Source organism: Streptomyces sp. NPDC012794, assembly GCF_042901085.1.
GTDB lineage: Bacteria > Actinomycetota > Actinomycetes > Streptomycetales > Streptomycetaceae > Streptomyces.
Genome location: NZ_JBIBCI010000004.1, coordinates 114166 through 171023, shown reverse-complemented (window position 1 = coordinate 171023; position 56858 = coordinate 114166). Strand labels below are relative to the sequence as shown.

The window sequence follows — 56858 nt, the reverse complement described above, 5'->3', positions numbered from 1 at the left end:
CGCGCGGGGTCTCCGTGATGATGACCTCCTCCGGGGTGAGGGTGATCGTCTCACCGTTCACCTCGACCTCCGCCGAACCGGAGCGCAGGGCCAGGGACAGGGCGGCGGCGTCGGCGGCGGCCACGGCCTTCGCCACGTCCTGCACGCCCTTGCCGAAGCGCTTGCCCAGCGCCCGGAAGTTGGCCTTGGCCGTGGTGTCCACCAGCGAGCCGCCGACCTCGGACAGGGAGGCCAGGGAGGAGACGTTCAGCTCCTCCGTGATCTGCGCCTGGAGCTCCGGGGACAGGGCGTCGAAGCCCACCGCCCCGACCAGCGCGCGCGACAGCGGCTGGCGGGTCTTGACCCCGGACTCCGCGCGCGTCGCACGGCCCAGCTCCACGAGGCGGCGTACCAGCAGCATCTGCTGCGACAGCACCGGGTCGATGGCGGAGGCGTCGGCCACCGGCCAGGTCGACAGGTGCACCGACTCCGGCGCGTCCGGGGTGACGGGGACGATCATGTCCTGCCAGACCCGCTCCGTGATGAAGGGGGTGAGGGGGGCCATGAGCCGGGTGACCGTCTCGACCACGTCGTGCAGGGTGCGCAGCGCGGCCGCGTCGCCCTGCCAGAACCGGCGGCGCGAGCGGCGCACGTACCAGTTGGACAGGTCGTCCACGAAGGCGGAGAGCAGCTTGCCCGCGCGCTGGGTGTCGTAGGCCTCCATCGCGTCCGTGACCTCGGTGACGAGGGTGTGGAGCTCGGAGAGCAGCCAGCGGTCGAGGACCGTGCGGTCGGCCGGCGCCGGGTCGGCGGCGGACGGCGCCCAGTTCGACGTACGGGCGTACAGGGCCTGGAAGGCGACCGTGTTCCAGTACGTGAGGAGCGTCTTGCGGACGACTTCCTGGATCGTGCCGTGGCCGACGCGCCGCGCCGCCCACGGGGAGCCGCCGGCCGCCATGAACCAGCGCACGGCGTCGGCGCCGTGCTGGTCCATGAGCGGGATCGGCTGGAGGATGTTGCCCAGGTGCTTGGACATCTTGCGGCCGTCCTCGGCGAGGATGTGGCCGAGGCAGACCACGTTCTCGTACGAGGACTTGTCGAAGACGAGGGTGCCGACCGCCATGAGGGTGTAGAACCACCCGCGCGTCTGGTCGATGGCCTCCGAGATGAACTGCGCCGGGTAGCGCTTCTCGAAGATCTCCTTGTTCTTGTACGGGTAGCCCCACTGCGCGAACGGCATGGAGCCCGAGTCGTACCAGGCGTCGATGACCTCGGGCACGCGGACGGCGGTCAGCGAACAGCCGTCGGCGGTGCAGGGGAAGGTCACGTCGTCGATGTACGGGCGGTGCGGGTCCAGGGCGGAGTGGTCCTGCCCGGACAGCTCGCTCAGCTCGGCGCGGGAGCCCACGCAGGTGAGGTGGTTCTCCTCGCAGCGCCAGATGGGCAGCGGGGTGCCCCAGTAGCGGTTGCGGGAGAGCGCCCAGTCGATGTTGTTGTTGAGCCAGTCGCCGAAGCGGCCCTGCTTGACCGACTCCGGGAACCAGTTGGTCTTCTCGTTCTCCCGCAGCATCGCGTCCTTGACGGCGGTGGTGCGGATGTACCAGGACGGCTGCGCGTAGTAGAGCAGCGCGGTGTGGCAGCGCCAGCAGTGCGGGTAGCTGTGCTCGTAGGCGATGTGCTTGAAGAGCAGGCCGCGCGCGTCGAGGTCGGCGGTCAGCTTCTCGTCGGCCTTCTTGAAGAAGATGCCGCCGACGAGCGGGACGTCCTCCTCGAAGGTGCCGTCGGCGCGGACCGGGTTCACGACCGGCATGCCGTACGAGCGGCAGACCGCGAGGTCGTCGGCGCCGAAGGCCGGGGCCTGGTGGACCAGACCGGTGCCGTCCTCGGTGGTGACGTAGTCGGCGTTGACGACGTAGTGCGCCGGCTCCGGGAACTCCACGAGCGCGAAGGGGCGCTCGTACGTCCAGCGCTCCATCTCCTTGCCCGTGAAGGTCCGGTCAGTGGCCTCCCAGCCCTCGCCGAGCGCTTTCTCCAGCAGCGGCTGGGCGACGACGAGGTTCTCCTCGCCGTTGGTCGCGACGACGTACGTGACCTCGGGGTGGGCGGCGACGGCGGTGTTCGAGACCAGGGTCCAGGGGGTGGTGGTCCACACGACCAGGGACGCCTCGCCGGCGAGCGGGCCGGAGGTCAGCGGGAAGCGGACGTAGACGGAGGGGTCGACGACCGTCTCGTAGCCCTGGGCCAGCTCGTGGTCGGACAGGCCGGTGCCGCAGCGCGGGCACCAGGGGGCCACGCGGTGGTCCTGGGTCAGCAGGCCCTTGTTGAAGATCTCCTTCAGGGACCACCAGACCGACTCGACGTACTCGGGGTCCATGGTCCGGTAGGCGTCGTCCAGGTCGACCCAGTAACCCATGCGGGTCGTGAGCTCGGTGAACGCGTCGGTGTGACGGGTCACGGACTCGCGGCACTTGGCGTTGAACTCGGCGATGCCGTACGCCTCGATGTCCTGCTTGCCGTTGAAGCCCAGTTCCTTCTCGACGGCCAGCTCCACGGGCAGGCCGTGGCAGTCCCAGCCGGCCTTGCGGGCCACGTGGTAGCCGCGCATGGTGCGGAAGCGGGGGAAGACGTCTTTGAAGACGCGGGCCTCGATGTGATGCGCGCCGGGCATGCCGTTCGCGGTGGGCGGGCCCTCGTAGAAGACCCATTCGGGGCGGCCCTCGGACTGTTCGAGCGTCTTGGCGAAGGTCTTGCTCTCGCGCCAGAAGTCGAGGACGGCGTGCTCGAGGGCGGGCAGGTCGACCTGGGCGGGTACCGGGCGGTACTGCGGCGGTGTGGTCATGAGGCTGAACTCTTCCTCCGGCGGTGTGTCGCTTCCGTCCGGAGGGACGAGAGCGTCTGCTGCTCCCGCGGTACCACCCTCCTTGGCCTCCGGACGGGTCCGGCGGCCCCCTCATTGGGGCGCGAAGCCGGTTCTACTCGCCGTACGGGGATCCGTGCGGGCTTTCTTCCGGCGGCTCCGGGGTGATCCTTCACATCGCGCTCGCCCCCGGGCTCTCACCGTCCCCGGGTCGCTCCTGGCTGCGTCCGACGCTACTCGTCCCCATCCATGCCTTTCGCTGCGCCCAGTGTACGGGCCGGGGCGCCGGTGGGCGGACCGGTTTTGCGGCGGCCGGCGGCGTGGCGCTGGCCGGGCGCGGTGCCCCGGATGGCCCGACGGGCCGGTTCGGGATCCACTGGGGTGGGTGGGGCGGATTACGGGGCTCCGCGCTGGGCACAACGGATGCAGGTTGACCTCGATGGACGCGTGCCCCGTTGCCGTGGGGTCGGAGGCGATTTATCGTTCCGGCACGATCTGCGAACAAGATCACAGTATGTGAAAAGGGGCCGCGGCCATGGTGGCGAAGAAGACGGGGACGCAGGAGGTGGCCGAGGCCGCGGTCAAGAAGACCCCGGCGAGGAAGGCCACCGCCTCGAGGGCTCCGGCCGAAGAGGCGGCGGGCGGAAAGGCGTCGGCAGCGCGGGCTCCGGCCGGCAAGGCCTCCGCCAGGAAGACCGTGGCCGAGAAGGCTCCGGCCAAGGAGGCCGCGGCCAAGAAGACCGCGGCCAAGGAGGCTCCGGCGAAGAAGGCTGCGGCCAAGAAGACCGCGGCCACGGAGGCTCCGGCGAAGAAGGCTGCGGCCAAAAAGGTCCCGGCCAAGGAGGCTGCGGCCAAGAAGGCCCCGGCCAAGAAGGCCGTCGCCAAGAAGACCGGGGCCGCGGAGGCTCCGGTCGGCAAGGCCACCGCCGAGAAGGCGGCGGCCGGGCGTACCACGAGCAAGGACACGGCCAAGGCGGACGTGTCCGAGGGGGCGGCCCCGGCCGCGCGGAAGACGGGAGCTCGGAAAGTGGTTGCCAAGAAGACTGTGGGTACGGCCAGGAAGACGGCCGGGACCGCCACCAGCGGGCTGCCCAAGGTGAAGGCCACCGCGGCCCCGGCGCGCGGCGGTCTCGCCGTGCGCGCGGGGGAGGACCCATGGACCCCCGAGGAGGTCGCCGAGGCACGGGCGGAGCTGGAGAGCGAGGTGGTGCGGCTGCGCGCCGAGCTGGACGCCTCCGAGGTCGCCATCTCGGGCCTGATGCGGGACTCCGGCGACGGCGCGGGCGACGACCAGGCCGACACCGGCACCAAGAACATCACCCGGGAGTCCGAGCTGGCCCTCGCCGCGAACGCCACCTCGATGCTGGAGCAGACCGAGCGGGCGCTGGAACGGCTGGAGGCGGGCACGTACGGGCTCTGCGAGAACTGCGGGCAGCCCATCGGGAAGGCCAGGATGCAGGCCTTCCCGAGGGCCACGCTGTGCGTGGACTGCAAGCAGAAGCAGGAGCGGAGGCACTAGCCAGGACCTACGGGCACTGACGTACTCTCGTGTCTCGTCGGGATGAAGGTTCCCGAACCCGGTTCGAGCTAGTTCGAGGGACTCACGTGGCAGAGGCGGAGCGCATCATCGGTATGCCGGAAGTCGGGGACGACGCCGAACCGCAGTCGGAGCCCGCCGCGCCCCGGGGGCGCAGGCGGATCACGGCACTGCTGGTCGTCGCGGTGCTCGCGTACCTGCTCGACCTCGGCAGCAAGATGCTGGTCGTGGCCAAACTGGAACACCAGCCGCCGATCGAGATCATCGGCGACGTGCTGCAGTTCTCCGCCATCCGCAACGCCGGCGCCGCCTTCGGCATCGGCGAGGCCTTCACGATCATCTTCACCGCCATCGCGGCGACCGTGATCGTGGTGATCGTCCGGCTGGCCCGCAAGCTGTACAGCCTGCCGTGGGCCATCGCGCTGGGCCTGCTGCTGGGCGGCGCGCTGGGCAACCTCACCGACCGGATCTTCCGTTCGCCGGGCGTGTTCCGGGGCGCGGTCGTCGACTTCATCGCACCGGCCAACTTCGCCGTCTTCAACCTCGCGGACTCGGCGATCGTGTGCGGCGGGATCCTGATCGTCCTGCTCTCCTTCAAGGGCCTGGACCCGGACGGTACGGTCCACAAGGACTGACCGGGGAGCTCGCGCGGGCATGCTCCTGTGCCGAGTCCTGCATACTCGACAGGTGAGTACGATTCCCGAGATCCGCACCCTGCCCGTTCCCGATGGCCTTGAAGGCGAGCGCGTCGACGCCGCCATCGCCCGTATGTTCGGTTTTTCCCGGACGAAGGCGGCCGAGCTGGCGGCGGAGGGGAAGGTCTCGGTCGACGGCAGTGTCGTCGGCAAGTCCGAACGCGTCCACGGCGGCGCCTGGCTCGAGGTCGAGATGCCCGCCCCGCCGCGGCCCGTCGAGCTCGTGGCCGAGCCCGTCCCCGGCATGGAGATCATCCATGACGACGACGACGTCGTGGTCATCATGAAGCCCGTCGGCGTCGCCGCCCACCCCAGCCCCGGCTGGACCGGCACCACCGTCATCGGCGGCCTCGCCGCCGCCGGCTACCGGATCTCCACCTCCGGCGCCTCCGAGCGCCAGGGCATCGTGCACCGCCTCGACGTCGGCACCTCCGGCCTGATGGCCGTGGCCAAGTCCGAGCGCGCCTACACCTCGCTGAAGAACCAGTTCCGCGAGCGGGTCGTGGACAAGCGCTACCACGCGCTGGTGCAGGGACACCCGGACCCGATGAGCGGCACGATCGACGCGCCGATCGGCCGCCACCCGAGCGCCGACTACAAGTGGGCGGTGACCCAGGACGGCAAGGACTCCGTCACCCACTACGACCTGATCGAGGCGTTCCGCGCGGCGTCGCTGCTGGACATCAAGCTGGAGACGGGGCGCACGCACCAGATCCGCGTGCACATGTCCGCGCACCGCCACCCCTGCGTCGGCGACCTGACCTACGGGGCCGACCCCACCGTCGCGAAGCGGCTGGGCCTGACCCGGCAGTGGCTGCACGCGGTGCGGCTCGGCTTCGAGCACCCCGCCGACGGGCAGTGGGTGGAGTTCGAGAGCGGCTACCCGGCGGACCTGCAGCACGCGCTGGATGTGATCCGGGCCGAGAGCCAGTGACCCCCGCCCCGCCCGTCACGGTGAGGGTGGCCTCCTCCGAGGCCGACCTCGCCGCCTGCCGCGCCGTGCGGACCGAGGTGTTCGTGGTGGAGCAGTCCGTGCCGGAGTCGGTCGAGTACGACGCCTACGACGCGATCGCGCTGCACGTGCTGGCCTTCGGCCCGGACGGGGAACCCGTCGGCACCGGCCGGCTGCTGCACGGCCCCGGGGCCCTGGGCAAGACCGGGTCCCCGGAGGTCGGTTCCCTCGGGCGGCTGGCCGTACGCGCGTCCGCGCGCGGGCTGGGCGCCGGGGTGGCACTGGTCCGCGCGATCGAGGCGGAGGCCGTCCGGCTGGGGCTGGCGGCCGTGGACCTCGGCGCGCAGACGCACGCGCTGGGCTTCTACGAGCGGCTGGGGTACGAGGCGTACGGCCCGGAGTTCGAGGACGCGGGCATCCCGCACCGGGCGATGCGCCGGACCCTGCCCTAGGGGCGCCGGCCCGGGCGTGGTCCCGGGCGCGGTCCGCGGGCGTGCCCTGGGGGGCGCGGCCCAAATCCCCGGGTGCGGCCCCGCTTCTGACAGGGTGGGGGAGTGGATCAGCTCGCTCTGCTCTTCGTCCTGCTGCTGGGCGCCGTGGTCACCGTACCGCTGGGGGACCGGCTGGGGTTGCCCGCGCCCGTGCTGATGACCCTCGGCGGGGTCGTGCTGGCGCTGGTGCCGGCCGTGCCCAATGTGGACATCCCACCCGAGTACATCCTGCCGCTGGTGCTGCCGCCGCTGCTGTACGCCTCCGCGCAGCGCACCTCCTGGCGGCAGTTCGCCGCGAACCTCCGGCCCATCCTGCTGCTGGCCGTGGCCCTGGTGTTCGTGACCACCGCCGCCGTGGCCGGTATCGCGCACGCCGTCGTGCCCGGCCTGCCGCTGGCGGCCGCCGTCGCCCTCGGCGCGCTCGTCGCCCCGCCCGATCCCGTAGCCGCCACCGCCGTGGCCGGGGCGCTCGGGCTGCCACGCCGGATGGTGTCCATCCTGGAGGGCGAGGGCCTGTTCAACGACGTCACCGCCATCGTGCTCTACCACGTCGCCGTCGCCGCCGTCGTCAGCGGCAGCTTCTCCTGGCCCGAGGCGCTCGGGGAGTTCGTACTGTCCGCCGTGGTGGCGCTGGCCGTCGGGCTGGCGCTCGGGTGGGCCGCGAACCGGCTGATGGGCCGGCTCGGGGACGCCACCCTCCAGATCGGGCTGACGCTGCTGCTGCCGTTCGTCGCGTACGTGGTCGCGGAGGAGTTCCAGGGCTCGGGGGTGCTGGCCGTGCTGACGACGGCCCTGTTCCTCGCCGAGTACGCGGGCGACGCCGACGACGTGCTGGGCCGCCTCGCCGGGCACACCTTCTGGGAGATCGTCGACACACTGGTCACCGGGGTGGCGTTCGGACTGATCGGGCTGGAGCTGCACCACGTCTTCGGGGTGGCCCGGGGCCGCGAGTGGGACATGGCCGGCTGGGCGGCGGTGGTGGTCGCGGTGGTGGTCGGCGTACGGCTGGTCTGGCTGCTGCCGGCGGGCTGGCTGGCGAAGCGGCTGCACCGGCGCCGCGACTACGACGAGGACGTCCCGCTGAGCTGGCGGGAGAGCGTCGTGATGTGGTGGGCGGGCATGCGCGGGGTGGCCTCGGTGGCCCTGGCCCTGGCGCTTCCCCTGCGCACGGAGGGCGGCGAGCCCTTCCCGGCGCGCGACGAGATCGTCTTCATCGCCTTCGCGGTGATCATGACCACGCTCGTGTTCCAGGGGCTGACCCTGCCGTGGCTGGTGCGGCGGCTCGGGGTGGAAGCGGACACGGGCGAGGACCGGGAGACCGAGCGGCGGCTGGCGCTACGGGCGGCGAAGGCCGCGAAACGGCGGCTCAAGGAGATCGAGGAGTCCGAGGACCTCCCCGAGGACCTGGTCGAGGTGCTGTACCGGCGCGCGTACGACGTCGGGGCCCGGATCAGCCCCGACCTGGTCGACGAGGAGCGGCGCGAGGCCTACGCGAAGCGGGTGGAGCGGATCCGCGACGTCCAGCGCATCCAGCGGGAGATGATGTCCGCCGCCCGGCACGAGGTGCTGGCGGCGCGCAGCGAACCGGGCTCCGACCCGGAGATCGTCGACCGGGTGCTGCGCCACCTGGACGTGCGGAGCTTGCGCGGCGCGTAGGCCGCCGGACGGGGCTAGGTCCGGTTCGCTCAGTCCGGTCGCCGGGCCGCCTCCGAGGTGGTGACGCGGGGGAGGGCGTACGGATGGCGGGCGGCCAGCCAGGCGATCATCCGCTCGCGGACCGCGCAGCGCACGGTCCACACGTCGTCGGCGTCCTTCGCGGTGACCACCGCGCGGACCACGATGGTGTGCGGGGTGGTGTCGGTGACGGCCAGGCTGCCGGTGCGGCCGTCCCATTCGGGAATGTCCTGGAGGAGCTCGGCGAGCCGGTCCCGCATGAGGGCGACCGGGGCCGAGTGGTCCAGGTGCCAGGAGACGGTGCCGGTCATCTGGGCGCCGCCGCGCGACCAGTTCTCGTACGGCTTGCTGGTGAAGTACGAGACCGGCATCGTGATCCGGCGCTCGTCCCAGGTGCGGACCACCAGGAAGGTCAGGGTGATCTCCTCGACCTTCCCCCATTCCTTGTCCACGACCACGGTGTCCCCGATGCGCACGGTGTCCCCGAACGCGATCTGCAGCCCGGCGAAGAGGTTGCCGAGGGAGGCCTGCGCGGCGATGCCCGCGACGATGCCGAGCACCCCGGCGGAGGCCAGCACCGACGCGCCGACCGTGCGCATCGGCGGGAAGGTCAGCAGCATCGCGGCGACGGCGACCACGACGGCGACGGCCGTGAGCACCCGCTGGATCAGGGTGACCTGGGTGCGGACCCGGCGCACCCGGGCGTCGTCGGGGGAGGCGGCGGCGTAGCGGGCGTAGGCCGCCTCGACGACCGCGGCCGCGATGCCGACGAGCAGCCAGGCGGTGGAGGCGATCTGGGCCAGGGTGAGGAAGTGGCCCACCCCGGCCGCGTGGGCGGGGAGGATGTCCGCCGGCCGGTACGCGGCCTGGAGCGCCGCGGTGCCGAGGACGAGCCGGAAGGGCAGGCGGCACCGGCGCAGCAGCCCCCACAGCGGGGTCTCGGGGTGCCGGGCGTCGGCCTTGCGCAGCAGCAGGTCGAGCAGCCAGCCCGCGATCAGGGTGAGGACCAGGGCGGCGCAGACGACCAGGGCGGGACGCAGGACGTTCTCCATCTCCATGGGGGAGAACGTATCCACGGGGCGCCCCCGGACTCCTGCTTTCCGTACGAATGGCACGATGGAGGGCATGAACATCATGCTCTTCCATTCGACGTACGGGCTGCGGCCCGCGGTGCACGCCGCGGCCGACCGGCTGCGCGCGGCCGGGCACCGGGTGCAGGTGCCGGACCTCTTCGAGGGCCGTACGTTCGCCACGTTCGAGGAGGGTGTGGCCCACCAGGAGGAGGTGGGCCGCGACGAGCTGCTCAAGCGGGCGGTGCTGGCGTCGGCGCCCCACTCCGACCAGGGCCTGGTGTACGCCGGCTTCTCCTTCGGCGGTTCCGTCGCGCAGCACCTGGCGCTGGCCGACGACAAGGCCCGCGGCCTGCTGCTCCTGCACGGTACGGCGGACCTGGAGGAGGACGCCTCGGCGGACGAGCTGCCGGTGCAGCTGCACATCGCGGACCCGGACCCGTACGAGACGCACGACTGGCTGACGGCCTGGTACCTGCGGATGCGGCGGGCCGGGGCGGACGTGGAGGTCCACAGCTATCCGGGGGCGGGGCACCTGTTCACCGACCCGGAGCTGGAGGACTACGACGCGCAGGCCGCGGAGGAGACCTGGAAGGCCGCGCTGGCCTTCCTGGACACGCTGTAGGACCACAGGGCACTGCCCCCCGGCGCCGGGCGCCGGGGGGCAGTGACGTGAGTGCGGGGAGCCGCTGGATCAGACGGTGCGGTAGGCGGTCCACATGCTCTTCATGCGCGAGACCTGGCCCGCGGTGAACTGGTACATGCACGAGTCGTACGTGTAGTCCATGAAGTTGTGGATCGGGTCGACGCCCGACTTGGTGGCGCAGGAGTCGCGGCCGGTCGGGCACTCGTAGGCCGGGCTCTTCTCGGCCGGGGTGTCCGAGACGGAGTCGCCGCTGCCCGAGCAGCCGCCCTGGAAGGTGTGGTACAGGCCCATCCAGTGGCCGACCTCGTGGGTGGCGGTGTCGCCCTCGTTGTAGTTGGCGGCGGCGCCGCCGGGCAGCGAGGTGTTGAGGAGGACCACGCCGTCCATCTTGGGCTGGGAGGCGTAGGAGCTCGGGAAGGTCGCCCAGCCGAGCAGGCCGCCGCCGAGGTTGGCGGTGTAGATGTTGAGCGCGTTCTTGTCGCCCTTGCGCAGGGCGTTCTTCATGTCCTTCTCGGCCTGGCTGCCGCTGGACACGTTGTACCAGGAGGCGTTGTCGGTGTAGTCGGTTCCGGCCAGGGTGAACTGGAAGCCGGCGTCGACGTTGCCCGTGCCCTGGCCGCTGTAGGCGGCGTTGAGGACGGCGAGCTGGTTGCCGATGTCCGTGGCGGTCAGCTTGCCGGCGGTGCCGGAGTGGATGACGTGGACGTACACCGGGATGTTCGTGGCGGCGGTGGCGAGCGAGGCTCCGGCGCCGGAGCCGTAGACCTGCTGCGGGGACAGCCGGACCTCGCCGAGCTTCTTCTTCAGGTCGGCGTCCATGGCCTTGACCTGGGCCTCGGTGACCTCGTTGGGCTCGGCCGCGTGGTCGTCCTTGGGCTTGGCGACACGGGCGTTGGCCGGGGCGGAGCCGTCCTCGGCGCAGATCTCGTCCGCGTGGGGGGCGGCCGCGGCGACCGTGGCGGGCGCGGTCAGGGGGGCGAACGCCAGGGTGGAGGCCAGGACGGCCGTACCCATGAGGCGGCGGCGGAGAAGGGGGGATATGCGGGCGACGGCGCGCACGTTGACTCCTCGGCAAGCGTGGTGGGGGGTGAGGGATTTCCTCACGCTGGCCGGAAGTTTATGTGTGCATGTCATCAAGATGGCAAGTACTCGTAGGTTAAAGATTTGTTGCCGATGTGATGGGTGGGGCTCCTGGTCTGCACCAGGAGCCCCGATTCGCAGCAAATTTGACGGAGGGTCAGCGAACCGGCTGGTCGGCCCGTTCCACCTTCTGGCTGCCGTTCAGCGTGCGGTACGACCGGGCCCAGGAGGAGCTCGCGTCCTGCCGCCGCTTGTCCGAGACCACGTAGTAGTCCATCTGTGAGCGCTCGGCCGTCACGTCCAGCACGCCGTAGCCGTGCGAGTCCATGTCCAGCCACTTGACGTGCCAGTTCGCCGCCTTGATGGCGCCCTCCGCCACGAGCGAGAGGGTGTGCGGCGCGACGTGCAGCATGTCGTCGATGTTGTCGGAGGTCACCGAGGTCACCACGAACTCGGTGGCCGCGGTGCCCGAGCCCGGGTACGTCGCCATGTTCACCGGGACGTCGTTCGCCCACGCCATGTGGATGTCGCCGGTCAGGAACACCGTGTTCTTGATGTTCCGGTCCTTCAAGTGGCCCAGGAGCTCCCTGCGGTCGTCCGTGTAGCCGTCCCACTGGTCCGTGTTGACCGCTATCCCGCCCTCGGGCAGGCCCAGCAGGTGCGCCAGCGGCTTCAACAGGTGCGCGGGCAGCGAGGCGAAGGCCACCGGCGAGATCATCACCGAGGTGCCGACCAGCTTCCAGGTCGCGTTCGAGGACGCCAGCCCCGACTTGAGCCAGTCCAGCTGGGCGCGCCCGGTGAGCGTGCGCTCGGGGTCGTCCACCGAGCCGTTGCCGGTCTTGACCTGCTCCGAGCGGAAGGAGCGCAGGTCCAGCAGGTGCAGGTCGGCGAGGGTGCCGAACCGCAGCCGCCGGTAGACGGTACCCGCCGTGGAGGGGCGTACGGGCATCCACTCGAAGTACGCCTGCTTGGCGGCGGCCGCGCGGGCCGCCCAGTCGCCCTCGGTCTCCGGCGTGTGGTTCCCGGCGCCGCCGGACCAGGTGTTGTCGGCGAACTCGTGGTCGTCCCAGATGGCGACGACCGGGTGGGCCGCGTGCAGGGCCTGGAGGTCGCCGTCCGTCTTGTACTTGCCGTGCCGGGTGCGGTAGTCGGCGAGCGAGACGATCTCGTTCTTCGGCTCGTGCTGGCGCACGACGTACTTCGCCTCGGGGTAACCGCCGGTCTGGTACTCGTAGATGTAGTCGCCCAGGTGCAGCACCGCGTGCAGGTCGGTGCGGGCGGCCAGGTGCCGGTAGGCGGAGAAGTAGCCGGACTCCCAGTTGGCGCAGGAGACCACGCCGAACCGGATGCCGGGCGTGGTGGCGTCGGCCGCCGGGGCGGTCAGGGTGCGGCCGACGGGGGAGACGGTGGAGCCGGCGGTGAACCGGTACCAGTACGGGGTCTGCGGCCGCAGGCCGCGCACGTCCGCCTTGACCGTGTGGTCGGAGGCGGCGGTGGCGGTGACGGAACCGCTCGCGACGACCCGGGAGAAGGCCTTGTCCTCGGCCACCTCCCAGCCCACCGCGGTGGCCGGGCCCAGGCCGGAGCCGGGCACCGCTTCGGGAGTCGGGGTGATGCGGGTCCAGAGCAGGATCCCGTCGGGCAGCGGGTCGCCGGAGGCGACGCCGTGGAGGAAGGCGGGCGCGGGCCCCGCCGCGTGGGCCGCCTGGGCGCCGAGGGTGCTGATCGGCGCGAGCGCGGCCGTGGCCGCGGCGGCCAGGACGACCGTACGGCGGCGCGGGTGTGAAGGGGTGAGATGACTGGTCACGGCCGATCATATTACTGATCAGTACGTGGCGGAGAACACCCGCCGAACGGCAACGGGCGGGCGAACTCCGAGAGTTCGCCCGCCCGTTGGGGTGGGTTTGGCGGTATGACCGGATCTGTCAGGACATCAGCCGTCGCTCCGTCAGCCCGCGAGGGCCTTGTCGATCGCCGCGGTGAAGGCCTCCGGCGTCGCCGGCGTCTCGATCTTCTTGCCGTCCATCTTCAGCGTCGGGGTCCCCTTCACACCGGACTCGTTGAACGCCTTCGACATGTCCATGGCCCACCGGTCGTACGTACCGTCCTGGACCGCCTTCTTGAACTCGGCGTTGTCCTTGAGCGCCGGGACGGTGTCCGCGACCTTCAGCAGGTAGTCGTCCTTGCCGAAGCTGTCGACGGTCTCCTCGGGGTGCAGCTCCTTCGAGTAGAGCGCGCCCTTGAAGTCGAGGAAGGCCTGCGGGCTCACGTTCAGCGCCGCGCCCAGCGCGCTCAGGGCGTTCTTCGAGCCCTCGCCCTTGACGCCGTTGTCGATGAAGGTCGCGCCGATGTACCGGAGCTTGTACTTGCCCGCCTCGACGTCCTTCTTGACCTGCTCGCCGACCGACTGCTCGAAGGTGGCGCAGGCCGGGCAGCGCGAGTCCTCGTACAGCTCCAGGGTCTTCTTCGCCTCGGGCTTGCCGATGACCACGGTCAGGCCGTCCTCGCCCGTGGCGTTCTTCGGCTTGACCAGCTGGGCCTCGGCGGCCTTGTCCCAGTAGCCGGGCTCGTTGGCCCGCACGACCGCGTAGCCGACGCCGCCGGCCAGTGCCAGGACGCCGACGGCCGCGCCGGCCACGACCAGCTGGCGCCGGGCCCTGTCCTTCTTCGCCTGCTGCTCGCGCTCGACGCGCAGCCGCTCGCGGGCGGCGGCCTTGTTCTTCTGGCTGTTGCGTGAACTCATGATGATCTCCGTGGAGGGGTGAGGGGGACTGCCGTACGCGCTCAGGCGCCCGAGGGCGCCACGCGTACGGGAGGACCCCGCAGGCCCACGGAATGCGCCGGGAAGCGGGTACGGGCCACCGCGCCGCGGAACACCGTCCGCAGCGCCCGCCCGGCCCGCCCGGGGACCGCCCCGGCCGAGGCCGCCGCCAGCAGCAGAGGCCGGAACGCGAAGGCGGCGACCGCCCGCAGCAGCCGCACCAGGGCCCGCTCGCCGTGCCGCAGCCACGCGGCGGCGACCAGCCCGACGGTGACGTGCGCGCCGAGCAGCAGCCAGGGCGTCCACGGCCCGGGCGAGGCCAGCAGCGCCGCCGGATCCCCGGCGGGCCCGGCCACCTCGGTCAGCGGGCCGCCCACGGGGGTCCCGCCGCACAGCGCGTCCAGGCCCATCGCGCGCAGCGGCCCGGACACCGGTCCGCCGGCCGGGCCGTAGCAGGCGTGCTGCCAGGCGGTGAGGACGGTGTCGGCCGCCAGCTCCAGCGGCACCAGCAGCCCGGCGATCGGGCCGAAGCCCCGCTCCCGGCCGGCGAGCGCGAAGGCGATCGCGAAGACCCCGGCGAAGGCGCCGGCGACCAGCGCGGGCGGCAGCGGGACCCGGGACAGGAGCACGTGGGAGCCGGCCGAGAGCAGCACGACGAGCGCGCTGAACAGCGCGGCCCGCAGCCCCCGGATCCTCACCCCAGATATGTCCATCGTCGCGAGTGTGCCATGGCTTCCTGTGGAAGAGGGCCCCTGGCCCTGTGAATCAAGGCCCGGAACCCCCTGCGCCCCATGGCTTACGACATGATCCGGCCGTTGCGGAAGAGGTCCACGAAGATCTGGTGGTCGGCGCGGGCCCGGGCGCCGTACGCGTGGGCGAAGTCGACCAGCAGCTCGGGGAAGCCCTCCTCGTCGGCGGCGATGACCGCGTCGATGGCCCGCTCGGTGGAGAAGGGCACCAGGGACTGCCCGCTCTCGGCCTCGTCGGCCGAGGCGTGCATGGTGGCCGTCGCCCGGCCCAGGTCCGCGACCACCGCCGCGATCTCCTCCGGGTCGTCCAGGTCCGACCAGTCCAGGTCCACCGCGTACGGGGAGACCTCCGCCACCAGCTGCCCGGAGCCGTCCAGCTCGGTCCAGCCCAGCCACGGGTCGGCGTGTGCCTGGAGGGCGCGCTGGGAGATCACCGTGCGGTGGCCCTCGTGCTGGAAGTACTCCCGGACCGCCCGGTCGGTGACGTGCCGGGACACGGCCGGGGTCTGCGCCTGCTTGAGGTAGATCACGACGTCGTTCTCCAGGGCGTCGCTGTGCCCCTCCAGCAGGATGTTGTACGAGGGCAGGCCCGCCGAGCCGATGCCCACGCCCCGCCGGCCCACCACGTCCTTGACCCGGTAGGAGTCCGGCCGCACCAGGGACTCCTCCGGGAGGGTCTCCAGGTACCCGTCGAAGGCGGCCAGCACCTTGTACCGGGTGGCCGCGTCCAGCTCGATCGCCCCGCCGCCCGAGCTGAAGCGGCGCTCGTGGTCACGGATCTCGGTCATGGAGTCCAGCAGGGAGAAGCGGGTGCGGGCGCGGGCCGCGCGCAGCGCCCCCAGCAGGGCGCCGTCGGCGGTGTCCAGGGTGAAGGGGGGCACCACGTCCTCGTAGCGGGCCTCGCGGCCGGCCGCGAGCTGGTGGATCCGCTCCCGGTAGGCGGCCGCGTACGTCCGCACGAGGGCGCTGATCTGCTCGTCGCTGAGCGCCTTGGTGTAGCCGATCAGGGCGACGGAGGCGGCGAAGCGCTTGAGGTCCCAGGTGAAGGGGCCCACGTATGCCTCGTCGAAGTCGTTCACGTTGAACACCAGCCGGCCGTTGGAGTCCATGTACGTGCCGAAGTTCTCGGCGTGCAGGTCGCCGTGGATCCAGACCCGGCCGGTGCGCTCGTCCAGGTAGGGCCCGCCGTGGCGCTCGCGCTCCAGGTCGGCGTAGAAGAGGCAGGCCGTGCCCCGGTAGAACGCGAAGGCGGAGGCGGCCATCTTCCGGAACTTGACCTGGAAGGCGGCGGGGTCGACGGCGAGCAGCCGGCCGAATGCGGTGTCGAACACATCGAGTATCTGCTCGGCGCGCTGTTCGTCGGTGGTCTCGGTGACCGCCATGGCGGATGCCTCCTGGTGCAAGGGGTGGTACGGCTTCTGACCGACTGGACGCCGGACCTGTCTTCCTGGTTCTGCAACGCACGACCGTACCCGTCGGTGCCCGCGGCCTGTCACTCGTGGGACGTAGGATTCGAAGCTGCCGCCCCTCTCTCCTCAGGAGGCCCCCACCGTGACCAAGACGCCGTTCACGCACCTGCACGTCCACACCCAGTACTCGCTGCTGGACGGTGCCGCGCGGCTGAAGGACATGTTCGCTGCCTGCAATGAGATGGGCATGACGCACATCGCCATGTCCGACCACGGCAACCTCCACGGGGCGTACGACTTCTTCCACACCGCCCAGAAGGCCGGGATCACCCCGATCATCGGCATCGAGGCCTATGTCGCCCCCGAGTCCCGGCGCAACAAGCGCCGCATCCAGTGGGGCCAGCCCCACCAGAAGCGGGACGACGTCTCCGGCTCCGGCGGTTACACCCACAAGACGATCTGGGCGGCGAACGCCACCGGTCTGCACAACCTCTTCCGGCTGTCGTCCGACGCCTACGCCGAGGGCTGGCTCACGAAGTGGCCGCGCATGGACAAGGAGACCATCAGCAAGTGGTCGGAGGGCCTGATCGCCTCCACCGGCTGCCCCTCCGGCGAGCTCCAGACGCGCCTCCGCCTCGGCCAGTTCGACGAGGCCCTGAAGTCGGCCTCCGAGTACCAGGACATCTTCGGCAAGGACCGCTACTTCCTGGAGCTGATGGACCACGGCATCGAGATCGAGCGCCGGGTCCGCGACGGCCTGCTGGAGATCGGCAAGAAGCTCGGCATCCCGCCGCTGGTGACGAACGACTCGCACTACACGTACGCGCACGAGGCCGCCGCCCACGACGCCCTGCTGTGCATCCAGACCGGCAAGAACCTCTCGGATCCCGACCGCTTCCGCTTCGACGGGTCCGGCTACTACCTGAAGTCGACCGACGAGATGTACGCGATCGACTCCTCGGACGCCTGGCAGGAGGGCTGCGCCAACACGAAGCTGGTCGCGGACCAGATCGACACCGAGGGAATGTTCACCTTCCGGAACCTGATGCCGAAGTTCGACATCCCGGAGGGCTACACCGAGGTCACCTGGTTCCGCGAGGAGACCATGCGCGGCATGCACCGCCGCTTCCCCGGGGGCATCCCCGAGGACCGCATGCGCCAGGTCGAGTACGAGATGGACACGATCATCTCGATGGGCTTCCCGGGCTACTTCCTCGTGGTCGCCGACTTCATCATGTGGGCCAAGAACCAGGGCATCGCGGTGGGCCCCGGCCGAGGCTCCGCGGCCGGCTCGATCGTCGCGTACGCCATGGGCATCACCGACCTCGACCCGATCCCGCACGGCCTGATCTTCGAGCGCTTCCTGAACCCCGAGCGCGTCTCCATGCCCGACGTCGACATCGACTTCGACGAGCGCAGGCGCGTCGAGGTGATCCGGTACGTCACGGAGAAGTACGGCCAGGACAAGGTCGCCATGATCGGCACCTACGGCACCATCAAGGCCAAGAACGCGATCAAGGACTCGGCCCGCGTCCTCGGCTACCCGTACGCCATGGGCGACCGCCTCACCAAGGCCATGCCCGCCGACGTCCTCGGCAAGGGCATCCCGCTCTCCGGCATCCTCGACCCCTCGCACCCCCGCTACAGCGAGGCCGGCGAGATCCGCAGCATGTACGAGAACGAGCCCGACGTGAAGAAGGTCATCGACACCGCCCGCGGTGTGGAGGGCCTCGTCCGCCAGATGGGCGTCCACGCCGCCGGCGTGATCATGTCCAGCGAGCCCATCGTGGACCACGTCCCCGTCTGGGTGCGGCACACCGACGGCGTCACCATCACCCAGTGGGACTACCCGAGCTGCGAGTCGCTCGGCCTGCTGAAGATGGACTTCCTCGGCCTGCGCAACCTCACGATCATGGACGACGCCGTCAAGATGGTGAAGGCCAACAAGGGGATCGACATCGACCTCCTGGCCCTCCCGCTCGACGACCCCAAGACCTTCGAACTGCTCGGCCGGGGCGACACCCTCGGCGTCTTCCAGTTCGACGGCGGGCCCATGCGCTCCCTGCTGCGCCTGATGAAGCCCGACAACTTCGAAGACATCTCCGCCGTGTCCGCGCTCTACCGCCCGGGCCCGATGGGCATGAACTCCCACACGAACTACGCCCTGCGCAAGAACAAGCAGCAGGAGATCACCCCGATCCACCCCGAGCTGGAGAAGCCGCTCGAAGAGGTGCTCGCGGTCACCTACGGCCTGATCGTCTACCAGGAGCAGGTGCAGAAGGCCGCCCAGATCATCGCCGGGTACTCGCTCGGCGAGGCCGACATCCTGCGCCGCGTCATGGGCAAGAAGAAGCCCGAGGAACTGGCGAAGAACTTCACGATCTTCCAGGCGGGAGCCCGCAAGAACGGCTACTCCGACGAGGCCATCCAGAAGCTCTGGGACGTCCTGGTCCCCTTCGCCGGCTACGCCTTCAACAAGGCCCACTCGGCCGCGTACGGCCTGGTCTCCTACTGGACCGCCTACCTCAAGGCGAACTACCCGGCCGAGTACATGGCCGGCCTGCTCACCTCGGTCAAGGACGACAAGGACAAGTCCGCGATCTACCTCAACGAGTGCCGCCGCATGGGCATCAAGGTGCTCCCGCCGAACGTGAACGAGTCGGAGTCCAACTTCGCCGCCCAGGGCGACGACGTGATCCTCTTCGGGCTCACCGCCGTGCGCAACGTCGGCCAGAACGTCGTCGACTCGATCATCAAGACCAGGAAGTCCAAGGGGAAGTTCTCCTCCTTCCCGGACTTCCTGGACAAGGTCGAGGCCGTCGTCTGCAACAAGCGCACCATCGAGTCGCTGATCAAGGCCGGGGCCTTCGACGAGATGGGCCACACCCGCAAGGGCCTGGTCGCCCACCACGAATCGATGATCGACAACGTGGTCGCGGTCAAGCGCAAGGAGGCCGAGGGACAGTTCGACCTCTTCGGCGGAATGGGTGACGAGGACGGCGGCGACGAGCCCGGCTTCGGCCTGGACGTGGAGTTCTCCGACGTCGAGTGGGAGAAGTCCTACCTGCTCGCCCAGGAGCGCGAGATGCTCGGCCTCTACGTCTCCGACCACCCGCTCTTCGGCCTGGAGCACGTCCTGTCCGACAAGACGGACGCCGGCATCTCCCAGCTCACCGGCGGGGAGCACTCCGACGGCGCCGTCGTCACCATCGGCGGCATCATCTCCGGCCTCCAGCGCAAGATGACCAAGCAGGGCAACGCCTGGGCCATCGCCACCGTCGAGGACCTGGCCGGCTCCATCGAGTGCATGTTCTTCCCCGCGACCTACCAGCTCGTCTCCACCCAGCTGGTCGAGGACACCGTCGTCTTCGTCAAGGGCCGCCTCGACAAGCGCGAGGACGTCCCCCGGCTCGTCGCGATGGAGATGATGGTCCCCGACCTGTCCTCGGCCGGTACCAACGCCCCCGTCGTGCTCACCATCCCCACCGTCAAGGTCACCCCGCCGATGGTGACCCGTCTGGGCGAGATCCTGCGCCACCACAAGGGCAACACCGAGGTGCGGATCAAGCTCCAGGGGCCGCGCACCACCACCGTGCTCCGCCTCGACCGGCACCGGGTCCAGCCGGACCCGGCCCTCTTCGGCGACCTCAAGGTGCTGCTCGGCCCCTCCTGCCTGGCGGGCTAGGCCACCACGGTCCAGAGGCGCCGACGCGTCCGCACGTACGGAAGGGCCCTGCCGGCGACGCCGGCGGGCCCTTCCGTCGTCCGCGCGCGGGCGTCAGTTGTGGCCGAAGCGCTTCTGCTTGCTCTTGTGGGCCATGTCCAGCGGGCTCGGCGACTGGGAGGAGCGTTCCTGCGGCGCCGCCTCGCCCGAACTCCGCTCCTGGGCGGACGAACGCTGCTGCTGCTTCGCGGGCTGCTTCTGATTCTTGTTCTTGGCCATGGAACGCCTCCGTGGGGGGTGTAGGGACCGGGGCCGCCTTCACATTCACACAACCCTACAAACCGCGCATTTTGGATCATTGTCGAGCGTAGCGACCGCCCCTGCCGCCGCCGCCCGGGAGATACGCCACGCCGATGATCGAGTTCCGGCCGTCAACACCCTTGCGGTCGGGCAGACTCGGGGAAAACCTGTGAGGACCCCCACGGAAGAGGGTGGAACGCGTGGACCGCTGCGTCGTCCTGGTGGACGCCGGATACCTGCTGGGCGCCGCCGCGAGCCTCCTCGCCGGGGAACCCTCCCGCTCCCGCATCACCGTCGACCACTCCGCCCTCATCCAGGGCCTGCGCGAGCGCGCCGAGGCCGACACCCAGCAGCCCCTCCTGCGGATCTACTGGTTCGACGGAGCCCCCGACCGGGTGCCCCAGCCCGAGCACCGCCGACTGCGCGTCATGCCCCGCGTCACCGTCCGGCTCGGCGCGCTGACCCGCAGCGACGGCCGCTGGGCGCAGAAGGGCGTCGACGCCGCCATGCACGCCGAACTCACCGAGCTCGCCCGCAACCGGGCCTGCTCCGACGTGGTCCTCGTCACCGGCGACGGCGACCTGCTGCCCGGCCTCATGTCCGCCAAGGAACACGGAGTCGCCGTCCACCTGTGGGCCGTCCAGGCCGCCGACGGGGACTACAACCAGTCCGAGGACCTCGTCGCCGAAGCCGACGAACGCCGCGTCCTCGACCGCGCCTGGATCACCCGCGCCGTCCGCGCCCGCGACCTCGCCGGGCTCTGCGCCCCGCCGCCCGCGCCCCGCCCCGAGATCGCCGCGATCCTCTCCGCACCCCTGCCCGAGGCGGCCCTCGCCGAAGCCGCCCGCAACGGCACCGCCGCCACCCCCGAGGCCCGCCCGAACGGAGCACCCGTACCGGCGCCCGCCACCGAAGGGGCCAAGCCCGTCCCCACCCCGAAGGACCTCGCCGCACTCCGCGCGCCCTCCCCCGTCCACGCCGCCGCCCCGGCCGGACACGGAGCGCCCAGCCCCGCCGGCAGCGCCCTGCGCTGGTCCTCCGACAAGGGCTGGATCGACCGCGCCGGACCGCTCGGCGAACCCGCCGAGACCGCCTCGCTGCCCACCCTCGCCCAGCTCACCAGCGCCGAGCAGCGCTGGGCCGACCGCGAGGAGGACATCACCACCGTCGGCGGCGACCCCTTCGAGGTCGGCCAGGTCTTCGCCCGGCGCTGGATGGAACGCCTTCCCGAGACCGCCCACCTGCAGAAACTGGCCACCATGTACCCCCGGGTCCCGCACCGGATCGACGGGGAGCTGCTGCGCTACGCCGCCCGCTTCGGGCTCCTCGCCCACAAGGACGACCAGATCGACGAGCACGACCGCTACGCCATCCGTGCCGGGTTCTGGAGGGAGATCGACGTCCGCGCCGCGGCCGAGCACGTCGGCGGTCCCACGGCCGCCGTACCGGGGTCGCCGACGACCCCGGCGGCCGAGTAGCGCCGGAAGCCGCGTAGGCTGCTCCCTCGTGAGTACGGGCACAGCACAGGCAGGACCCACCACGGCAGCGGCCGCGGAGGCCGCTTCGGACGTGGTCTGCGCGGTGCGTGACCTGGTCAAGACCTACCCCGCCGTACGCGGCCGGCGCGGCGCCCCCGCCCTGCCCCGGACCCGGGCCAACGACGGGATCTCCCTGCAGGTCCGGCGCGGCGAGGTCTTCGGCCTGCTCGGCCCCAACGGCGCCGGCAAGTCCACCCTGGTCCGCCAGCTCACCGGGCTGCTGCGGCCCGACTCCGGCTCCGTGAACCTGCTCGGCCACGACCTCGTACGCCACCCCGAGCGGGCCTCCCGGCTGCTGGCCTACCTCGGACAGGAGTCCACCGCCCTCGACGAGCTCACCGTCGCGCTGGCCGCCGAGACCACCGGCCGGCTCCGCGGGCTCGCCGTGCGCGAGGCGCGGGCCGCGCGGGACGGCGTACTGGAGGAACTCGGGCTGACCGAGATCGCCGCGCGCCCCCTGAAGAAGCTCTCCGGCGGACAGCGCCGGCTCGCCTGCTTCGCCGCCGCACTGGTGGGGGAGCGGCCGGTCCTGGTCCTGGACGAGCCCACCACCGGCATGGACCCCGTGGCCCGGCGGGCCGTCTGGGAGGCCGTGGACCGGCGGCGCCGGAGCCAGGGGGCCACGGTCCTGCTCGTCACCCACAACGTCATCGAGGCCGAGACCGTCCTCGACCGGGTCGCCGTCGTCGACCAGGGCCGGGTCATCGCCTGCGACACCCCGGCCGGCCTCAAGGCCAAGGTCTCCGACGAGGTCCGCCTGGAGCTCGTCTGGCGCACCGCCCCGCCGCTGGACGTGCCCGAGGTCGCGTCGCTCGCCCCGCTGGCCGCCGAGTCCGGCCGCCGCTGGGTGCTGCGGCTGGGACAGGCCGAGGCCCGCGCGGCCGTCGCCGCCGTGACCGGTGGCCCGGCCTTCGCCGCCCTCGACGATTTCACGCTGGCCACGCCGAGCCTGGAGGACGTGTACCTCGCGCTGGGCGGCCGTACGAAGGGTCTGGTCAAGTCGTGACCACCGCTGCCGCCGCCCCCGCTCCCGCTCCCGCGGACCTCGCGCCGCGCGCTCGGCTGTTCCCGGCGCTCGCCGCCGTCTACCGGGCCCAGCTGTCCCGGGCCCGGGTTGCCCGGATACCGCTGCTGTTCGTCGCCACCTTCCAGTCCGTCGGGATCATGGTCCTGATGCGGGGCGTGGTGGACGGCGGCTCGGAGGCTCGGGCCGTCGTCGCGGGCTCCTCCGTCCTGGTCGTCGCCTTCGTCGCGCTGAACCTGCTCGCGCAGTACTTCGGGCAGCTGCGGGCCGGTGGCGGCCTCGACCACTACGCCACCCTGCCGGTGCCGCCCGCCTCGGTGGTGCTGGGCGCCGCGGCCGCGTACGCCTCCTTCACCCTGCCGGGCACGCTGGTGACGGCCGTCTTCGGCTGCGTGCTGTTCGGCCTGCCGATGGGCGGGCTGTGGATCCTCGCCGCCGTGGTGCCCCTGGCCGGGGCCGCCCTCGCCGGGCTGGGCGCCGCGCTGGGACTGCTCGCACCGCGCCAGGAGCTGGCCACGCTGGCCGGGCAGCTGGGCATGTCGGCGGCGCTGCTGCTGGGCGTGCTGCCCGCCGAACGGATGCCGGACGTCATCGTGTGGGCGCGGGACCTGCTGCCGTCCACGTACGGGGTGGAGGCCTTCGCGGAGACCTTCGCCCCGCACCCCGACTGGGCGGCGGTCGTCCTCGACCTCGGGGTGTGCGCGGCCGTCGGCGTACTGTCCCTGGCCCTCGCGACCTGGGCGTACCGGAGGGCGGCGGTCCGCTGACGGCCCCGCCCGGCCGCCCCTTCCGTTCCGAGACCTGGCACGATGTGGGAGTGACCGAAGCCGTGACCCCGCAGCAGCAGCCGACCGTGTCCCCGCTCCCCGAGCCGGAGGCCGCCGTCACCCCGGCGGACATCCGCGACGGGGCCGCCGTCACCCTCGTGGTGGGCGTGTCCGGGGTACTGCTCGGGCTGCTGTGGACCTGGCTCGCGCCGCGCGTGCAGTACGTCTCCAACGGCGAGGCCGTCTTCCTGCGCAACACCGAGAGCGAGGCGCGGATCGGCGCCGACGGCACCTTCTTCCTGCTGGCCCTGGGGCTCGGCGTGCTCACCGCGGTGGGCGTCTTCCTGTGGCGCCGGCGCGGGGGCGTCCCGCTGGTGATCGGGCTGGCCCTCGGAGCCTGCTTCGCCTCGCTGGCGGGATGGCGGTTCGGGCTGTGGCTCGACCCCGGCGTGAACGTCCCGGCCGCCGCCGCCAAGGCGGGCAAGGGGGTGCCGTTCGACGCGCCGCTGCAACTGCTCGCGCACGGGGTGCTGCTGGTGTGGCCCATGGCGGCCGTCGCGGTGCACCTGGGCCTGACGGCCCTGTGGGGGCCGCGCGACCCCGAGCCGAAGGACGACTGGCACCCGGGGGACGCGTACCCCCCGCCGCACGTGCACTCCTCCTGACCGGCGCCGCTCCACCGGCGCCACGTCACCGGCGCTGCTTCGCCGGCGGTACCCAGCCGGCGCTACTTCGACGGCACGCCCTGGGGGCGGGCGATCGGGGCCAGCGTGGCGCCCGTGAGCGTGGTCAGCGCCGCGGGGGCGAGCTCCACCTCCAGGCCCCGGCGGCCCGCCGAGACGCAGATCGTGGCATGCCCCGACGCGGACGCGTCCAGCACCGTACGCAGCCGCTTGCGCTGCCCCAGCGGGGAGATGCCGCCGCGGACGTACCCCGTGGTGCGCTCCGCCAGCGCCGGGTCGGCCATCGCCGCCCGCTTCCCGCCCACCGCGGCCGCCAGGGCCTTGAGGTCCAGCGAGCCGGAGACCGGGACCACCGCCACCGTCAGGGCCCCGTCCACGTCGGCGACCAGGGTCTTGAACACCTGGTCCGGGGAGACGCCCAGGGCCTGCGCCGCCTCCTCGCCGTACGAGGGGTGCGCCGGGTCGTGCTCGTAGGCGTGGGTGGTGAAGTCGACGCCCGACGCGGTGAGGGCGGTGATGGCCGGCGTGCCCGCAGGCTGCTGCTTCTTCTTCGCCATGGGCTCAGTTCGGACTCGTCGGAGCACGGGTCAGGTCCACCGCCGGCAGGGACGGCAGGTGCCGGATCACGGCCGTCTCGGCACGGAGCAGCTTCAGCTCCTCCGCGAGGCGGGTCGCGGTGTCCGGGGCCTGGAGCAGGCGCTGCTTCGACGGCGTGTCCAGTACGGCGGCGGCCGCCACCAGGTACGACACCACCGACGGCTCGTCCGGCAGCTCCGCCGCGGAGGCCAGCGACCGCTCACGGGCCCCGGCCAGCCGCTTCTGGTAGCTGCGGAAGGCCCGCAGCACCCCCTCGGACAGGGCGCCCGCGCCCTCGCCCGCGTCCTCCGCGAGCTCCTCCAGCTCCGCGACCAGGAACGGCCCCGACGCGTCGACCGAGAGCAGCCGCACCCGCGTCGTGCCGGTGGCCAGCACCTCGAAGCTGCCGTCCTCCCGCTCCCGGATCGTCGCCGCGTCCGCGATGCAGCCCACCCGGTGGAACGCCTGGACCGGGTCCGGACCGAAGCCCGCAGCCGGGCCCTTCTCGGGCAGGGCCGTCTGGTCCGGCAGTCCGGGCGCGGTCGGGGCGACCTCCCGGCCGTCGCGGATCGCGACGACCGCGAACCGGCGCGGCTCGTCCTCCGCGGTCTTCAGCAGCTCGCGCATCATGGCGCGATACCGCTCCTCGAAGACGTTCAGCGGCAGCACGAGGCCCGGGAACAGCACCGAGTTCAGCGGGAAGAGGGGCAGGCGAACGGTGGTCACCTGCCACAGGGTAGTGGCCGGACGGCCCGGGCCGTCACCCCCGCCTCAGCAGCCGCGACGCGCCCGCCGCCACCGTCGTGGCCAGGATCCAGCCCAGCAGCACCAGCGCCGCCGACCCCCACTGCCAGCCGCCCTCCAGCTTCCACTGGCCCTGCTGGCCCAGGTCGATCACCGGGAGCAGGAGGTCGAGCGCGTACAGGGCGGCGTCCCACTGCGGGTGCTCGTCCGCCTTGATCGGCGACGGCTCGTGCCGCAGGTACAGCAGGGTGCCCGCCGCCCACAGCACCGCCATCCACAGCGCCGCCCGCCCCGGCCGGTACCCGTAGACCACCGTCCAGTCCTGGAGGTACCCCCACGCCCTGGCCGCCGGGGGGAGCGTGGCCCGGCGGCGGCGCTGCTTGGCCACCAGCACCTCGCGGGCGCCGGCGTCCTCCCCGCCGGCGCGCAGCACGGCGGCGAGCAGCTCGTACGGGCCCGGGGAGTACTCGGGCGTGGCCGCCTCCAGCCACTCCAGGCGGCGTGGGAGCGGGAAGTGGCCCCGGGGCGCGAGGTCCTCGTAGACGAATCCCTCCATGGACACCCGCCCGCGCCCGGGCCAGCTCGTCGACCGGTCGACGAGCTTGACCACCTTCGCGCCGGACACCACCACCCGGCCCGTTTCCGGGGCCTCGCCGACGAACCGCAGCTCGGGCGTCTGCACCCGCCGCAGCGACAGCTCCTGGTCGGGCAGCAGCTCGAACCGGGCCCCGTGGAAATCGACCGAGTCGCCGAACCGGCCGTCGTCCAGCCGCAGCCCGCCCCGGCACTCGAAGTGCTGCACCGGCCCTCCGGTCGTGGGGGTCGTGCTCCAGCCGTACGGGCGGTCCGCGTCGCCCGTGGGGGAGGCCAGGCCGATGGAGGTCAGGTACAGGGTCCGCTCGACGGTCAGGGTCGGGGCGTTCAGCGCGCGCCGGCCGTGCCGGTTGCTCAGCCGCGCCCCGCGCAGGCTCATCGAGGCCCCCACCTTCGCCCCGCGCAGGCTCACCTCCCCGTGCGTCTCCAGCATGTCGCCGTGGAAGTCCTGCGCGACCGCCATCCCGTCGGCGGCGACGGCCCGGCCCCGGCCGTCCCGCCGGACCACCGCCCGGCCGAGCAGCAGGTCGGTGCCGATCTGCGCGTCGGTCAGCCGGATCCCGCGCGCCACCCGGCAGCGCGCCAGGTGCAGGTCCCCCTCGGTGTGCAGCCGGGCCCCCTCCAGCCGGGGTATCGCGCAGTTGTCCAGCCGCAGCGTGCCGAAGCGGGTCTCGGACACCTGGATCTCGCCGTCGAAGCGGCACGAGCGGATCTCCACGTACGGGGCCACCGTGCCACCGGACAGGTCCAGCCGCCCGGTGATCCGCGCCCCGCGCAGCTTCAGGCACCCGACCCGGCCCGGGACCGGCGCCGGCCCGGCGAGCAGCAGGTGCGCCACCACCTCCGCCCGGACCCGGCGCTCCGGGCCCCAGGCCGGGCCGGAGTGCGGATCGTCCAGGCCGGCGGTCCGGGCGCCGAGGTCGCAGACGGCGCCCGCCCGGAAGGCCTCCCACATCCGCTGTTCGGCCCCCGTCAGGCCGTCCGGCGGCCCGTCCCCGCGCGCTTCGGTCATGGCAGCCCCCCGCTGTCATTCACGTGTACGAGAACGCTAAGGGGCGGCGGTGACGTCCGGGGCGTGTATCAGCCAGTGATACGGGCGGACGGTCGTGGGAGGCGGTCTGAGAGAATTGGGGCGTGATCTCTCGTATCGACCTGCGCGGTGACGCCCTCCCCGAGGGCGGCGCCCTGCGCGACCTGCTGCCCCGTGCCGAGTTCGACGTGGAAGCCGCCCTGGAGAAGGTGCGGCCCATCTGCGAGGACGTCCATCATCGTGGCACGGCGGCGCTGATCGAGTACGCGCGGAAGTTCGACGGCGTCGAGCTCACGCAGGTCCGGGTACCCGCGGAGGCCCTCGCGGCAGCCCTGGAGCAGCTCGACCCGGCCGTCCGCGCCGCCCTGGAGGAGTCCATCCGGCGCGCCCGGATCGTGCACCGCAACCAGCGCCGCACCGAGCACGTCACCCAGGTGGTCCCGGGCGGCACCGTGACCGAGAAGTGGGTTCCGGTCGAGCGCGTCGGGCTGTACGCGCCGGGCGGCCGCTCGGTGTACCCGTCCTCCGTCGTGATGAACGTCGTCCCGGCCCAGGAGGCGGGCGTCGAGTCGATCGCGCTGGCGTCTCCGCCGCAGAGGGAGTTCGGCGGCCTGCCGCACCCGACGATCCTCGCCGCGTGCGCGCTGCTCGGCGTGGACGAGGTGTACGCCGCCGGCGGCGCCGTGGCCGTCGCGATGTTCGCGTACGGCACCGAGGACTGCCTGCCCGTCAACATGGTGACCGGCCCCGGCAACATCTGGGTCGCCGCCGCCAAGCGCTACTTCACCGGCAAGATCGGCATCGACACCGAGGCCGGCCCCACGGAGATCGCGGTCCTCGCGGACTCCACCGCCGACCCGGTGCACGTCGCCGCCGACCTGATCAGCCAAGCCGAGCACGACCCGCTGGCCGCCGCCGTCCTCGTCACGGACTCCGCGGAGCTCGCGGCCGCCGTCGAGAAGGAGCTGGAGCCGCAGGTCGCCGCGACCAAGCACGTCGAGGACCGGATCAAGCCCGCCCTCGCGGGCAAGCAGTCCGCGATCGTGCTGGTCGACACCCTGGAGGACGGCCTCAAGGTCGTCGACGCGTACGGCGCCGAGCACCTGGAGATCCAGACCGCCGACGCCGCCGCCTGGGCCGCCCGCGTGCGCAACGCCGGGGCGATCTTCGTCGGGCCCTGGGCGCCGGTCTCCCTCGGCGACTACTGCGCCGGCTCCAACCACGTCCTGCCCACCGGCGGCTGCGCCTGCCACTCCTCGGGCCTGTCCGTCCAGTCCTTCCTGCGCGGCATCCACATCGTCGACTACACGCGCGACGCCCTCGCCGAGGTCACCCACCACGTGGTGACGCTGGCCGAGGCCGAGGACCTGCCCGCGCACGGCGCCGCCCTCAAGGCGCGCTTCGGATGGAAGGTGCCCGGACAGTGACCTTCGGCATCGACGACCTCCCGATCCGGGACGAACTGCGCGGCAAGAGCCCCTACGGCGCCCCGCAGCTCGACGTGCCCGTCCAGCTGAACACCAACGAGAACCCGTACGAGCTGCCCGAGCCGCTCGTACGGCGCATCGCCGAACGCGTCGCCGAGGCGGCCCGCACCCTCAACCGCTACCCCGACCGGGACGCCGTCGAGCTGCGCACCCAGCTCGCCGCCTACCTCACCCGTACGGGCAAGCACCCCGTCGCCAAGGAGAACGTCTGGGCCGCCAACGGCTCCAACGAGGTCCTCCAGCAGCTGCTCCAGGCCTTCGGCGGCCCGGGGCGCACGGCGATCGGCTTCGAGCCCTCGTACTCCATGCACGCGCTCATCGCGCGCGGCACCGGCACGGGCTGGATCTCCGGCCCCCGCCGCGAGGACTTCACCATCGACGTGGAGGCGGCGGAGCGGGCGATCGCCGAGCACGCCCCCGACGTCGTCTTCATCACCTCGCCCAACAATCCGACGGGCACCGCCGTCGAGGCCGAGACCGTCCTCGCCCTGTACGAGGCCGCGCAGGCCGTCAAGCCCTCCCTGGTCGTCGTGGACGAGGCGTACGTGGAGTTCTCCCACCGCGACTCCCTCCTCCCGCTGATCGAGGGCCGCCCCTGCCTGGTGGTCTCCCGGACCATGTCCAAGGCCTTCGGCGCCGCGGGCCTGCGCCTGGGCTACCTCGCCGCGCACCCCGCGGTCGTCGACGCCGTGCAGCTCGTACGCCTGCCGTACCACCTGTCCGCCGTCACCCAGGCGACCGCGCTGGCCGCTCTGGAGCACACCGACACCCTGCTCGGCTACGTCGAGCAGCTCAAGGCCGAACGGGACCGCCTGGTCACCGAACTGCGGGCCATCGGGTACGAGGTCACCGAGTCCGACGCGAACTTCATCCAGTTCGGGAAGTTCGAGGACTCCCACACCGCCTGGCGGAAGATCCTCGACCAGGGCGTCCTGGTCCGGGACAACGGCGTACCGGGCCGGCTGCGGGTCACCGCAGGCACCCCGGCCGAGAACGACGCGTTCCTGGAAGCGGTTCGCGCACTGAAGAAGGAGCAGCACGCATGAGCCGCATCGGACGGGTCGAACGGACCACGAAGGAGACCTCGGTCCTCGTCGAGATAAACCTCGACGGCACGGGCAAGGTCGACGTCTCGACGGGCGTGGGCTTCTACGACCACATGCTCGACCAGCTCGGCCGCCACGGCCTCTTCGACCTCACGGTCAAGACGGACGGCGACCTGCACATCGACAGCCACCACACCATCGAGGACACCGCCCTCGCGCTGGGCGCCGCCTTCAAGCAGGCCCTCGGCGACAAGGTCGGCATCTACCGCTTCGGCAACTGCACCGTCCCGCTGGACGAATCCCTCGCCCAGGTGACCGTCGACCTCTCCGGCCGCCCCTACCTCGTGCACACCGAGCCCGAGAACATGGCGCCGATGATCGGCTCGTACGACACGACGATGACCCGGCACATCTTCGAGTCCTTCGTCGCACAGGCCCAGATCGCCCTGCACATCCACGTCCCGTACGGGCGCAACGCCCACCACATCGTGGAGTGCCAGTTCAAGGCCCTCGCCCGGGCCCTGCGCTACGCCGCCGAGTTCGACCCGCGCGCCGCCGGGATCCTGCCCTCCACGAAGGGCGCCCTCTAGCCGTGAACGGCCTGAACACCATCCTCATCGTCCTCGGCCTGTTCCTGGCCGGGGGCGTCTACTCCTTCCAGAAGCAGAAGATGCCCACCTCGGTGATCGTTCTGCTCGCCCTCGGCTCCGCGATGTGCCTCGCCGCGGGAGTCCTGCGAATCCAGGGAATTTGGGAATGAGCGCCAAGAAGAACGTCGTGGTCTTCGACTACGGCTTCGGCAACATCCGCTCCGCCGAGCGCGCCCTCGCGCGCGTCGGCGCGGACGTCGAGATCACCCGCGACTACGACAAGGCCATGGACGCCGACGGCCTCCTCGTCCCCGGTGTCGGCGCCTTCTCCGCCTGCATGCAGGGCCTGAAGGACGCCCGCGGCGACTGGATCATCGGCCGCAGGCTCTCCGGCGGCCGCCCCGTCATGGGGATCTGCGTCGGCATGCAGATCCTCTTCGAACGCGGCATCGAGCACGGCGTGGAGACCGAGGGCCTCGACGAGTGGCCCGGCACCGTCGGCCCGCTGAAGGCCCCCGTGGTCCCGCACATGGGCTGGAACACCGTCGAGGCCCCGGCCGACAGCCAGGCCTTCGCCGGTCTGGACGCCGACGCGCGCTTCTACTTCGTGCACTCCTACGCGGCCCACGACTGGAGCCTGGAAGTCACCAACCCGGTGATCCGCGCCCCCCGGGTCACCTGGGCCACCCACGGCGAGCGCTTCGTCGCGGCGGTGGAGAACGGGGCCCTGTGGGCCACCCAGTTCCACCCCGAGAAGTCCGGCGACGCCGGCGCCCAGCTCCTCACCAACTGGATCGAGACCCTCTGATGCCGAAGACTCTGGAACTCCTTCCCGCGGTCGACGTCCGCGACGGCCAGGCCGTACGCCTCGTGCACGGCGTGTCGGGCAGCGAGACCTCCTACGGCTCCCCGCTGGAGGCGGCCCTCGCCTGGCAGGCCGCCGGCGCCGAGTGGCTGCACCTCGTCGACCTGGACGCCGCCTTCGGCACCGGCGACAACCGGTCCCTGGTCGCCGAGATCACCCGGGCCATGGACATCAAGGTCGAGCTGTCCGGCGGCATCCGCGACGACGCCACGCTCGCCGCGGCCCTCGCCACCGGCTGCACCCGCGTCAACCTCGGCACCGCCGCCCTGGAGACCCCCGAGTGGGCCGCCAAGGCCATCGCCGAGCACGGCGACCGGATCGCCATCGGCCTCGACGTACGCGGCACCACCCTCAAGGGCCGCGGCTGGACCAGCGAGGGCGGCGACCTCTACGAGACCCTCGCCCGCCTGGACTCCGAGGGCTGCGCCCGCTACGTCGTCACCGACATCGGCAAGGACGGCACGCTCACCGGCCCCAACCTGGAGCTGCTGAGGAACGTCTGCGCCGCCACCGACCGGCCCGTCGTCGCCTCCGGCGGCGTCTCGTCCCTGGACGACCTGCGCGCCCTGTCCGGGCTCGTCCCCCTCGGCGTCGAGGGCGCCATCGTCGGCAAGGCCCTGTACGCCAAGGCCTTCACCCTGGAAGAGGCCCTGGAGGCGGTCCGCGCATGAGCTCCCCCGACGTACGCCGCATCTCCTCCGGCGGCCCCTACGAGGACGTCATCGGCTACTCCCGCGCCGTCGCCCTCCCCAACGGCCTGGTCCTGGTCTCCGGCTGCACGGCGGCCGACGCGGGCGGCCCGTACGACCAGACGGTCAAGGCCTTCGAGGTCGCCTTCAAGGCGCTCGCCGCGGCCGGACTCGGCCCCGAGCACGTGGTCCGCACCCGGATGTACCTGACGCACGCCCGGGACGTGGACGAGGTGGGCCGCGCCCACAAGGCGCTGTTCGACACCGTCCGCCCCGCCGCCACGATGCTCATCGTCTCCGGCTTCGTCGACCCCGGCATGGTCGTCGAGGTCGAGGTCGAGGCCTACGGGGAGGTGGCGCCGTGACCCTCGCCGTACGCGTGATCCCCTGCCTGGACGTGGACAACGGCCGGGTCGTCAAGGGCGTGAACTTCCAGAACCTGCGCGACGCCGGCGACCCGGTGGAGATGGCCAAGCTGTACGACGCCGAAGGCGCCGACGAGCTGACCTTCCTCGACATCACCGCCTCCTCCGGCAACCGCGAGACCACCTACGACGTGGTCCGGCGCACCGCCGAGCAGGTCTTCATCCCGCTCACCGTCGGCGGCGGCGTCCGCACCGCCGACGACGTCGACAAGCTGCTGCGGGCCGGCGCCGACAAGGTGGGCGTGAACACGGCCGCCATCGCCCGGCCCGAGCTGATCCAGGAGATCGCCGAGCGCTTCGGCCGCCAGGTCCTCGTCCTGTCGGTCGACGCCCGCCGCACCGGGACCGGCTCCTTCGAGGTCACCACGCACGGCGGCCGCCGGGGCACCGGCATCGACGCCGTCGAATGGGCGCACCGGGCGGCCGAACTGGGCGCCGGTGAGATCCTGCTGAACTCCATGGACGCCGACGGCACCAAGGACGGCTACGACACCGAGATGATCGCCGCCGTGCGCGCGCACGTCACCGTCCCGGTGATCGCCTCGGGCGGCGCCGGCAAGCTGGAGCACTTCGCGCCCGCCATCGGCGCGGGCGCCGACGCGGTCCTCGCCGCCTCGGTGTTCCACTTCGGCGACCTGCGCATCTCCGAGGTCAAGTCGGCCCTCCGCGAAGCCGGCCACCCGGTCCGCTGACCCCGGCCGTCCGGCCGGGCCCCCGCGAGGGCGGGCCCGGCCGGGCCCGGGCCCCCGGTCCACCGGTCCCGGTCGGGCCCCGGGCCCTCAGATGCCCAGCTGGGCCACCGTGAGCCGGGCCACGGCCTCCTTCTCGCCGTCCAGTTCCACGGCGGCGGCGTCCTGCCGGCCGAAGCAGAACAGCGTCAGCTCACCCGGCTCCCCGGTCACCGTCACCACCGGTACGCCCTTGTGGGCCACCGCCGTGCGCCCGTCCGGGCGGCGCAGCACCAGGCCCACCGGCGAGCGGCGGCCCGTGAGACGGGCCAGCTTCTCCAGCCGGGACCACAGCGCGTCCGAGAACACCGGGTCCAGCGTCCGGGGCGACCAGTCCGGCTGGGCGCGCCGCACGTCCTCGGCGTGGACGTAGAACTCCACCGCGTTCGCGGCCTCGTCGATCTGCTTCAGGGCGTACACGGACAGCTTCGGCGGGCCGGTGCGGATCAGCTGGATCAGTTCCTCGTACGGCTTGGCCGCGTACTCGGCCATCGCCCGGTCGAGGCGGTCCTTCAGCACGTTCAGCAGCAGCCCGCCCGCCGCGTCCGGGCGGCGCTCGCGCACCACCACGTGCGCCGCCAGTTCCCGGCAGGTCCAGCCGTCGCACAGCGTCGGCGACTCCGGCCCCGCCGCCTCCAAAAGGTCCGCCAGCAGCAGGCGTTCACGCTTCGCATGGGTAGACATACGGGCCAGCCTACGACCGGAAGCCACCCCGCCGCCGCTCATCAGGCGGACGGTGATCCGTAACAGGGCCTTCCGCCCGGCACAATGGGGCCCATGAGTACGTCCTCCCTCGACCCCGCCGTCGCCGCCCGCCTCAAGCGCTCCGCGGACGGCCTGGTTCCGGCCATCGCCCAGCAGTACGACACCGGTGAGGTGCTGATGCTCGGCTGGATGGACGACGAGGCCCTGCACCGCACCCTCACCACCGGCCGCTGCACCTACTGGTCCCGCAGCCGGCAGGAGTACTGGGTCAAGGGGGACACCTCCGGCCACTTCCAGTACGTGAAGTCCGTCGCCCTCGACTGCGACGCGGACACCGTGCTCGTCAAGGTCGACCAGGTCGGTGCCGCCTGCCACACGGGTGCCCGTACCTGCTTCGACGACGATGTCCTCCTCCTCAGCGACGCCAGCTAGCCAGTTAGGGTCCCCCCATGGATCTCGAGACGTTCCGCAAGCTCGCGGCCGACCGCCGCGTCATCCCCGTGAGCCGCAGGCTGCTGGCCGACGGGGACACCCCCGTCGGGCTCTACCGGAAGCTGGCCGCCGAACGCCCCGGCACGTTCCTGCTGGAATCCGCCCTTGGGGGTACCTCCCACACCGGAGGTAGTGGGGGAGGGCGTTCCTGGTCCCGCTACTCCTTCGTCGGAGTCCGCAGCGACTCCACCCTCACCGTCAAGGACGGCCGGGCCCACTGGATCGGCACCCCGCCCGTCGGCGTCCCCACGGACGGCGACCCCCTCGACGCCCTGCGCGCCACCGTCGAGGCCCTGCACACCCCCCGCGACCTCGCGGGCGGCATGCCGCCCTTCACCGGCGGCATGGTCGGCTACCTCGGCTACGACATCGTCCGGCGCCTGGAGCGCATCGGGGACCACGCCGACGACGACCTGGAGCTCCCCGAGCTGACCATGCTCCTCACCTCCGACCTGGCGGTCCTCGACCACTGGGACGGCACCGTCCTGCTCATCGCCAACGCGATCAACCACAACGCCCTCGACACCGGCGCCGACGAGGCCCACGCCGACGCGGTCGCCCGTCTCGACGCGATGGAGGCCGACCTGGCGCGGCCCGCGCCCTACGCGCCCGCCCCGCTCCCGGAGTCGGAGCTGCCGCCCTTCGACGCGCTGTGGGGCGGCGAGAAGTACCAGGCGGCCGTCGAGGACGTCAAGGAACGCATCCGGGCCGGCGAGGCCTTCCAGGTGGTGCCCTCGCAGCGGTTCGAGACCCCCTGTCACGCCTCCGCTCTGGACGTCTACCGGGTGCTGCGGGCCACCAACCCGTCCCCGTACATGTACCTCTTCCGCTTCGAGAACGGCTTCGACGTCGTCGGGTCCAGCCCCGAGGCGCTGGTCAAGGTCGAGGACGGCCGGGCCATGGTCCACCCCATCGCCGGCACCCGCCACCGGGGCGCCACCCCGCAGGAGGACAACGACCTGGCCGAGGAGCTGCTGGCCGACCCGAAGGAGCGCGCCGAGCACCTCATGCTCGTCGACCTGGGCCGCAACGACCTGGGCCGGGTCTGCGAGCCGGGCTCGGTCGAGGTCGTCGACTTCATGAGCATCGAGCGGTACTCGCACGTCATGCACATCGTCTCCACGGTCACCGGACGGGTCGCCGAGGGCAGGACCGCCTTCGACGTGCTCACCGCCTGCTTCCCCGCCGGCACCCTCTCCGGAGCGCCCAAGCCGCGCGCCATGCAGATCATCGAGGAGCTGGAGCCCTCCCGCCGCGGCCTGTACGGCGGCTGCGTCGGCTACCTCGACTTCGCGGGGGACTCCGACACCGCCATCGCCATCCGCACCGCGCTGCTGCGCGACGGGACGGCGTACGTGCAGGCCGGAGCGGGGGTCGTCGCCGACTCGGTGCCCGAGCTGGAGGACCAGGAGTGCCGCAACAAGGCCGCCGCCGTGCTCCGCGCCGTGGGAGCGGCGAACCGCCTCCACCGCGCCTGAGGCCGTAGGGGATAGTGGGTACGTGACCGCCGTACCCCACCCCCCCAACGAGGCCGAGGCCGCCGGGAGCAGCACCGGCCGCCGCACCGTGGCCGTCGCCCTGCTGCTCGGCGCGCTCGGCGCCACCGTCGTCCTGCTCGCCTCGGGCCGCACCTGGGCCCGGGGCAGCGCCTCCATCGGGGGCGGCAGCCTTCCCCTGACCGCGGACGGGCGGGCCGTCACGGGCCTCCCGGCGGCGCTGGCCATCGTCGGCCTCGCCGCCCTGGTCGCCGTGTTCGCCGTCCGCGGCCGCGGGCGCCTGCTGGTCTCCGGACTGCTCGCGCTGAGCGGCCTGGGCGCGGCGCTGGCCGCGGTGGCCGCCGCCGACGACCGGCGGGCGCTGGACGAGCGGGCCGCCACCGCGACGGCCGACACCGCCGCCCGGGTGATGGAGCTGAGCCACACGGCGTGGCCCTACGTCACCGCCTCCGGCGCGGCGCTGATCCTGCTCGCGGGACTGCTCGCGCTGCGCTTCGGCCGCGACTGGCCCGCGATGGGAGGCCGCTACGAGCGCGACGGGAGCCCCCGCGGACGCACCCCGGCCCCGGTCGACCCGGACCGGCCGGAGGACCTGTGGAAGGCGCTGGACCGCGGCGAGGACCCCACCGGCTGAGCGGGCCCCGCCGCGGACCCCCACCCACTGGCGAAACCGGCGGCCCCGTGCGGGAGAATGACAACGACAGCGAGCGTGCGACACAGGCCACGCTCTCTACACGCTTGAGACAGAGCAACGAGGAGCAACTCATGGCGGGCACGAGCCACGGACACACCCCGGCCGCCTGGACCGGTGTCATCATCGCCTTCATCGGTTTCTGCGTCTCCGGCGCTTTCATGGTGCTGGCGAACCCGCTCGGGTTCTGGGCCGGCCTGGTCGTCGTCGCGCTCGGTGGTGTGGTCGGCCTCGCGATGCGGGCCGCCGGCATGGGCGCGCCGAAGGACGGCCACCGCGACCTCGCCGAGGTCATCGCCGCCAACCGGGTTCCCGCCAAGGTCTGAGCGCGATCCCGCGGGTCTGCCGGTCCGCTTTCGAAAGGCGCGGCCCCGTCGGGCTGCGCCTTTCGTCATGAGCGGAGAGAATCAGCGCGTGGACGCCCCTCACACCGACGCCCCGCACGCGGCGCTCCGGCAGCCGCCGCCTCCCGCCCCGGCGCCCGTACGGGCCTCCCGGGCCCGGCGGCTGGCCGCCCCCGTGCTCACCCTGGCCGGGGTGGCGGCGGCGTTCGCGTACGTGGGTGCCGTGGACCCCAACGAGCCCGGGCACTACCCGGTCTGCCCGCTGTTCCGGCTGACCGGGGTGCTGTGCCCCGGGTGCGGCGGGCTGCGCAGCGCGCACGCCTTCGCCACCGGGGACCTGCCGGCCGCCCTCGGCGCCAACGCCGTGGCCGTGGCCGGATACCTGGTCTTCGCCGCGTTCACGGCTCTGTGGCTGGTGCGGGCCTTCCGCGGCGGACCGGTCCCCCGGATCGCCCCGGGGCCGGCCGCCTGGTGGGGCATCGGGGTCGTCGTGCTCGCCTTCTCGATTGTCCGGAACCTCCCGTTCGGTTCTGCCTTGGCCCCCTGACCCGGCGGAGGCCCTTGCGGGAACTACGGGAGGGCCATATTCCGAGTGTCCAGTCCATGGGACACCGAGAAGTCCGTGCGGAGCCCTCGGCGACCTGCGGATACCATTTGAGTGCTGACCTTGCAGTGGAACGTGTCTGCAAGGCGGCCGACCGTCATCAACCCGGAAGGGGGCCGCTCGCGTGAGTGTGCTCGACGAGATCATCGAAGGGGTCCGCGAAGACCTTGCCGAACGGCAGGCCCGCGTGAGCCTCGACGAGCTCAAGGAGCGTGCCGCCAAGGCGCCCCAGGCCAAGGACGGTGTCGCCGCCCTGCGCGGCGACGGCGTCAAGGTGATCTGCGAGGTCAAGCGCTCCAGCCCCTCCAAGGGCGCGCTGGCCGCGATCGCGGATCCGGCCGGGCTCGCCGCCGATTACGAGGCCGGCGGGGCGGCGGTCATCTCCGTCCTCACCGAAGAGCGCCGCTTCGGCGGCTCGCTCGCCGACCTCGAGGCCGTCCGCGCACGCGTGGACATCCCGATCCTGCGCAAGGACTTCATCGTCACGGCGTACCAGCTGTGGGAGGCCCGCGCCTACGGCGCCGACCTCGTGCTGCTGATCGTCGCGGCCCTGGACCAGGAGGCCCTGGTCTCCCTCATCGAGCGGGCCGAGTCCATCGGCCTCACCCCGCTCGTCGAGGTCCACGACGAGGAGGAGATCGAGCGCGCCGTCGCCGCGGGCGCCAGGATCATCGGCGTCAACGCGCGCAACCTGAAGGACCTCAAGGTCGACCGCTCCACCTTCGAGCGGATCGTCGGAGAGATCCCGCCCCACATCGTGAAGGTCGCCGAGTCCGGAATCCGCGGACCGCACGACCTGATCGCCTATGCCAACGAGGGGGCCGACGCCGTCCTCGTCGGAGAGTCCCTGGTCACCGGCCGCGACCCGAAGGCGGCCGTGGCCGACCTCGTCGCCGCCGGCGCCCACCCCGCCCTGCGCCACGGGCGGAGCTGACCACTCCCATGCCTCCCGCCCGCTCCCGCGTCCGCACCCGCCCGGGCCACGGCCCGGCCGGCGTGCCGACGGCGCACGCGCCCCTGGCGCGCGGCTGCCGCCCCCGCGGCTGCCGTGCCCCGGCGCGCCGCGTGCACGGCAGGCGGGTGCGCTACGTGATCGGGTCCGAGCCCGGACAGGTCAACGGCATGCGATGGCGCGCCGGAGCCGCGCCCCTGACGACGGCCCTCCCCGCCCGGTACCCCTGACGTACCGGGCGCGGGCGGCCGCGTACGGTCCCCGCCCCTTCCCGGGCGCGGACCGTCCCGTTCCGTACGCCGCCCACCCCTCAGCGGGGTGCGCGGGCCACGGACCGGCGGCGCAATACGGTGCATCCAGCCCGCGTCGAGCGAAGCCTCGCATTCCGCACCCGTAGGAGTAGTGGCCATGTCCACCAGCTCGTTCTTCATCCCGGACCCGGAGGGTCACGTCCCCAACGCCGAGGGCTACTTCGGTGACTTCGGCGGCAAGTTCATCCCGGAGGCCCTCGTCGCCGCCGTGGACGAGGTCGCCGTCGAGTACGAGAAGGCCAAGGGCGACCCGGCCTTCGCCGCCGAGCTCAACGACCTCATGGTCAACTACACGGGCCGGCCCAGCGCCCTGACCGAGGTGCCCCGGTTCGCCGCGCACGCGGGCGGCGCCCGCATCTTCCTCAAGCGCGAGGACCTCAACCACACCGGCTCGCACAAGATCAACAACGTGCTGGGGCAGGCGCTGCTCACCAAGCGCATGGGCAAGACCCGCGTCATCGCCGAGACCGGCGCCGGCCAGCACGGCGTGGCGACCGCCACCGCCTGCGCCCTCTTCGGCCTCGACTGCACCATCTACATGGGCGAGATCGACACCCAGCGCCAGGCCCTCAACGTGGCCCGCATGCGCATGCTCGGCGCCGAGGTCATCGCCGTGAAGTCCGGCTCCCGGACCCTCAAGGACGCCATCAACGAGGCGTTCCGCGACTGGGTCGCCAACGTGGACCGGACGCACTACCTCTTCGGCACCGTCGCCGGCCCGCACCCCTTCCCGGCCATGGTCCGCGACTTCCACCGCGTCATCGGCGTCGAGGCCCGCCGCCAGATCATCGAGCGCGCCGGCCGGCTCCCCGACGCGGTCGCCGCCTGCGTCGGCGGCGGCTCCAACGCCATCGGCCTCTTCCACGCCTTCATCCCGGACAGCGGGGTCCGCCTGGTCGGCTTCGAGCCCGCCGGACACGGAGTGGAGACCGGCGAGCACGCCGCCACCCTCACCGCGGGCGAGCCCGGCATCCTGCACGGCTCCCGCAGCTACGTCCTCCAGGACGAGGAGGGCCAGATCACCGAGCCCTACTCGATCTCGGCCGGCCTGGACTACCCGGGCATCGGTCCCGAGCACTCCTACCTCAAGGACAGCGGCCGCGGCGAGTACCGCGCGGTCACCGACGACGCCGCCATGCAGGCCCTGCGCCTGCTGTCGCGCACCGAGGGCATCATCCCGGCCATCGAGTCGGCGCACGCCCTCGCGGGCGCCCTCGACCTGGGCAGGGAACTGGGCCCGGACGGGCTGATCGTGGTCAACCTGTCCGGCCGCGGCGACAAGGACATGGACACGGCCGCCCGCTACTTCGGGCTGTACGACGGCGCCCAGGGCACCGAGGGCATCGAGGGGGACGACAAGTGAGCGGCACCACCGACAGGACCGGCCACCTGGAACTGCTGAGCGCCACCCTCGCCAAGGCCAAGTCCGAGGACCGCGCGGCCCTCGTCGCCTACCTCCCGGCCGGCTTCCCGACCGTCGACGGCGGCATCGAGGCCGTCAAGGCCGTCATCGCGGGCGGCGCCGACATCGTCGAGATCGGCCTGCCCCACAGCGACCCGGTCCTGGACGGCGCCGTCATCCAGACCGCCGACGACATCGCCCTGCGCGGCGGCGTCAGGATCGCCGACGTACTGCGCACCGTCCGTGAGGCCTTCGAGGCCACCGGGGTCCCGATCCTGGTCATGACGTACTGGAACCCCATCGACCGCTACGGCGTCGAGCGGTTCACCGCCGAGCTGGCGGCCGCCGGCGGTGCCGGCTGCATCCTGCCCGACCTGCCGGTCCAGGAGTCCGCGCTGTGGCGCGAGCACGCGGCGAAGAACGGTCTGGCGACCGTCTTCGTCGTCGCCCCCAGCAGCCGGGACGAGCGCCTGGCGACCATCACCGCCGCCGGCTCCGGCTTCGTCTACGCGGCCTCCCTCATGGGCGTCACCGGCACCCGCGAGTCCGTCGGCAACGAGGCGCAGGAACTGGTGCGCCGCACCCGCGCCACCACCGACCTGCCGGTCTGCGTGGGCCTGGGAGTCTCCAACGCCGTGCAGGCCAAGCAGGTCGCGGGCTTCGCCGACGGTGTGATCGTCGGCTCGGCCTTCGTGAAGCTGCTCCTGGACGCCCCCGACCTGCCGGCCGGCCTGTCGGCCGTGCGGGCACTGGCGGGCGAGCTTGCGGAAGGCGTACGCAGGTCCTGACCCGGGACGGGCCCCGGAAGGGGTTCTGTAGCCCGATCGGGTGGAAACGTGAGCGGGGAGGCACGCGAGTGCCTCCCCGCTTCGTTTGGCCCGTCGTGAGCGAGAAGAACGACGGTGCGAACCGCGATGCGACGAAACGATCGGCCCGGGAGCGACTCCAGGAGGAGCGCGAGCGGCAGAAGGCCCGGGACAAGCGCCGGCGGACCTTCCTGGTGGCCGGAGCGGTCCTCGGCGTGCTCGGCCTGGCCGCCGTCGTCGGCGTGATCGCGGCCAACGCCGGCAAGGGCGACAAGCCGGGCAAGGACGGCCCGGTGGCCGCCCCCTCCGGAGCCACCGGCAAGGACGCGCTCGCCATCCAGACCGGCAAGGACAGCGCCAAGTCCACCCTCACGGTGTGGGAGGACTTCCGCTGCCCCGCCTGCAAGGCCTTCGAGGACAACTACCGCGCCACCATCCACGACCTGGAGGCCAAGGGGCTGCTCAAGGTCGAGTACCACCTGGTCACCCTGATCGACGGGAACATGGGCGGCACCGGCTCCCTGAAGGGGGCGAACGCCGCCGCCTGCGCCCAGGACGCCGGCAAGTTCGCCCCGTACCACGACCTCCTCTTCCAGAACCAGCCGCAGGAAACCGACGACGCCTTCGGCAAGAACGCCAGGCTGCTGGAACTGGCCGGCAAGGTCGAGGGGCTCGACACCCCGGCCTTCCGCTCCTGCGTGGAGGACGGCACCCACAACAGCTGGGTCCTCAAGTCGCACGACGCCTTCCGCACCGGGAAGTTCCGGGGCACCCCCACCGTGCTTCTCGACGGCAAGGACATCTTCTCCGACCAGGCGAACCCGCTGACCCCGCAGAAGCTGAAGGAGAAGGTCGAGGGCACGGGCGGCAAGGCCGTCCCGTCACCGTCCGCCTCCCCCTCCGCGTCCCCGTCCGGCAACGGAGGGACGAGGAGCGGCACCAGGAGCGCCCCCACCGCCGGATCGGGTTCCGCTTCCGGCTCCCGGACCGGGACGGGAGCCGGATCGGGAGGCTGAGCGGCGGCCCCGCCGCGTGTGGTTTTGATTTCAGCTTGCCGGGCGGGTTGCGGTGCGTACCGCCCGGCAGGGTAGCGTCAGGTCTGCCATGGACCTTGCTTACATCCCCAGCCCGTCGACCGGCGTGATCGATCTCGGACCGATCCCGCTGCGCGGCTACGCGTTCTGCATCATCGTCGGCGTCTTCGTCGCCGTCTGGCTCGGCAACAAGCGGTGGATCGCGCGCGGCGGAAAGCCGGGCACGGTCGCGGACATCGCCGTGTGGGCCGTGCCCTTCGGCCTGGTCGGCGGTCGCCTCTACCACGTGATCACCGACTACCAGCTCTACTTCGGCGAGGGCCGGGACTGGGTCGACGCCTTCAAGATCTGGGAGGGCGGCCTCGGCATCTGGGGCGCGATCGCGCTCGGCGCGGTCGGCGCCTGGATCGGCTGCCGGCTGCGCGGCATCCCGCTGCCCGCCTGGGCCGACGCGCTCGCCCCGGGCATCGCCATCGCCCAGGCCTGCGGACGCTGGGGCAACTGGTTCAACCAGGAGCTGTACGGCCGCCCGACCGACCTGCCGTGGGCGCTGGAGATCAGCGAGGGCCCGAACCGGGTCGCGGGCACCTACCACCCGACCTTCCTGTACGAGTCCCTGTGGTGCCTGGGCGTGGCCGCGCTGGTCATCTGGGCCGACCGGCGCTTCAAGCTGGGACACGGGCGGGCCTTCGCCCTGTACGTCGCGGCGTACTGCGCGGGGCGCGGCTGGATCGAGTACATGCGGGTCGACGAGGCGCACCACATCCTGGGGCTGCGGCTGAACGTCTGGACCGCGATCGTGGTCTTCGTGGGCGCGGTGGTCTACTTCGTGCTCTCGGCGAAGCTGCGGCCGGGGCGCGAGGCGGTCGTGGAACCGGTGGCCGCCGACGGTTCGGGTTCCGCCGATGCGGGTTCGGCTGAGCCGAAGGACGCCGCGGCCGATGCCAAGCCCGTCCCGGCGGGCGCGGAGGTCAAGGCGGACGAGGCGGACGAGGCCGGGACGAAGCGCACGAGCCCCGCGAAGCCCGCGGCCGATGCCGATGCCGTTCCGGCGGCTGCGGAGATCAAGGCGGCCGACGCCGAGGCGAAGCCCACGAGCCTCACGAAGGCCGCGGAGGCCGACAAGGGCTGACCGGGTCTTCACGGGAGGGGGGCGCCGCGCGTACCGCGGCGCCCGCTCCGGCGTACCCGGCCGGCGCCTCGGAGCCGCTGCGCGGAATGCTCCCCGCCCTTCCACCGTTCCCCGGGCTCCGCCCCGGACCCCGCGCCTCAACGTCGGCGAGGCTGGATGTGACGGCGCGAGGCACGAGCGCGGCCGGACCGTGCGGTGCCGTGCGCCTGCGGAGGGCCGCGCCGGCGCCTGAGGCGAGAACGGGTGAAGGGCGGGAAGGAGCGGGCGCCGCGCAGCGGGCCACCCGCCCGCGCACGACCTACCGGCCCCGGCCACCCGCACCGGCCCCGCCCGGGGTCCGACGGCCGGAGGCCGGCGCAGCGGCGCGCAGCCGGGGAGGCCGCCCGCGGCCGAGCCGCGCGAGCGGCGCGTCAGGAAGGGGATCGCTGGGAGAGGGACAGGGTGCGGTGGGCGGCGGCCACGACCGCCGGGTCCACGAAGCGGCCGTCCGGGAGGGCCAGGGCACCCGGCGTGGTGCGGGCGGCGGTGACGACCTCCTCGGCGGCGGTGACCTCCTCCGGCCGGGGGAGGTAGGCCCGCTCGATCACCGGGAGCTGGCGGGGGTGGATCGCCGCCCGGCCGAGGAAACCCAGTGCCCGGCCCCGCGCGCACGACGCGGCCAGCGCCTCCAGGTCCCGGATGTCCGGGAACACCGACTGCGCGGGCGGCGCCAGCCCCGCGGCGCGGGCCGCGACGACGACCCTGGAACGCGGCCAGTCGAGCCCGCTCTCCGCGCGGACGCCGAGGTCGGCGCAGAGGTCCGCCTCGCCCAGCGTCAGCCCGTGCAGGCAGGGGTGGGCGCGGGCGATCTCGAACGCCCTCTCCACCCCCAGCGCGGACTCCAGCAGCGCGTACAGCGCCACCCCTCCGGTGCGTTCCGCGACCCGGGTGATCTGTTCCGGCGCGTCGATCTTGGGCAGCCGCAGTCCCGCGAGCCCGGGCAGCCGGGCCAGTGCCGTGAGGTCGGCGCCCGACCAGGGCGAGCCGAGGGCGTTGACGCGGACGTGGACGGGGAGCGGAGGCCGTTCCGTCAGCAGCTCGGCGGTGGCCGCGCGGGCGTACTCCTTGCGCGAGGCCGATACCGAGTCCTCCAGGTCGACGATGACGGCGTCGGCCTCGCTGCGCAGGGCCTTCGCCACCACCGCGGGGCGGTCCCCGGGCGCGTACAGCCAGGTCAGGATCACAGGGCTCCCTCCAGGCGGAGAGCGGAGATCTCGGCCCCGGTGAGGCCGAGCTCGGTCAGGACGGATTCGGTGTCCGCGCCGTGCGGGCGGCCGGCCCAGCGGATCCCGCCGGGGGTCCCGGACAGCCGGAAGAGGACGTTCTGCATGCGGAGCGGGCCGAGTTCGGGGTCCTCGACGCCGGTGACCGTGCCGAGGGCCGCGAACTGCGGATCGGCCATCACGTCCCGGACGTCGTACACCAGGGCGACGGCGGCCTCGGCCTCCTCGAACGCGGCGACCACGTCGTCGGCCTTGTGGCGGGCGACCCAGCCGCCGACCGCCTCGTCGATGACCTCGGTGTGGGCGGCCCGCCCGGAGCCGGTCGCGAACCAGGGCTCGCAGATCAGCTCCGGCCGGCCGACGAGCCGCAGCACGCGCTCGGCGATCGACTGGGCCGAGGCGGACACCGCCAGCCAGCGGCCGTCCGCGCTGCGGTAGGTGTTGCGCGGGGCGTTGTTGGCGGAGCGGTTGCCGGTGCGGGGCTGGACGTAGCCCAGCTGGTCGTACCAGAGCGGGTGCGGGCCCAGCACGGTGAGGATCGGTTCGATGATCGCCAGGTCGACGACCTGGCCCCGGCCGGTACGGTCGCGCCCCGCGAGCGCGGTCATCACCGCGTAGGCACAGGTCAGGGCGGCGATGGAGTCCGCGAGGCCGAACGGCGGCAGCGTCGGCGGCCCGTCCGGCTCCCCGGTGATCGCGGCGAACCCGCTCATGGCCTCGGCGAGGGTGCCGAAGCCCGGGCGGCGGGCGCACGGGCCGTGCTGGCCGAAGGCCGTGACGCGGGCCAGGACGAGGCGCGGGTTCGCGGCGGACAGGGCCTCCCAGCCCAGCCCCCACCGCTCCAGGGTGCCGGGGCGGAAGTTCTCGACGACCACGTCGGCGGTGGCGGCCAGCCGCAGCAGGGTGTCCCGGCCGCCGGGCGTGGACAGGTCGAGGGTCATCGTCCGCTTGTTCCGCCCGAGCTGCTTCCACCACAGCCCGACGCCGTCCTTGGCCGGCCCGTGCCCGCGGGAGGGGTCGGGCCGGTGCGGGTGCTCGACCTTGACCACCTCGGCGCCGAAGTCCCCGAGCAGGGTGGCCGCCAGCGGCCCGGCGAACAGGGTGGCCAGGTCCAGCACCCGCAGCCCGGCCAGCGGGCCGCCGCCGAGCCCGGGGGCCGCGCCCGCGGGCGGCGCCCCGGGCTCCGGGCCGGCGGGAGTCATGAGCGGGCCCCGTCGCGCGGCGGGGCCGGCGGGCCCGGTTCCGGCGCGGCCGCGGCGAAGGCGTCCGTCTCCGCCCGCGTGGGCATGGAGTCCTGCGCGCCCGGCCGCTGGACGGACAGCGCCGCCGCCCCGCAGGCCCAGCGCAGCGCCTCCAGCATGGCGCGGCCCTCCCCGAGGGCCACCGCCAGCGCCCCGACGAAGGTGTCCCCGGCGGCGGTGGTGTCCACCGCCCGGACCCGGGGGGCCGCCACCACGAGGGGTTCGCGCCCCTGGGCCGCGTACAGGCAGCCGGCCCCGCCCAGGGTGACCACCACCTCCGGGACCTCCCGCAGCAGCGCCTCGGCGGCCCGGTGCGGATCGGTGAGCCCGGTCAGGGCGGCGGCCTCGTGCTCGTTCGGGACCAGCAGGTCGGTGGCGGCGAGCAGCCCGGCCGGGAGCGGCTGGGCGGGGGCCGGGGTGAGGACCGTACGGACCCCCCGCGCGCGGGCGGCCTCCGCGCCGGCGAGGACGGCTTCCAGGGGCAGTTCCAGCTGGAGCAGCAGGCAGTCGGCGGCGCCGATCCGCGATGCGTCGCCCGCCTCCAGGCCGGTGACGCGGGCGTTGGCGCCGGGGATGACGATGATGCTGTTGCCGCCCTCGTCGTCCACGGTGATGTGCGCGGTGCCGCTGGCGCCCTCGACGGTGCGCAGGGCCGCGGTCTCGATCCCGGCCGAGGCGAGTGCGGCCCGCAGCCGTACGCCGAACGCGTCCGCCCCGACCGCGCCGATCATCACCACCTCCCCGCCGAGGCGGGCGGCGGCCACCGCCTGGTTGGCGCCCTTGCCGCCGGGGACCGTGCGGAACTCCCGCCCGGTGACGGTCTCCCCGAGGCGGGGGGCCTTGGGCACGTAGGCGACGAGGTCCATGTTGGTACTGCCGAGCACGGCGATGGCCGTCATGGTCGGGATGCCTCCTGGGCGGTGAGGTGGGCGAGGGTGTCGAAGCCGACGCCGTCGAAACCGGCGACGGTGGTGGCGAGGCGGTTCCCCAGCGGGGCGGTCCAGCGTTCCGGGATCCGGTCGGGGGACCCGGCCAGGAGTCCGGCGACCGACCCGGCGGTGGCGCCGTTGGAGTCGGTGTCCCAGCCGCCGGACACCGCCCGGCACACGGAGTGCGTGAAGTCCCCGTCGGCGTGGGTGAGGGCGGCGGCGATCAGGGCGGTGTTGGGGACGGCGTGCACCCAGTGGTAGTGGCCGTAGCGGGCGTGCAGCCGGTCCACGACCCGGTCGAAGCGGGCCTCCTCGCCGGCCGCGCGGATGCCGAAGCGGACGGCCTCGGCGAGGCGCGAGCCGGGCGGTACGACGGCCAGCCCGGCCCGGAGCGCGGCGTGCACGTCGGCCCGGCCGCCGGCGGCCTCGGCGATGGCTGCGGCGGCGAAGAGGGCGGCGTAGACCCCGTTGGCGGTGTGGGTGAGGGTGGCGTCCCGCCAGACCTGCTCGGCTGCGGCGGCCGGGTCGCCGGGGTGGGTCCAGCCGTGGACGTCGGCGCGGATGAGGGCTCCGATCCACTCCCGGAAGGGGTTGTGGTGGGTGGCGGTGAGCGGGGGTTCCAGCCCCTGGAGGAGGTTGCGGTAGGCGACGCGCTCGGCGGTGAAGGTGCGGCCGGCGGGGAGCTCGTCGAGCCAGAGGCGGGCCAGGTCGGCGGTGCCGAAGCCCTTGCCGTGCCGCTGGAGGAGCAGCAGGCCGAGGAGGGGGTGGTCGAGGTCGTCGTCCTCGGGCGTGCCGTCGATGTTCTCGGCGAGGGAGGTGGCGGCGGAGCGGCGGTTCCACGGGTAAGCGGCCAGCAGCCCGGCCGGGACGCCGCGTGCGGTGAACCAGTCGTCCAGCGGCCAGTTCCCGGCGGCGCGGGCGAGGGCCCGGATCCCCTCCAGGGGGAGCTTCTCCACGGGTTTGCCGAGCACGCAGCCGACGGCCCGGCCGGCCCAGGCGGCCTCCAGCCTGCGGCGCAGCCCGGGATCCACGGCGTCGGCCGCGGTGGGCGGCCCGGCCGGTCCCCGGGTGTCCGGGCCGGGGTGCGGCCCGTCGGCCGGGGCCGGGCTGCCCGTGGCCGTCGCGGGAGCCCGCCGGGGTTCCCGGCCCGGGGCTTCCGGCGGCGGTGCGGGCCAGGTGGCGCGCAGGGCCGGCCAGGCGGTGGGCTCCGCGGCCGCCGAGGGGACGGGGAGGTCCGCTAGCCCGGCCAGCAGGCGGGTGGCGAGCGCGCGCAGCTCCGGCGCGGCCGGGGCGGGGGAGGCCCCGGCCCGGGCGGGAGCCGGGCGGCCGCCCGCCGCGAGCCAGGTGCGCAGGGCCGGGCCGGGGTCCCGGCCGTCCTCCGCGGCCTGGCGCAGCTCGTGGCCGAGCAGGTCCTCGGGCTGGGCCCAGGTGAGCCGTACGAGGTCCTGGGCGGCGGGGGCCGGGCCTGCGGCGCGGGGGCCCGTCACCGCGGAGAGGCGATCGCGGCGAAGGCGTCCTCGTGGGCGCGCCGGCGGGACAGGTCCCGGTCGAAGACCTCCCGGGCCACGGCGGCCAGCGCGGCCGCCGGGGCGTGCAGGTCGAGCCGGCTGGCTTCCGCGACCCGTTTCGCCCACCCGGCCGGCACAGCGGACTCCCCGCCCAGGGCGCCCGCGACCGCCCCGGCCATGGTGGCGATGGAGTCGCAGTCGCGGCCGTAGTTGACGGCGCCGAGCACGGAGGTCTCGTACCGGCCGTCCGCGACCAGCAGCATGCCGAGGGCGATCGGGAGTTCCTCGATGGAGTGCAGGCGCGAGGGGCGGCGGGCGCCGAGCGAGGGCGCCCGGTAGTCCGGTCCGACCGAGTCGTACGGGGCCACGGCCGCCCGCAGCGGCGCGAGTGCGGATTCGAAGTCCCGGTGCCGCAGGGCGACTTCGCGGACCGCCGCGATGGCCGCGCGGGTGCCGTCCTTGGCCAGGGCCAGCGCGCTGTCCACCACCGAGGCGGCCGTCGCCCCCGGGGCGCAGGCCGCCGCGACCGCCGCCGCGAAGACTCCGGCCGCCTCCCGCCCGTACGAGGACTGGTGCGCGCCCGCGACGTCCAGCGCCTCGGCGTACGCGGCGGCCGGATTGCCCGCGTTGACCAGGCCGACGGGCGCCATGTACATCGCCGCACCGCAGTTGACGATGTTGCCGGTGCCCGCCTCGCGGGGGTCCGCGTGCGCGTAGTGCAGCCGGGTCACGATCCACTTCTCGGCGAGGAAGATCCGCTGGAGGGGCAGCGCCTCGGCCTCCAGCTCCGGGATCCAGCGGGGGGTGCCCATCAGGTCCGGCACGAGGTGCTCGGCGACGGCGTACGCGTCCAGGTGGTCGCGTACGGCCGTGTAGACGCGTACCAGCGCGTGCGTCATGAGGGTGTCGTCGGTGACGTGCCCGTCGCCCTTGTGGTACGGCGCGACGGGCCGGGCGGTGCGCCAGTCCTCGTACCAGGGGCCGACGATGCCGTGCACGCGGCCGCCGTGCCGTTCGGCGATCTGCTCCGGGGACCAGCCCTCCACCGGACCGCCGAGGGCGTCGCCCACGGCGGCGCCGACGAGAGCGCCCGAGAACCGGTCCTCCAGTGTGAGGGTCATGCCCGAATCATCCCTTCGGTGAGGTGAGTTCCGTACGCGAGAGCAGCGCGGCGAGTTCGACGAGGTCGGTTCCGGCCAGCCGGGGCAGGGCGCATCCGGAGAGGGTGCGGCAGGCCTCGCGCCAGGCGGCGGGCAGGGAGTCGCCGCCGCCGAGGGCGCCGGTGAGGGCGCCCGCGAGGGCGGGGGCCGAGTCGGCGACGCGGGAGAGGCAGGCGGCGGCCGGGACGGCCCCGCAGACGCTGCCGCGGGCGGCGGTGGTGAGGGCGAGGGCCACGGGGACGGTCTCGGCGGCGGCGATGCCGTAGCTGTAGACGTGGTCGACGATCTGGTGCTCCAGCAGGGGCACGAGGGCGAAGGCGCCCTCGCCCTCCGGGCCTTGCTGCGCCCGGGCCAGTCCGACGGCGTGCCGGGCGTTGCGGCCGATCTCGGTGGCGGCGGGCAGCTGGGCCAGCGCGGCGTCGACGGCGGTGTCGGGGTCCGCCCCGGCGAGGGCGGCGGCGACCGCGGCGGCCATGGCGCGGGCGCCGTGGACCCCGTCGCCGTCCTGGGTGTAGCGGGCGTCGAACTCGGCGAGGTCCGCGGCCGCCCGGGGGTCGCCGGGGTGCACGACGGCCAGCACGCAGGCCCGGACGCAAGCGGCGTCGTCGAAGTAGTGCGGGTTGTCGTGGCCGGTGGCGGGCGGGCGCAGGCCCGCGGCGAGGTTGCCGAGCCCGGCGCGTACGGAGATCCGGGCGCGCATCGGCAGCACCGCGGACTCGACCTCGGGGGCGCGTTCGGCGGCGGCGGCGACCTCGCTCGCCAGGGCGTTCCAGGCGAGGTCGATGGCGGCGCGCATGCGGCGTGACCGGGAGAGGTCGCTGAGCAGGGCCCCGGCGGCGGTGAGTACGGACTCGGCGGCGAAGGCGGCCCATTCGGCGTCGTCGGAGGGGCCGAGGCGCAGGGGCTCGGGCGGCTGGTTGAGGGCGATGGGCACGGGGAGGGTGGTGGTGGCGTTCTGCTCCGCGAAGGTGTCGAGCTCGCGGGTGAGGCGGCGGGTCCACTCCGGCATCCGGCTTGCCCGGTGCCGGGCGGCGGGCCAGCCGGCGGCGTCGCCCGCCGCGAGGCCGAGGAGCAGCCCCTCGATCCGCCGGCCCGCCCGCGCCGGCGAGGCGGGGGTACGGGGCTCCTCGCGGGGCGTGGGGCGCGGCATCCCGGGGAGGCGGGCGGGGGCGGCGGTTCCCCCCGCCGCGCCCCTCCCCGGCGCCCGGGGCGGCCCCCCGGGCCCCGCGGCCGCGTCCCGGCCGGGGCCGGGAGGGCCGGGCGCGGTGACGGTGCCGGCCGGGCCGGCCGGGACGGGCGCGGTGGTGGTGCCGGCCGGCGGTGCGGTGAGCGCGGCCGCCGGGCCGGGTCCGCCGCCCGGGGGCGGCACGCCGGGGCCGGGGGCCGGGGGCGTGGCTCCCGGCAGGGGGCACGCGGTCCAGACCGCCGCCGGGATGGCGGGGGTGCCCGGGGGCGCGGGTACGGGCGCGGGCCCGCCGGCCGGGGCGGGATCCCCCGCGGTGGCCGTGCCCCCGCCCGGGGCCGCGGCTTCCGGCCGGGGCTGCCGGGCCGGGCCGTCGGGTGCGGGGAGCGCGGGGGGCGCCGGAGCGGCGGCCCGGGGGAGGCCCGGTGCGGGGGCGCGGTCCGGCGCGGCGGGGCCGGTGAGGGAGTCCGGGGTCATCGGGCGGGCTCGGATTCGGGGGTGAGGAGGTCAGCGACGTCCAGGACGTGGTAGCCGCGCATCGAGGGGAGGCAGCTGCCCCGGACCGGGCCGATCGCCGAGGCCCAGGCGGCGGGGATGGCCGCTGCCCCCGACAGGGCGCCGGCCAGGGCGCCCGCGACCGCCGCCGTGGTGTCGGCGTCCCGGCCCATGTTGACGGCGGTCAGGACGGAGCCGGGGAAGTCGCCCGCGCAGGCGGCGAAGGCACCGAAGGCCAGGCCCACCGCCTCCGGCGCCAGGTCCGTCCAGGGGTAGCCGCCGATGACCACCGCCGAGCGCACGGCCCGCTCCCCGCGCGGGGCGGCGGTCACCGCGCGGCGCAGCGAGCGGGCCGTCCAGGAGTCGGACGGGATCACGGACAGGGCCGCCGAGACCACCGAGACGGGCGAGCCGCCGGCCATGGCGGCGGCGACACCGGCCGCCACCGCCTGGCCGCCGTAGATGCCCTCCCCGTCATGGCTGACCGAGCCGTCGATGGCGACCAGGCGGGCCGCCTCCGCCGGCCGGCCGGCGGCGAAGACCCCGAACGGGGCCGCGCGCATCGCCAGGCCGTCCGACCAGGCGTGCCGGTGCTGCGCCGAGATCGGCGCCGCCAGGCCCCGGCGGAGGTTCTCCAGCGTTCCGCGCTCCGAGAAGCCCGCACCGCGGAAGGGGCCCTCGTCCAGGTCCGCGATCCAGTGGTGCCAGGCCCGTTCCACGTGCGCGACGGTGAGGGCGGAGCCGTGCCGGGCCAGCAGCAGGCCCGAGAAGATCGCGTACTCCGTGTCGTCCGTGCCCGCCGGGTCGTCCGAGACGAAACCCTCGATCCGGCCCCACTTCGCCCGGATCTCCGACGGCTTCATGTTCTCCGCGGGGGCGCCCAGCGCGTCACCCACCGCGAGGCCGAGAAGTGCGCCCCTGGCCCGTTCGAGGAGGACCTGAGGACTGCATGTGGTCAGCTCCATGGCGCGCCTCTCCACTTGGTGGGGGGCTCATCATGAGCCCCTGGGGGATTTGTGCCACGGCATGAGGTTTGTCGGTCGCCGCGAAACGCCCCCCGCGCACCCCCGTCACCCGGTCGCCGACCCGCGAAAGCCCAGGTAAGTACGGCCTTCCTTGCTGGCGGGAGCCCGAAATCGTGCGTACTTTCGAGGTGTTGAGGGGGGAGTGTCCCGCGCCGGGGCACAGCCGCGCGTCGCTCGCGCGTACCCGCCCGTACCCACTCGTACAGAAGGGGAGATACGCCGCATGTCCATCATCGACGTCGAAGCGCCGCTGCACACCGCCCACCGCGACAACCACACCCACCGCGACGTCAACGGCGGATGGCTGCGGCCGGCCGTCTTCGGTGCCATGGACGGGCTCGTCTCCAACCTCGCCCTGATGACCGGCGTGGCCGGCGGCGCCGTCGCCCCGCACACCATCGTGATCACCGGTCTCGCCGGTCTCGCGGCCGGCGCGTTCTCGATGGCGGCCGGCGAGTACACCTCCGTCGCCTCGCAGCGCGAGCTGGCCCTCGCCGAACTGGACGTGGAGCGCCAGCAGCTGCGCAAGCACCCCGTCGACGAGATGGAGGAGCTGGCCGAGCTCTACGTCTCGCGCGGCGTCGAGCCCGCCCTCGCCCGAGAGGTCGCGATGCAGCTCTCGCGCGACCCCGACCAGGCCCTGGAGATCCACGCCCGCGAGGAGCTCGGGATCGACCCCGCCGACCTGCCCTCGCCGCTGGTCGCCGCGGTGTCGTCCTTCGGCAGCTTCGCGCTGGGCGCCCTGCTGCCCGTACTGCCCTACCTGCTCGGTGCGACCGCCCTGTGGCCGGCCGTGCTGCTGGCGCTCGTCGGGCTCTTCGCCTGCGGTGCGGTGGTCGCGCGGGTCACGGCCCGGTCCTGGTGGTACAGCGGCCTGCGCCAGCTCGTCCTGGGTGGCGCCGCCGCGGGTGTGACGTACATCCTGGGAACCTGGATCGGCGGCGCCATAGGCTAACGGCCCCGGGAGTGAGACACTATGCAGAGCGCAACATAAGTAGTCCGTTACCCGGTGGTTTCGGTTCCGAGACCGCTGGGCATCACACCAGGGCGCCGGGCAACGATGCCCGTCTCGCGCGCCGGGACCTTCTTCCCCGTGCCGTACCCAGCGGAAGCCTCCGCGGACGCCCCTGCAGAGCCGCAGCAGTCCTCGTAGAAGCCTCCGCGTCCCCCTTGAAGGTCCCTTCTTTCTGCCTCGCGCAGGGTCCGCAGTGTCCGCATGCTGGAATGTGATATCCGGTTCTCGGGATTGCCGTCATCATGTAACCTGCACGAAATTTCGCAGAGGGCCAACGTCGTCCCTCGGCCAGCACATTGCCACGACGACGACGGGAGAGCCGATGCGTTCCGCATCCACGCACTCCGCGACCGGCCCCAGCAACACCGCCTGGTCGCCCATGGACGGTCGCCCCGCCCAGCAGGGCATGTACGACCCCCGCAACGAGAAGGACGCCTGCGGCGTCGGATTCGTGGCGAACCTCACCGGCGAGGCCACCCACACTCTCGTTGAGCAGGCCCTGACCGTCCTGCGGAACCTCGAGCACCGCGGCGCCACCGGCTCCGAGCCGGACTCCGGCGACGGCGCGGGCATCCTGTCCCAGGTGCCGGACGCCTTCCTGCGCGAGGTCGCGGGCTTCGAGCTGCCCGAGGCCGGCGCGTACGCCGTCGGCATCGCCTTCCTCCCCGCCGACGGCACCGCACAGGCCGTCGCCGCGGAGCGGATCGAGGCCATCGCCGCCGAGGAGAACCTCACGGTCCTCGGCTGGCGCGAGGTCCCGGTCACCCCCGACCTGCTCGGCAACGGCGCGCGCGCCACCATGCCGGTCTTCCGCCAGCTCTTCGTCAGCAACGGAAGCAGCGGGATCGAGCTGGACCGCAAGGCGTTCGTGCTGCGCAAGCGCGCCGAGCGCGAGGCCGGCGTCTACTTCCCGTCGCTCTCCGCACGCACCATCGTCTACAAGGGCATGCTGACCACCGGCCAGCTCGAACCCTTCTTCCCGGACCTCTCAGACCGCCGTTTCGCGTCGGCGCTCGCGCTGGTCCACTCCCGGTTCTCGACGAACACCTTCCCGTCCTGGCCGCTCGCCCACCCGTACCGCTTCGTCGCGCACAACGGCGAGATCAACACGGTCAAGGGCAACCGGAACTGGATGAAGGCCCGCGAGTCCCAGCTGGCGACCAGCGCCTTCGGCGAGGGCGCCCTGGACCGCATCTTCCCGATCTGCACCCCGGACGCCTCCGACTCGGCCTCCTTCGACGAGGTCCTGGAGCTGCTCCACCTCGGCGGCCGGTCGCTGCCGCACAGCGTGCTGATGATGATCCCCGAGGCGTGGGAGAACCACGCCTCCATGGACCCGGCCCGCCGCGCGTTCTACCAGTACCACTCCACGATGATGGAGCCCTGGGACGGCCCGGCCTGCGTCACCTTCACCGACGGCACCCAGGTCGGCGCGGTCCTCGACCGCAACGGCCTGCGCCCCGGCCGCTACTGGGTCACCGACGACGGCCTCGTCGTCCTCGGCTCCGAGGTCGGCGTCCTCGACATCGACCCCGCCAAGGTCGTCCGCAAGGGCCGCCTGCAGCCCGGCAAGATGTTCCTCGTCGACACCGCCCAGAAGCGGATCGTCGAGGACGACGAGATCAAGGACGAGCTGGCCGCCGCCGCCCCCTACGCCGAATGGCTGGAGAGCGGCGAGATCGAGCTGACGGACCTGCCCGAGCGCGAGCACGTCGTCCACACCCACGCCTCGGTCACCCGCCGCCAGCAGACCTTCGGCTACACCGAGGAAGAGCTGCGCGTCATCCTCGCGCCCATGGCCCGCACCGGCGGCGAGGCCCTCGGCTCCATGGGTACGGACTCGCCCATCGCGGCCCTGTCCGAGCGCCCCCGCCTGCTCTTCGACTACTTCACCCAGCTCTTCGCGCAGGTCACCAACCCGCCGCTGGACGCCATCCGCGAGGAGCTCGTCACCTCGCTGCTGTCCTCGATCGGCCCGCAGTCCAACCTGCTGGAGCCGACCGCCGCGTCCTGCCGCAGCGTCACCCTGCCCTTCCCGGTGATCGACAACGACGAGCTGGCCAAGCTCATCCACATCAACGCCGACGGCGACATGCCCGGCATGAAGGCCGCGACCCTCTCCGGCCTCTACCGGGTCTCCGGCGGCGGCGAGGCCCTCGCGGCCAGGATCGAGGAGATCCGCGCCGAGGCCGACGCGGCCATCGCGGCAGGCGCCCGCCTGATCGTCCTCTCGGACCGTCACTCGGACGCCGAGCACGCGCCGATCCCGTCGCTGCTGCTCACCTCCGCCGTGCACCACCACCTCATCGCCACCAAGCAGCGCACCCAGGTGGGCCTGCTCGTCGAGGCCGGCGACGTCCGCGAGGTCCACCACGTCGCCCTGCTCATCGGCTACGGCGCCGCGGCCGTCAACCCGTACCTGGCCATGGAGTCCGTCGAGGACCTGCTGCGCGCCGGCACCTTCCTGTCCGGCCTGGAGCCGGAGCAGGCCATCAAGAACCTGATCTACGCCCTCGGCAAGGGCGTCCTGAAGGTCATGTCGAAGATGGGCATCTCCACCGTCGCCTCCTACCGAGGCGCCCAGGTCTTCGAGGCCGTCGGCCTGAACGAGGAGTTCGTCGGCACGTACTTCAGCGGCACCGCCACCAAGATCGGCGGCGCCGGCCTGGACGTCATCGCCACGGAGGTGGCCGCCCGCCACGCCAAGGCGTACCCCGCCACCGGCATCGCCGCCACGCACCGCGCGCTGGAGATCGGCGGCGAGTACCAGTGGCGCCGCGAGGGCGAGCCGCACCTGTTCGACCCGGAGACGGTCTTCCGCCTCCAGCACGCGACCCGCAACCGCCGGTACGACATCTTCCGCACGTACACGGACCGCGTGAACGAGCAGTCCGAGCGCCTGATGACGCTCCGCGGCCTGTTCGCCATCAAGAGCGACCGCCCCTCGATCTCCATCGACGAGGTCGAGCCGGTCTCCGAGATCGTCAAGCGCTTCTCCACCGGCGCCATGTCGTACGGCTCCATCTCCAAGGAGGCGCACGAGACCCTCGCCATCGCCATGAACCAGCTGGGCGCCAAGTCCAACACCGGTGAGGGCGGCGAGGACCCGGACCGCCTGTACGACCCGGCGCGCCGCTCCTCGATCAAGCAGGTCGCCTCCGGCCGCTTCGGCGTCACGAGCGAGTACCTGGTCAACGCGGACGACATCCAGATCAAGATGGCGCAGGGCGCCAAGCCCGGCGAGGGCGGCCAGCTGCCCGGCCACAAGGTCTACCCGTGGGTCGCCAAGACCCGGCACTCCACCCCGGGCGTCGGCCTGATCTCCCCGCCGCCGCACCACGACATCTACTCCATCGAGGACCTGGCCCAGCTGATCCACGACCTCAAGAACGCCAACCCGGCGGCCCGCATCCACGTGAAGCTGGTCTCCGAAGTCGGCGTCGGTACGGTCGCGGCCGGTGTCTCCAAGGCCCACGCGGACGTCGTCCTCATCTCCGGCCACGACGGCGGAACGGGCGCCTCCCCGCTCACCTCGCTCAAGCACGCGGGCGGCCCCTGGGAGCTCGGCCTCGCCGAGACCCAGCAGACCCTGCTGCTCAACGGGCTGCGCGACCGCATCGTGGTCCAGACGGACGGCCAGCTCAAGACCGGCCGCGACGTGGTCATCGCCGCGCTCCTCGGCGCCGAGGAGTTCGGTTTCGCGACCGCCCCGCTCGTCGTCTCCGGCTGCGTCATGATGCGCGTCTGCCACCTGGACACCTGCCCCGTCGGCATCGCCACCCAGAACCCGGTCCTGCGCGACCGCTTCTCCGGCAAGCCCGAATTCGTCGTCAACTTCTTCGAGTTCATCGCGGAGGAGGTGCGCGAGATCCTCGCCGAGCTGGGCTTCCGCACGATCGAGGAGGCCGTCGGCCACGCCGAGCTCCTCGACACCAGCAAGGCCGTCACGCACTGGAAGGCGCAGGGCCTCGACCTCGAGCCCCTCTTCCACGTGCCCGAGCTGCCCGAGGGCGCGGTCCGCCACGCCCTGATCGAGCAGGACCACGGCCTGGAGAAGGCCCTCGACAACGAGCTCATCGAGCTCGCGGCCGACGCGCTGAACGCCGAGTCCGCCGAGACGGCCCAGCCGGTCCGGGCCCGGGTCGCGATCCGCAACATCAACCGGACCGTCGGCACCATGCTCGGCCACCACGTCACCAAGAAGTTCGGCGGCGCGGGCCTGCCCGACAACACGATCGACCTGACCTTCACCGGTTCGGCCGGCCAGTCATTCGGCGCGTTCCTGCCGCGCGGCGTGACCCTGCGCCTGGAGGGCGACGCCAACGACTACGTCGGCAAGGGCCTCTCCGGCGGCCGCGTCGTCGTCCGCCCGGACCGCGCCGCCGACCACCTCGCCGAGTACTCCACCATCGCCGGCAACA

The 56858-nt window shown here is 73.0% G+C and carries 51 protein-coding genes (2 of these 51 only partly in view); 32 read left to right on the top strand and 19 right to left on the bottom strand.

The annotated features are described in order from the left end of the window. Positions 1-2818, bottom strand: the 5' portion of a protein-coding gene (gene ileS / locus ACFY7H_RS09405; RefSeq protein WP_388935429.1) for an isoleucine--tRNA ligase. The gene continues 329 nt to the left of window position 1, outside the view; the window shows 2818 of its 3147 coding nt (coding positions 1-2818); the start codon lies at positions 2816-2818; the stop codon falls past the left edge of the window. 553 nt (positions 2819-3371) lie between these two features. On the opposite strand from ileS, the gene ACFY7H_RS09400 reads away from it, so the two are divergent. The 5 genes from ACFY7H_RS09400 to ACFY7H_RS09380 all read left to right on the top strand — a co-directional run bounded on the left by ACFY7H_RS09400 (position 3372) and on the right by ACFY7H_RS09380 (position 8167). Next, positions 3372-4355 carry a TraR/DksA family transcriptional regulator gene (locus ACFY7H_RS09400; protein ID WP_388935427.1) on the top strand — a complete coding sequence of 328 codons (984 nt, stop codon included), beginning with the start codon at positions 3372-3374 and terminating at the stop codon, positions 4353-4355. Positions 4356-4441: 86 nt separating this feature from the next. Further along, the gene (gene lspA / locus ACFY7H_RS09395; RefSeq protein ID WP_388935424.1) at positions 4442-5008 is read left to right on the top strand and encodes a signal peptidase II; all 567 of its coding nucleotides are present in this window, start codon (positions 4442-4444) and stop codon (positions 5006-5008) included. A 52-nt stretch (positions 5009-5060) separates the two neighbouring features. Then, a complete protein-coding gene (locus tag ACFY7H_RS09390; RefSeq protein ID WP_388935421.1) occupies positions 5061-6002 on the top strand; it encodes an RluA family pseudouridine synthase in 942 nt (313 codons plus the stop codon). Further along, positions 5999-6472 (top strand): GNAT family N-acetyltransferase, encoded by a 474-nt coding sequence (locus ACFY7H_RS09385; RefSeq protein WP_388935419.1) that lies wholly within the window; start codon positions 5999-6001, stop codon positions 6470-6472. Before ACFY7H_RS09390 ends, ACFY7H_RS09385 begins: the two co-directional genes overlap by 4 nt. Positions 6473-6574: 102 nt before the next feature. Further along, entirely contained in the window at positions 6575-8167 is a 1593-nt protein-coding gene (locus tag ACFY7H_RS09380) for a Na+/H+ antiporter (RefSeq protein ID WP_388935416.1), read from the top strand. A gap of 29 nt (positions 8168-8196) precedes the next feature. On the opposite strand, the gene ACFY7H_RS09375 is transcribed toward ACFY7H_RS09380, so the two are convergent. Next, a complete protein-coding gene (locus ACFY7H_RS09375; RefSeq protein ID WP_388936194.1) occupies positions 8197-9237 on the bottom strand; it encodes a mechanosensitive ion channel family protein in 1041 nt (346 codons plus the stop codon). Positions 9238-9310: 73 nt separating this feature from the next. Between ACFY7H_RS09375 and ACFY7H_RS09370 the strand changes: the two genes are divergently transcribed. Then, the gene (locus tag ACFY7H_RS09370; RefSeq protein WP_388935414.1) at positions 9311-9880 is read left to right on the top strand and encodes a dienelactone hydrolase family protein; all 570 of its coding nucleotides are present in this window, start codon (positions 9311-9313) and stop codon (positions 9878-9880) included. Positions 9881-9949: 69 nt separating this feature from the next. Here ACFY7H_RS09370 and ACFY7H_RS09365 read toward each other — a convergent pair whose 3' ends face one another. The 5 genes from ACFY7H_RS09365 to ACFY7H_RS09345 all read right to left on the bottom strand — a co-directional run bounded on the left by ACFY7H_RS09365 (position 9950) and on the right by ACFY7H_RS09345 (position 15873). Then, entirely contained in the window at positions 9950-10915 is a 966-nt protein-coding gene (locus ACFY7H_RS09365; RefSeq protein WP_388936191.1) for a zinc metalloprotease, read from the bottom strand. 223 nt (positions 10916-11138) lie between these two features. Further along, complete coding sequence (locus ACFY7H_RS09360) at positions 11139-12788, bottom strand: alkaline phosphatase D family protein (RefSeq protein WP_388935412.1); 1650 nt, start codon at positions 12786-12788, stop codon at positions 11139-11141. A 141-nt stretch (positions 12789-12929) separates the two neighbouring features. Further along, complete coding sequence (locus ACFY7H_RS09355; RefSeq protein WP_388935410.1) at positions 12930-13724, bottom strand: DsbA family protein; 795 nt, start codon at positions 13722-13724, stop codon at positions 12930-12932. A 41-nt stretch (positions 13725-13765) separates the two neighbouring features. Then, complete coding sequence (locus tag ACFY7H_RS09350; RefSeq protein WP_388935408.1) at positions 13766-14455, bottom strand: hypothetical protein; 690 nt, start codon at positions 14453-14455, stop codon at positions 13766-13768. An 83-nt stretch (positions 14456-14538) separates the two neighbouring features. Next, on the bottom strand, positions 14539-15873 hold the full coding sequence (locus tag ACFY7H_RS09345) for a DUF2252 domain-containing protein (RefSeq protein ID WP_388935405.1): 1335 nt from the start codon (positions 15871-15873) through the stop codon (positions 14539-14541). A 169-nt stretch (positions 15874-16042) separates the two neighbouring features. Here ACFY7H_RS09345 and dnaE point away from each other — a divergent pair, with 169 nt between their 5' ends. Further along, positions 16043-19585: a DNA polymerase III subunit alpha gene (dnaE, locus tag ACFY7H_RS09340; protein WP_388935402.1), complete on the top strand. Its 3543-nt coding sequence runs from the start codon at positions 16043-16045 to the stop codon at positions 19583-19585. Between the two features lie 93 nt (positions 19586-19678). Here the strand turns inward: dnaE and ACFY7H_RS09335 are convergent, their stop codons facing one another. Next, positions 19679-19843, bottom strand: coding sequence for a hypothetical protein (locus ACFY7H_RS09335; RefSeq protein ID WP_388935400.1), 165 nt, complete (start codon positions 19841-19843; stop codon positions 19679-19681). Positions 19844-20055: 212 nt separating this feature from the next. Between ACFY7H_RS09335 and ACFY7H_RS09330 the strand changes: the two genes are divergently transcribed. The 4 genes from ACFY7H_RS09330 to ACFY7H_RS09315 are packed head-to-tail and all read left to right on the top strand — an operon-like array spanning position 20056 to position 23858. Then, positions 20056-21342, top strand: a complete 1287-nt coding sequence (locus ACFY7H_RS09330; RefSeq protein ID WP_388935397.1) for an NYN domain-containing protein — start codon at positions 20056-20058, stop codon at positions 21340-21342. A gap of 28 nt (positions 21343-21370) precedes the next feature. Beyond that, complete coding sequence (locus ACFY7H_RS09325) at positions 21371-22408, top strand: ABC transporter ATP-binding protein (protein ID WP_388935393.1); 1038 nt, start codon at positions 21371-21373, stop codon at positions 22406-22408. Continuing rightward, on the top strand, positions 22405-23193 hold the full coding sequence (locus ACFY7H_RS09320; RefSeq protein WP_388935390.1) for an ABC transporter permease: 789 nt from the start codon (positions 22405-22407) through the stop codon (positions 23191-23193). Before ACFY7H_RS09325 ends, ACFY7H_RS09320 begins: the two co-directional genes overlap by 4 nt. Positions 23194-23243: 50 nt before the next feature. Further along, positions 23244-23858 (top strand): hypothetical protein, encoded by a 615-nt coding sequence (locus tag ACFY7H_RS09315; RefSeq protein ID WP_388935386.1) that lies wholly within the window; start codon positions 23244-23246, stop codon positions 23856-23858. Positions 23859-23920: 62 nt separating this feature from the next. Here the strand turns inward: ACFY7H_RS09315 and ybaK are convergent, their stop codons facing one another. Genes ybaK through ACFY7H_RS09300 form a run of 3 tightly spaced genes read right to left on the bottom strand, consistent with a single transcriptional unit; the run spans position 23921 to position 26802 of the window. Continuing rightward, on the bottom strand, positions 23921-24433 hold the full coding sequence (gene ybaK / locus ACFY7H_RS09310) for a Cys-tRNA(Pro) deacylase (protein WP_388935383.1): 513 nt from the start codon (positions 24431-24433) through the stop codon (positions 23921-23923). Between the two features lie 4 nt (positions 24434-24437). Continuing rightward, positions 24438-25178, bottom strand: a complete 741-nt coding sequence (locus tag ACFY7H_RS09305; RefSeq protein ID WP_388935380.1) for an LON peptidase substrate-binding domain-containing protein — start codon at positions 25176-25178, stop codon at positions 24438-24440. A gap of 34 nt (positions 25179-25212) precedes the next feature. Beyond that, positions 25213-26802: an oxidoreductase gene (locus tag ACFY7H_RS09300; protein ID WP_388935377.1), complete on the bottom strand. Its 1590-nt coding sequence runs from the start codon at positions 26800-26802 to the stop codon at positions 25213-25215. 122 nt (positions 26803-26924) lie between these two features. Between ACFY7H_RS09300 and hisD the strand changes: the two genes are divergently transcribed. From hisD to hisF, 8 genes are read left to right on the top strand one after another with little or no spacing between them, the layout of a single operon-like run. Further along, a complete protein-coding gene (gene hisD, locus ACFY7H_RS09295; RefSeq protein WP_388935374.1) occupies positions 26925-28247 on the top strand; it encodes a histidinol dehydrogenase in 1323 nt (440 codons plus the stop codon). After that, a complete protein-coding gene (locus ACFY7H_RS09290) occupies positions 28244-29353 on the top strand; it encodes a histidinol-phosphate transaminase (protein WP_388935371.1) in 1110 nt (369 codons plus the stop codon). Before hisD ends, ACFY7H_RS09290 begins: the two co-directional genes overlap by 4 nt. Then, positions 29350-29943, top strand: a complete 594-nt coding sequence (gene hisB, locus ACFY7H_RS09285) for an imidazoleglycerol-phosphate dehydratase HisB (RefSeq protein WP_266577736.1) — start codon at positions 29350-29352, stop codon at positions 29941-29943. The genes ACFY7H_RS09290 and hisB overlap by 4 nt, the downstream gene beginning before the upstream one ends. Before the next feature lie 2 nt (positions 29944-29945). Then, entirely contained in the window at positions 29946-30113 is a 168-nt protein-coding gene (locus ACFY7H_RS09280; RefSeq protein WP_388935368.1) for a hypothetical protein, read from the top strand. After that, the gene (gene hisH, locus ACFY7H_RS09275) at positions 30110-30751 is read left to right on the top strand and encodes an imidazole glycerol phosphate synthase subunit HisH (protein ID WP_388935365.1); all 642 of its coding nucleotides are present in this window, start codon (positions 30110-30112) and stop codon (positions 30749-30751) included. Before ACFY7H_RS09280 ends, hisH begins: the two co-directional genes overlap by 4 nt. Beyond that, on the top strand, positions 30751-31479 hold the full coding sequence (gene priA / locus ACFY7H_RS09270) for a bifunctional 1-(5-phosphoribosyl)-5-((5-phosphoribosylamino)methylideneamino)imidazole-4-carboxamide isomerase/phosphoribosylanthranilate isomerase PriA (protein WP_388935362.1): 729 nt from the start codon (positions 30751-30753) through the stop codon (positions 31477-31479). The genes hisH and priA overlap by 1 nt, the downstream gene beginning before the upstream one ends. Beyond that, the gene (locus ACFY7H_RS09265; RefSeq protein WP_388935359.1) at positions 31476-31862 is read left to right on the top strand and encodes a RidA family protein; all 387 of its coding nucleotides are present in this window, start codon (positions 31476-31478) and stop codon (positions 31860-31862) included. Before priA ends, ACFY7H_RS09265 begins: the two co-directional genes overlap by 4 nt. After that, positions 31859-32614: an imidazole glycerol phosphate synthase subunit HisF gene (gene hisF / locus ACFY7H_RS09260; RefSeq protein WP_388935357.1), complete on the top strand. Its 756-nt coding sequence runs from the start codon at positions 31859-31861 to the stop codon at positions 32612-32614. Before ACFY7H_RS09265 ends, hisF begins: the two co-directional genes overlap by 4 nt. A gap of 87 nt (positions 32615-32701) precedes the next feature. Here the strand turns inward: hisF and ACFY7H_RS09255 are convergent, their stop codons facing one another. Continuing rightward, positions 32702-33334 (bottom strand): TIGR03085 family metal-binding protein, encoded by a 633-nt coding sequence (locus ACFY7H_RS09255; RefSeq protein WP_388935354.1) that lies wholly within the window; start codon positions 33332-33334, stop codon positions 32702-32704. A gap of 84 nt (positions 33335-33418) precedes the next feature. Between ACFY7H_RS09255 and hisI the strand changes: the two genes are divergently transcribed. The 11 genes from hisI to lgt all read left to right on the top strand — a co-directional run bounded on the left by hisI (position 33419) and on the right by lgt (position 42619). Beyond that, entirely contained in the window at positions 33419-33787 is a 369-nt protein-coding gene (hisI, locus tag ACFY7H_RS09250) for a phosphoribosyl-AMP cyclohydrolase (RefSeq protein ID WP_388935351.1), read from the top strand. A gap of 17 nt (positions 33788-33804) precedes the next feature. Next, the gene (locus tag ACFY7H_RS09245) at positions 33805-35325 is read left to right on the top strand and encodes an anthranilate synthase component I (protein WP_388935348.1); all 1521 of its coding nucleotides are present in this window, start codon (positions 33805-33807) and stop codon (positions 35323-35325) included. Positions 35326-35347: 22 nt separating this feature from the next. Continuing rightward, positions 35348-35977: a TIGR02234 family membrane protein gene (locus ACFY7H_RS09240; RefSeq protein ID WP_388935345.1), complete on the top strand. Its 630-nt coding sequence runs from the start codon at positions 35348-35350 to the stop codon at positions 35975-35977. Between the two features lie 131 nt (positions 35978-36108). Continuing rightward, positions 36109-36360 carry an HGxxPAAW family protein gene (locus ACFY7H_RS09235; RefSeq protein ID WP_388935342.1) on the top strand — a complete coding sequence of 84 codons (252 nt, stop codon included), beginning with the start codon at positions 36109-36111 and terminating at the stop codon, positions 36358-36360. Between the two features lie 67 nt (positions 36361-36427). After that, positions 36428-36925 carry a DUF2752 domain-containing protein gene (locus ACFY7H_RS09230; protein WP_388935339.1) on the top strand — a complete coding sequence of 166 codons (498 nt, stop codon included), beginning with the start codon at positions 36428-36430 and terminating at the stop codon, positions 36923-36925. 181 nt (positions 36926-37106) lie between these two features. Then, positions 37107-37916: an indole-3-glycerol phosphate synthase TrpC gene (gene trpC, locus ACFY7H_RS09225; RefSeq protein ID WP_388935337.1), complete on the top strand. Its 810-nt coding sequence runs from the start codon at positions 37107-37109 to the stop codon at positions 37914-37916. An 8-nt stretch (positions 37917-37924) separates the two neighbouring features. Next, positions 37925-38164 carry a tryptophan biosynthesis modulator TrpM gene (gene trpM, locus ACFY7H_RS09220; protein ID WP_388935334.1) on the top strand — a complete coding sequence of 80 codons (240 nt, stop codon included), beginning with the start codon at positions 37925-37927 and terminating at the stop codon, positions 38162-38164. A 178-nt stretch (positions 38165-38342) separates the two neighbouring features. Further along, positions 38343-39608, top strand: coding sequence for a tryptophan synthase subunit beta (trpB, locus tag ACFY7H_RS09215; protein WP_388935331.1), 1266 nt, complete (start codon positions 38343-38345; stop codon positions 39606-39608). Then, the gene (gene trpA / locus ACFY7H_RS09210; protein ID WP_388935328.1) at positions 39605-40435 is read left to right on the top strand and encodes a tryptophan synthase subunit alpha; all 831 of its coding nucleotides are present in this window, start codon (positions 39605-39607) and stop codon (positions 40433-40435) included. The genes trpB and trpA overlap by 4 nt, the downstream gene beginning before the upstream one ends. A 95-nt stretch (positions 40436-40530) precedes the next feature. Further along, positions 40531-41469, top strand: a complete 939-nt coding sequence (locus tag ACFY7H_RS09205) for a DsbA family protein (protein ID WP_388935326.1) — start codon at positions 40531-40533, stop codon at positions 41467-41469. Between the two features lie 88 nt (positions 41470-41557). Further along, positions 41558-42619 carry a prolipoprotein diacylglyceryl transferase gene (gene lgt, locus ACFY7H_RS09200; protein ID WP_388935323.1) on the top strand — a complete coding sequence of 354 codons (1062 nt, stop codon included), beginning with the start codon at positions 41558-41560 and terminating at the stop codon, positions 42617-42619. Positions 42620-43029: 410 nt separating this feature from the next. Here the strand turns inward: lgt and ACFY7H_RS09195 are convergent, their stop codons facing one another. The 7 genes from ACFY7H_RS09195 to ACFY7H_RS09165 all read right to left on the bottom strand — a co-directional run bounded on the left by ACFY7H_RS09195 (position 43030) and on the right by ACFY7H_RS09165 (position 51362). After that, positions 43030-43842 carry an HpcH/HpaI aldolase/citrate lyase family protein gene (locus ACFY7H_RS09195; protein ID WP_388935320.1) on the bottom strand — a complete coding sequence of 271 codons (813 nt, stop codon included), beginning with the start codon at positions 43840-43842 and terminating at the stop codon, positions 43030-43032. Continuing rightward, a complete protein-coding gene (locus ACFY7H_RS09190; RefSeq protein WP_388935317.1) occupies positions 43839-45083 on the bottom strand; it encodes a CaiB/BaiF CoA transferase family protein in 1245 nt (414 codons plus the stop codon). Before ACFY7H_RS09190 ends, ACFY7H_RS09195 begins: the two co-directional genes overlap by 4 nt. Continuing rightward, on the bottom strand, positions 45080-46021 hold the full coding sequence (gene rbsK, locus ACFY7H_RS09185; protein WP_388935315.1) for a ribokinase: 942 nt from the start codon (positions 46019-46021) through the stop codon (positions 45080-45082). Before rbsK ends, ACFY7H_RS09190 begins: the two co-directional genes overlap by 4 nt. Next, complete coding sequence (locus ACFY7H_RS09180) at positions 46018-47538, bottom strand: ADP-ribosylglycohydrolase family protein (protein ID WP_388935313.1); 1521 nt, start codon at positions 47536-47538, stop codon at positions 46018-46020. Before ACFY7H_RS09180 ends, rbsK begins: the two co-directional genes overlap by 4 nt. Continuing rightward, positions 47535-48680 carry an ADP-ribosylglycohydrolase family protein gene (locus ACFY7H_RS09175; protein ID WP_388935310.1) on the bottom strand — a complete coding sequence of 382 codons (1146 nt, stop codon included), beginning with the start codon at positions 48678-48680 and terminating at the stop codon, positions 47535-47537. The genes ACFY7H_RS09180 and ACFY7H_RS09175 overlap by 4 nt, the downstream gene beginning before the upstream one ends. Positions 48681-48687: 7 nt before the next feature. Then, on the bottom strand, positions 48688-50154 hold the full coding sequence (locus ACFY7H_RS09170; protein ID WP_388936188.1) for an ADP-ribosylglycohydrolase family protein: 1467 nt from the start codon (positions 50152-50154) through the stop codon (positions 48688-48690). 221 nt (positions 50155-50375) lie between these two features. Then, positions 50376-51362 (bottom strand): ADP-ribosylglycohydrolase family protein, encoded by a 987-nt coding sequence (locus tag ACFY7H_RS09165; protein WP_388935307.1) that lies wholly within the window; start codon positions 51360-51362, stop codon positions 50376-50378. A 283-nt stretch (positions 51363-51645) separates the two neighbouring features. Here ACFY7H_RS09165 and ACFY7H_RS09160 point away from each other — a divergent pair, with 283 nt between their 5' ends. Beyond that, positions 51646-52377 (top strand): VIT1/CCC1 transporter family protein, encoded by a 732-nt coding sequence (locus ACFY7H_RS09160; RefSeq protein WP_388935305.1) that lies wholly within the window; start codon positions 51646-51648, stop codon positions 52375-52377. Between the two features lie 439 nt (positions 52378-52816). Continuing rightward, a protein-coding gene (gene gltB / locus ACFY7H_RS09155; protein ID WP_388936186.1) for a glutamate synthase large subunit crosses the window boundary here: on the top strand, positions 52817-56858 show its 5' portion. Its footprint extends 497 nt past the window's final position; 4042 of the gene's 4539 nt are visible here — the first part of the coding sequence; its start codon is at positions 52817-52819; its stop codon lies beyond the right edge, outside the window.

Bases quoted from the DNA above. Each gene is read 5' to 3' on its own strand.
- ACFY7H_RS09400 (WP_388935427.1), top strand. From the start codon at position 3,372: ATGGTGGCGAAGAAGACGGGGACGCAGGAGGTGGCCGAGGCCGCGGTC.
- ACFY7H_RS09375 (WP_388936194.1), bottom strand. From the start codon at position 9,237: ATGGAGAACGTCCTGCGTCCCGCCCTGGTCGTCTGCGCCGCCCTGGTC.
- ACFY7H_RS09370 (WP_388935414.1), top strand. From the start codon at position 9,311: ATGAACATCATGCTCTTCCATTCGACGTACGGGCTGCGGCCCGCGGTG.
- ACFY7H_RS09365 (WP_388936191.1), bottom strand. From the start codon at position 10,915: ATGGGTACGGCCGTCCTGGCCTCCACCCTGGCGTTCGCCCCCCTGACC.
- ACFY7H_RS09355 (WP_388935410.1), bottom strand. From the start codon at position 13,724: ATGAGTTCACGCAACAGCCAGAAGAACAAGGCCGCCGCCCGCGAGCGG.
- ACFY7H_RS09350 (WP_388935408.1), bottom strand. From the start codon at position 14,455: ATGGACATATCTGGGGTGAGGATCCGGGGGCTGCGGGCCGCGCTGTTC.
- ACFY7H_RS09345 (WP_388935405.1), bottom strand. From the start codon at position 15,873: ATGGCGGTCACCGAGACCACCGACGAACAGCGCGCCGAGCAGATACTC.
- ACFY7H_RS09335 (WP_388935400.1), bottom strand. From the start codon at position 19,843: ATGGCCAAGAACAAGAATCAGAAGCAGCCCGCGAAGCAGCAGCAGCGT.
- ybaK (WP_388935383.1), bottom strand. From the start codon at position 24,433: ATGGCGAAGAAGAAGCAGCAGCCTGCGGGCACGCCGGCCATCACCGCC.
- ACFY7H_RS09300 (WP_388935377.1), bottom strand. From the start codon at position 26,802: ATGACCGAAGCGCGCGGGGACGGGCCGCCGGACGGCCTGACGGGGGCC.
- hisB (WP_266577736.1), top strand. From the start codon at position 29,350: ATGAGCCGCATCGGACGGGTCGAACGGACCACGAAGGAGACCTCGGTC.
- hisH (WP_388935365.1), top strand. From the start codon at position 30,110: ATGAGCGCCAAGAAGAACGTCGTGGTCTTCGACTACGGCTTCGGCAAC.
- priA (WP_388935362.1), top strand. From the start codon at position 30,751: ATGCCGAAGACTCTGGAACTCCTTCCCGCGGTCGACGTCCGCGACGGC.
- ACFY7H_RS09265 (WP_388935359.1), top strand. From the start codon at position 31,476: ATGAGCTCCCCCGACGTACGCCGCATCTCCTCCGGCGGCCCCTACGAG.
- ACFY7H_RS09255 (WP_388935354.1), bottom strand. From the start codon at position 33,334: ATGTCTACCCATGCGAAGCGTGAACGCCTGCTGCTGGCGGACCTTTTG.
- hisI (WP_388935351.1), top strand. From the start codon at position 33,419: ATGGGGCCCATGAGTACGTCCTCCCTCGACCCCGCCGTCGCCGCCCGC.
- ACFY7H_RS09245 (WP_388935348.1), top strand. From the start codon at position 33,805: ATGGATCTCGAGACGTTCCGCAAGCTCGCGGCCGACCGCCGCGTCATC.
- ACFY7H_RS09235 (WP_388935342.1), top strand. From the start codon at position 36,109: ATGGCGGGCACGAGCCACGGACACACCCCGGCCGCCTGGACCGGTGTC.
- ACFY7H_RS09230 (WP_388935339.1), top strand. From the start codon at position 36,428: ATGAGCGGAGAGAATCAGCGCGTGGACGCCCCTCACACCGACGCCCCG.
- trpM (WP_388935334.1), top strand. From the start codon at position 37,925: ATGCCTCCCGCCCGCTCCCGCGTCCGCACCCGCCCGGGCCACGGCCCG.
- trpB (WP_388935331.1), top strand. From the start codon at position 38,343: ATGTCCACCAGCTCGTTCTTCATCCCGGACCCGGAGGGTCACGTCCCC.
- lgt (WP_388935323.1), top strand. From the start codon at position 41,558: ATGGACCTTGCTTACATCCCCAGCCCGTCGACCGGCGTGATCGATCTC.
- ACFY7H_RS09190 (WP_388935317.1), bottom strand. From the start codon at position 45,083: ATGACTCCCGCCGGCCCGGAGCCCGGGGCGCCGCCCGCGGGCGCGGCC.
- rbsK (WP_388935315.1), bottom strand. From the start codon at position 46,021: ATGACGGCCATCGCCGTGCTCGGCAGTACCAACATGGACCTCGTCGCC.
- ACFY7H_RS09175 (WP_388935310.1), bottom strand. From the start codon at position 48,680: ATGACCCTCACACTGGAGGACCGGTTCTCGGGCGCTCTCGTCGGCGCC.
- ACFY7H_RS09165 (WP_388935307.1), bottom strand. From the start codon at position 51,362: ATGGAGCTGACCACATGCAGTCCTCAGGTCCTCCTCGAACGGGCCAGG.
- ACFY7H_RS09160 (WP_388935305.1), top strand. From the start codon at position 51,646: ATGTCCATCATCGACGTCGAAGCGCCGCTGCACACCGCCCACCGCGAC.